Origin of the sequence: Pseudomonas sp. VI4.1 (genome assembly GCF_002029345.1) — a bacterium.
Lineage (GTDB): Bacteria > Pseudomonadota > Gammaproteobacteria > Pseudomonadales > Pseudomonadaceae > Aquipseudomonas.
Genome location: NZ_MULM01000149.1, coordinates 1 through 56243, shown reverse-complemented (window position 1 = coordinate 56243; position 56243 = coordinate 1). Strand labels below are relative to the sequence as shown.

55 protein-coding genes and 3 pseudogenes (1 of these 58 running past the window's edge) are annotated in these 56243 nt (G+C 58.5%); 24 read left to right on the top strand and 34 right to left on the bottom strand.

The features are described from left to right. Both BZ163_RS14385 and BZ163_RS14380 read right to left on the bottom strand, forming a co-directional pair. On the bottom strand, window positions 1-284 hold the beginning of the coding sequence (locus BZ163_RS14385; protein WP_256579025.1) for a hypothetical protein. It extends 421 nt beyond the left edge of the window; 284 of the gene's 705 nt are visible here — the first part of the coding sequence; the start codon lies at window positions 282-284; its stop codon lies off the left edge, out of view. Between the two features lie 90 nt (window positions 285-374). Next, the gene (locus BZ163_RS14380) at window positions 375-743 is read right to left on the bottom strand and encodes a histone-like nucleoid-structuring protein, MvaT/MvaU family (RefSeq protein ID WP_128871469.1); all 369 of its coding nucleotides are present in this window, start codon (window positions 741-743) and stop codon (window positions 375-377) included. Between the two features lie 84 nt (window positions 744-827). Between BZ163_RS14380 and BZ163_RS14375 the strand changes: the two genes are divergently transcribed. The 3 genes from BZ163_RS14375 to BZ163_RS14365 all read left to right on the top strand — a co-directional run bounded on the left by BZ163_RS14375 (window position 828) and on the right by BZ163_RS14365 (window position 3266). After that, a complete protein-coding gene (locus BZ163_RS14375; protein WP_128871468.1) occupies window positions 828-1835 on the top strand; it encodes a PIN domain-containing protein in 1008 nt (335 codons plus the stop codon). A 363-nt stretch (window positions 1836-2198) separates the two neighbouring features. Continuing rightward, window positions 2199-2840, top strand: coding sequence for a hypothetical protein (locus BZ163_RS14370; protein ID WP_128871467.1), 642 nt, complete (start codon window positions 2199-2201; stop codon window positions 2838-2840). Window positions 2841-2966: 126 nt separating this feature from the next. Further along, a complete protein-coding gene (locus BZ163_RS14365; protein WP_128871466.1) occupies window positions 2967-3266 on the top strand; it encodes a hypothetical protein in 300 nt (99 codons plus the stop codon). A 124-nt stretch (window positions 3267-3390) separates the two neighbouring features. On the opposite strand, the gene BZ163_RS36420 is transcribed toward BZ163_RS14365, so the two are convergent. The 5 genes from BZ163_RS36420 to BZ163_RS14340 all read right to left on the bottom strand — a co-directional run bounded on the left by BZ163_RS36420 (window position 3391) and on the right by BZ163_RS14340 (window position 5708). Beyond that, entirely contained in the window at window positions 3391-3576 is a 186-nt protein-coding gene (locus BZ163_RS36420; RefSeq protein ID WP_128871465.1) for a type II toxin-antitoxin system prevent-host-death family antitoxin, read from the bottom strand. 41 nt (window positions 3577-3617) lie between these two features. Next, on the bottom strand, window positions 3618-3974 hold the full coding sequence (locus BZ163_RS14355; RefSeq protein WP_128871464.1) for a hypothetical protein: 357 nt from the start codon (window positions 3972-3974) through the stop codon (window positions 3618-3620). A gap of 51 nt (window positions 3975-4025) precedes the next feature. Beyond that, on the bottom strand, window positions 4026-4430 hold the full coding sequence (locus tag BZ163_RS14350) for a hypothetical protein (RefSeq protein WP_128871463.1): 405 nt from the start codon (window positions 4428-4430) through the stop codon (window positions 4026-4028). Window positions 4431-4497: 67 nt separating this feature from the next. After that, complete coding sequence (locus tag BZ163_RS14345; protein ID WP_128871462.1) at window positions 4498-5226, bottom strand: metallophosphoesterase; 729 nt, start codon at window positions 5224-5226, stop codon at window positions 4498-4500. 23 nt (window positions 5227-5249) lie between these two features. After that, on the bottom strand, window positions 5250-5708 hold the full coding sequence (locus BZ163_RS14340; protein WP_128871461.1) for a hypothetical protein: 459 nt from the start codon (window positions 5706-5708) through the stop codon (window positions 5250-5252). A gap of 341 nt (window positions 5709-6049) precedes the next feature. On the opposite strand from BZ163_RS14340, the gene BZ163_RS14335 reads away from it, so the two are divergent. Then, window positions 6050-6523, top strand: a complete 474-nt coding sequence (locus BZ163_RS14335; RefSeq protein WP_128871460.1) for a resolvase — start codon at window positions 6050-6052, stop codon at window positions 6521-6523. A 76-nt stretch (window positions 6524-6599) separates the two neighbouring features. Here BZ163_RS14335 and BZ163_RS14330 read toward each other — a convergent pair whose 3' ends face one another. Continuing rightward, complete coding sequence (locus BZ163_RS14330; RefSeq protein WP_128871459.1) at window positions 6600-7520, bottom strand: DUF808 domain-containing protein; 921 nt, start codon at window positions 7518-7520, stop codon at window positions 6600-6602. 520 nt (window positions 7521-8040) lie between these two features. Here BZ163_RS14330 and BZ163_RS14325 point away from each other — a divergent pair. Together BZ163_RS14325 and BZ163_RS14320 are read left to right on the top strand one after the other, a co-directional pair. Next, window positions 8041-9957 (top strand): ATP-dependent endonuclease, encoded by a 1917-nt coding sequence (locus tag BZ163_RS14325; protein WP_128871458.1) that lies wholly within the window; start codon window positions 8041-8043, stop codon window positions 9955-9957. After that, the gene (locus BZ163_RS14320) at window positions 9954-11630 is read left to right on the top strand and encodes an ATP-dependent helicase (protein WP_128871457.1); all 1677 of its coding nucleotides are present in this window, start codon (window positions 9954-9956) and stop codon (window positions 11628-11630) included. Before BZ163_RS14325 ends, BZ163_RS14320 begins: the two co-directional genes overlap by 4 nt. 266 nt (window positions 11631-11896) lie before the next feature. Here BZ163_RS14320 and BZ163_RS14315 read toward each other — a convergent pair. Then, window positions 11897-12220 (bottom strand): annotated as a pseudogene (locus tag BZ163_RS14315) (calcium:proton antiporter); the annotation flags it as partial. Window positions 12221-12469: 249 nt separating this feature from the next. Between BZ163_RS14315 and BZ163_RS14310 the strand changes: the two are divergent. Next, a complete protein-coding gene (locus tag BZ163_RS14310; protein WP_128871456.1) occupies window positions 12470-13423 on the top strand; it encodes an adenosine deaminase in 954 nt (317 codons plus the stop codon). A gap of 136 nt (window positions 13424-13559) precedes the next feature. Here the strand turns inward: BZ163_RS14310 and BZ163_RS14305 are convergent, their stop codons facing one another. Next, window positions 13560-14294, bottom strand: a complete 735-nt coding sequence (locus BZ163_RS14305) for a helix-turn-helix transcriptional regulator (protein ID WP_128871455.1) — start codon at window positions 14292-14294, stop codon at window positions 13560-13562. Between the two features lie 133 nt (window positions 14295-14427). Next, the gene (locus tag BZ163_RS14300) at window positions 14428-15357 is read right to left on the bottom strand and encodes a LysR family transcriptional regulator (RefSeq protein WP_128871454.1); all 930 of its coding nucleotides are present in this window, start codon (window positions 15355-15357) and stop codon (window positions 14428-14430) included. Window positions 15358-15476: 119 nt separating this feature from the next. Here BZ163_RS14300 and BZ163_RS14295 point away from each other — a divergent pair, with 119 nt between their 5' ends. From BZ163_RS14295 to BZ163_RS34835, 3 genes are all read left to right on the top strand, one after another. Then, window positions 15477-15770 (top strand): putative quinol monooxygenase, encoded by a 294-nt coding sequence (locus BZ163_RS14295; RefSeq protein ID WP_128871453.1) that lies wholly within the window; start codon window positions 15477-15479, stop codon window positions 15768-15770. A gap of 30 nt (window positions 15771-15800) precedes the next feature. Beyond that, window positions 15801-16814 (top strand): zinc-binding alcohol dehydrogenase family protein, encoded by a 1014-nt coding sequence (locus BZ163_RS14290; protein ID WP_128871452.1) that lies wholly within the window; start codon window positions 15801-15803, stop codon window positions 16812-16814. 225 nt (window positions 16815-17039) lie between these two features. Beyond that, complete coding sequence (locus BZ163_RS34835) at window positions 17040-17210, top strand: hypothetical protein (protein ID WP_168187361.1); 171 nt, start codon at window positions 17040-17042, stop codon at window positions 17208-17210. Between the two features lie 8 nt (window positions 17211-17218). On the opposite strand, the gene BZ163_RS14285 is transcribed toward BZ163_RS34835, so the two are convergent. Next, window positions 17219-18415, bottom strand: coding sequence for a multidrug effflux MFS transporter (locus BZ163_RS14285; protein WP_128871451.1), 1197 nt, complete (start codon window positions 18413-18415; stop codon window positions 17219-17221). Between the two features lie 235 nt (window positions 18416-18650). After that, window positions 18651-18848: a heavy-metal-associated domain-containing protein gene (locus tag BZ163_RS14280; protein WP_128871450.1), complete on the bottom strand. Its 198-nt coding sequence runs from the start codon at window positions 18846-18848 to the stop codon at window positions 18651-18653. A 146-nt stretch (window positions 18849-18994) separates the two neighbouring features. Here BZ163_RS14280 and BZ163_RS14275 point away from each other — a divergent pair, with 146 nt between their 5' ends. The 3 genes from BZ163_RS14275 to cueR all read left to right on the top strand — a co-directional run bounded on the left by BZ163_RS14275 (window position 18995) and on the right by cueR (window position 22489). Next, a complete protein-coding gene (locus BZ163_RS14275; protein ID WP_128871449.1) occupies window positions 18995-19378 on the top strand; it encodes a hypothetical protein in 384 nt (127 codons plus the stop codon). 307 nt (window positions 19379-19685) lie between these two features. Next, on the top strand, window positions 19686-22079 hold the full coding sequence (locus tag BZ163_RS14270) for a heavy metal translocating P-type ATPase (protein WP_128871448.1): 2394 nt from the start codon (window positions 19686-19688) through the stop codon (window positions 22077-22079). Continuing rightward, window positions 22076-22489: a Cu(I)-responsive transcriptional regulator gene (gene cueR, locus BZ163_RS14265; RefSeq protein ID WP_128871447.1), complete on the top strand. Its 414-nt coding sequence runs from the start codon at window positions 22076-22078 to the stop codon at window positions 22487-22489. Before BZ163_RS14270 ends, cueR begins: the two co-directional genes overlap by 4 nt. Window positions 22490-22584: 95 nt before the next feature. Here the strand turns inward: cueR and BZ163_RS14260 are convergent, their stop codons facing one another. Further along, window positions 22585-23478, bottom strand: a complete 894-nt coding sequence (locus tag BZ163_RS14260) for a PA4780 family RIO1-like protein kinase (RefSeq protein ID WP_128871446.1) — start codon at window positions 23476-23478, stop codon at window positions 22585-22587. Window positions 23479-23680: 202 nt separating this feature from the next. On the opposite strand from BZ163_RS14260, the gene arfA reads away from it, so the two are divergent. Both arfA and BZ163_RS14250 read left to right on the top strand, forming a co-directional pair. Beyond that, entirely contained in the window at window positions 23681-23845 is a 165-nt protein-coding gene (gene arfA, locus BZ163_RS14255) for an alternative ribosome rescue factor ArfA (protein ID WP_017340991.1), read from the top strand. Window positions 23846-23907: 62 nt separating this feature from the next. Further along, window positions 23908-25229 (top strand): annotated as a pseudogene (locus tag BZ163_RS14250) (lytic murein transglycosylase). 140 nt (window positions 25230-25369) lie between these two features. Here the strand turns inward: BZ163_RS14250 and BZ163_RS14245 are convergent. The 13 genes from BZ163_RS14245 to BZ163_RS14185 form a co-directional block, all read right to left on the bottom strand. Then, window positions 25370-26320 (bottom strand): LD-carboxypeptidase, encoded by a 951-nt coding sequence (locus BZ163_RS14245; RefSeq protein ID WP_128871445.1) that lies wholly within the window; start codon window positions 26318-26320, stop codon window positions 25370-25372. A gap of 172 nt (window positions 26321-26492) precedes the next feature. Next, complete coding sequence (lipA, locus tag BZ163_RS14240) at window positions 26493-27515, bottom strand: lipoyl synthase (RefSeq protein ID WP_128871444.1); 1023 nt, start codon at window positions 27513-27515, stop codon at window positions 26493-26495. Window position 27516: 1 nt separating this feature from the next. Further along, window positions 27517-28164: a lipoyl(octanoyl) transferase LipB gene (gene lipB / locus BZ163_RS14235; protein ID WP_128871443.1), complete on the bottom strand. Its 648-nt coding sequence runs from the start codon at window positions 28162-28164 to the stop codon at window positions 27517-27519. After that, window positions 28164-28439 (bottom strand): DUF493 domain-containing protein, encoded by a 276-nt coding sequence (locus tag BZ163_RS14230; RefSeq protein ID WP_064679955.1) that lies wholly within the window; start codon window positions 28437-28439, stop codon window positions 28164-28166. Before BZ163_RS14230 ends, lipB begins: the two co-directional genes overlap by 1 nt. A gap of 80 nt (window positions 28440-28519) precedes the next feature. Then, entirely contained in the window at window positions 28520-29677 is a 1158-nt protein-coding gene (locus BZ163_RS14225; RefSeq protein WP_128871442.1) for a D-alanyl-D-alanine carboxypeptidase family protein, read from the bottom strand. A 182-nt stretch (window positions 29678-29859) separates the two neighbouring features. Continuing rightward, a complete protein-coding gene (locus tag BZ163_RS14220; RefSeq protein WP_128871441.1) occupies window positions 29860-30876 on the bottom strand; it encodes a septal ring lytic transglycosylase RlpA family protein in 1017 nt (338 codons plus the stop codon). Beyond that, complete coding sequence (gene mltB / locus BZ163_RS14215; protein ID WP_128871440.1) at window positions 30876-31886, bottom strand: lytic murein transglycosylase B; 1011 nt, start codon at window positions 31884-31886, stop codon at window positions 30876-30878. Before mltB ends, BZ163_RS14220 begins: the two co-directional genes overlap by 1 nt. A 17-nt stretch (window positions 31887-31903) precedes the next feature. Next, window positions 31904-33007 (bottom strand): rod shape-determining protein RodA, encoded by a 1104-nt coding sequence (gene rodA, locus BZ163_RS14210; protein ID WP_168187363.1) that lies wholly within the window; start codon window positions 33005-33007, stop codon window positions 31904-31906. A 31-nt stretch (window positions 33008-33038) separates the two neighbouring features. Beyond that, window positions 33039-34934, bottom strand: a complete 1896-nt coding sequence (gene mrdA, locus BZ163_RS14205) for a penicillin-binding protein 2 (protein ID WP_128871438.1) — start codon at window positions 34932-34934, stop codon at window positions 33039-33041. 10 nt (window positions 34935-34944) lie between these two features. Further along, window positions 34945-35412: a 23S rRNA (pseudouridine(1915)-N(3))-methyltransferase RlmH gene (rlmH, locus tag BZ163_RS14200; protein ID WP_003185785.1), complete on the bottom strand. Its 468-nt coding sequence runs from the start codon at window positions 35410-35412 to the stop codon at window positions 34945-34947. Between the two features lie 9 nt (window positions 35413-35421). Further along, window positions 35422-35916, bottom strand: a complete 495-nt coding sequence (rsfS, locus tag BZ163_RS14195) for a ribosome silencing factor (protein ID WP_128871437.1) — start codon at window positions 35914-35916, stop codon at window positions 35422-35424. A 73-nt stretch (window positions 35917-35989) separates the two neighbouring features. Beyond that, window positions 35990-36679 (bottom strand): nicotinate-nucleotide adenylyltransferase, encoded by a 690-nt coding sequence (gene nadD, locus BZ163_RS14190; protein ID WP_128871436.1) that lies wholly within the window; start codon window positions 36677-36679, stop codon window positions 35990-35992. A gap of 1 nt (window position 36680) precedes the next feature. Beyond that, window positions 36681-37952, bottom strand: a complete 1272-nt coding sequence (locus tag BZ163_RS14185; RefSeq protein ID WP_128871435.1) for a glutamate-5-semialdehyde dehydrogenase — start codon at window positions 37950-37952, stop codon at window positions 36681-36683. A 189-nt stretch (window positions 37953-38141) separates the two neighbouring features. Here BZ163_RS14185 and BZ163_RS14180 point away from each other — a divergent pair, with 189 nt between their 5' ends. The 5 genes and pseudogenes from BZ163_RS14180 to BZ163_RS14160 all read left to right on the top strand — a co-directional run bounded on the left by BZ163_RS14180 (window position 38142) and on the right by BZ163_RS14160 (window position 46331). Continuing rightward, window positions 38142-38837, top strand: coding sequence for a DNA-3-methyladenine glycosylase (locus BZ163_RS14180; protein ID WP_128871434.1), 696 nt, complete (start codon window positions 38142-38144; stop codon window positions 38835-38837). A gap of 129 nt (window positions 38838-38966) precedes the next feature. Beyond that, a pseudogene (locus BZ163_RS14175) lies at window positions 38967-40285 on the top strand (bifunctional DedA family/phosphatase PAP2 family protein). Between the two features lie 444 nt (window positions 40286-40729). Further along, window positions 40730-42709, top strand: a complete 1980-nt coding sequence (locus BZ163_RS14170; RefSeq protein WP_256579020.1) for a hypothetical protein — start codon at window positions 40730-40732, stop codon at window positions 42707-42709. 38 nt (window positions 42710-42747) lie between these two features. Further along, window positions 42748-43797, top strand: a complete 1050-nt coding sequence (locus tag BZ163_RS14165; protein ID WP_128871432.1) for a hypothetical protein — start codon at window positions 42748-42750, stop codon at window positions 43795-43797. Window positions 43798-43799: 2 nt separating this feature from the next. Further along, complete coding sequence (locus BZ163_RS14160; RefSeq protein WP_128871431.1) at window positions 43800-46331, top strand: calcium-binding protein; 2532 nt, start codon at window positions 43800-43802, stop codon at window positions 46329-46331. Window positions 46332-46434: 103 nt separating this feature from the next. Here BZ163_RS14160 and BZ163_RS14155 read toward each other — a convergent pair whose 3' ends face one another. Genes BZ163_RS14155 through BZ163_RS14145 form a run of 3 tightly spaced genes read right to left on the bottom strand, consistent with a single transcriptional unit; the run spans window position 46435 to window position 48111 of the window. After that, window positions 46435-47025 carry an LON peptidase substrate-binding domain-containing protein gene (locus BZ163_RS14155; protein WP_128871430.1) on the bottom strand — a complete coding sequence of 197 codons (591 nt, stop codon included), beginning with the start codon at window positions 47023-47025 and terminating at the stop codon, window positions 46435-46437. 10 nt (window positions 47026-47035) lie between these two features. Then, window positions 47036-47752 (bottom strand): LrgB family protein, encoded by a 717-nt coding sequence (locus tag BZ163_RS14150; RefSeq protein ID WP_128871429.1) that lies wholly within the window; start codon window positions 47750-47752, stop codon window positions 47036-47038. Continuing rightward, window positions 47749-48111, bottom strand: a complete 363-nt coding sequence (locus tag BZ163_RS14145) for a CidA/LrgA family protein (RefSeq protein ID WP_128871428.1) — start codon at window positions 48109-48111, stop codon at window positions 47749-47751. The genes BZ163_RS14150 and BZ163_RS14145 overlap by 4 nt, the downstream gene beginning before the upstream one ends. A 198-nt stretch (window positions 48112-48309) precedes the next feature. Between BZ163_RS14145 and BZ163_RS14140 the strand changes: the two genes are divergently transcribed. The 3 genes from BZ163_RS14140 (at window position 48310) to BZ163_RS14130 (ending at window position 51265) form a co-directional block, all read left to right on the top strand. Further along, the gene (locus tag BZ163_RS14140) at window positions 48310-48765 is read left to right on the top strand and encodes a MaoC family dehydratase (RefSeq protein ID WP_128871427.1); all 456 of its coding nucleotides are present in this window, start codon (window positions 48310-48312) and stop codon (window positions 48763-48765) included. 112 nt (window positions 48766-48877) lie between these two features. Beyond that, entirely contained in the window at window positions 48878-50596 is a 1719-nt protein-coding gene (locus tag BZ163_RS14135; protein ID WP_128871426.1) for a C13 family peptidase, read from the top strand. 27 nt (window positions 50597-50623) lie between these two features. After that, on the top strand, window positions 50624-51265 hold the full coding sequence (locus tag BZ163_RS14130) for an oxidoreductase (RefSeq protein ID WP_128871425.1): 642 nt from the start codon (window positions 50624-50626) through the stop codon (window positions 51263-51265). An 83-nt stretch (window positions 51266-51348) separates the two neighbouring features. On the opposite strand, the gene BZ163_RS14125 is transcribed toward BZ163_RS14130, so the two are convergent. From BZ163_RS14125 to BZ163_RS14110, 4 genes are all read right to left on the bottom strand, one after another. Beyond that, window positions 51349-51633 (bottom strand): YceK/YidQ family lipoprotein, encoded by a 285-nt coding sequence (locus tag BZ163_RS14125; protein WP_064679974.1) that lies wholly within the window; start codon window positions 51631-51633, stop codon window positions 51349-51351. After that, entirely contained in the window at window positions 51626-52258 is a 633-nt protein-coding gene (ubiX, locus tag BZ163_RS14120) for a flavin prenyltransferase UbiX (protein ID WP_128871424.1), read from the bottom strand. Before ubiX ends, BZ163_RS14125 begins: the two co-directional genes overlap by 8 nt. Continuing rightward, entirely contained in the window at window positions 52255-53604 is a 1350-nt protein-coding gene (mpl, locus tag BZ163_RS14115; RefSeq protein ID WP_128871423.1) for a UDP-N-acetylmuramate:L-alanyl-gamma-D-glutamyl-meso-diaminopimelate ligase, read from the bottom strand. The genes ubiX and mpl overlap by 4 nt, the downstream gene beginning before the upstream one ends. 184 nt (window positions 53605-53788) lie before the next feature. Beyond that, window positions 53789-55702 (bottom strand): sigma-54-dependent Fis family transcriptional regulator, encoded by a 1914-nt coding sequence (locus tag BZ163_RS14110; protein WP_128871422.1) that lies wholly within the window; start codon window positions 55700-55702, stop codon window positions 53789-53791. Between the two features lie 288 nt (window positions 55703-55990). Here BZ163_RS14110 and BZ163_RS14105 point away from each other — a divergent pair. After that, on the top strand, window positions 55991-56243 hold a 253-nt coding region (locus BZ163_RS14105; protein ID WP_128871421.1), incomplete at its 3' end, for an aldehyde dehydrogenase family protein.

Here is a 56243-nt window from a genome sequence, read left to right as displayed (position 1 = left end):
ACCAAAGCCCCATTCGCCTGTTTCAGCTCAGACTTCAGCGTCCTTTGCTTTTTCCTAAGCTTTTTGGTGGCATCCGAGACCATTCGCTCAACGGTTTGATCAATGCCTTCCAGCAGTGCCTTGAACTGCTTCGGGAGAAACTCGAATAGAGTTGTTCTGTTGTTATTCCCGTTTAAGCGGGTCTTGGTCACCGCGTGGAAATCACAGCCTTTAAGGATAGGAGGGAGCTCTTTCGGATTTTTTTTGAAGTAGCCTTTCGGGTAACGCGTTTCTTGATTGCTCATCATGAATCCTTCATGGGGCAAGGGGGTAATTACCTGCTCCTGACAGCAAAAGGGCCCCGCAGGGCCCTGATTGTTTGTACTCAAACAGTCTTACTTAGCCAACCAAGATTCCACGGTGTCGGATCCGTACTCAGCTTTCCAGTCTTTCAGAATTTTGTGGTTGCCGCCTTTCGTCTCGACGACTTCGCCCGAGTGCGGGTTTTTGTAGATTTTGACCTGACGCGGCTTGCGGGTGCCTGCCTTGGATTCGGTGGCAGCAGGAGCACGGCGCGAGGCTTGCGGGTCAAGAATGGCGATGATGTTGCGCAGGCTGTAGCCGTACTCACCCAACAGGTTGCGAAGCTTCTGCTCGAATTCGATTTCGCGCTTCAGACCGTCATCATTTTTCAGGGTTTCGAGCTCAGCGAGTTGAGCGGCGAGCTGCTGCTCAAGGGCACGGAATTCTGCGAGACGAGACATTTGACGCTCCTGTATGTTGATAGGCCATTATCCGGTGATGGCCAAGGCCAAGTCTAGCAATCAGCAAGCTGAAAGGGAGCTTCAATGCATCTAGTAATGCTCGACACCTGCGTCTGGCTTGATATGTCTTCACAAAAGGCCGAGCTTCCTATGCTTACCGCCCTAGAGCACCTAGTCCAGGATGACGCAATCAAGATCTTGCTGCCCGACCTGGTACGCATGGAGTATGAGCGAAACAAGGACAGGGTTATCGAAGCCACACGTAAGCGCCTCGCTAACGAGTTCCGGGTGGTGAAAGGTGTGATTGAGTCATTCGGTGGTGATGGGAAAGAAGCTGCGCTCGACACCTTGGATGACGTGAATCAAAGGCTGCCAATCCTATCTGAAGCGACTCAAGTGACGGTGAACCGTGTTCTGAAGCTGTTCGAGAACGCCATTGAATTGCAGATTTCAGATGCCTCGAAGATCAGAGCTGCAGAGCGAGCAATCGCCAAGCGTGCTCCTTTCCACAAACAGAAGAATAGCGTTGCTGATGCAGTGCTGGTTGAGGCCTTCCAGGAGTTCCGGACACAACACGCGGATGAATACGAGAGCTTCCGTTTTGTCACCCACAATGTCACCGACTTTTCTGCAAAAGATCACCGAAAACCACACGATGATTTTGCAGAAATCTTTGATGACAAAACCTCGCTGTTCTTCAACTCGACCAGCCCCGCCATCGAGGACTTATTAGACCTCGAAGAATTCCATTATGAGTACAGCTTTGCCTGGGAGGACGAGACTCGTGGTCTCCAAGAAATAATGTCAGCCATGGACGAGCTGTTCGACAAGGTCTGGTACAACCGACACATGAACATGATGTACCACATCGATGAAGGGGAAACAGAAATCGTCCCGGCAGGCACACCACGCTACGGCAATGGTGTGATCCACGAAGATGTCTTGATCAGGGCTAAGGCTGCAGCTCAACGCGTTAGAGAAAAATACGAAGATACCGGGCCTTGGAGCGATTTCGAATGGGGCATGCTTAACGGAAAGCTCTCCGCATTGCGGTGGGTATTGGGCGAGGAATGGGACATGCTCGACACCTGAGAAAATCGAGCTCCCCTTTTTACCCAAGCGTTCCTGAGAGCTTCGAGAATTCCACTCCTGTTTTGATGACGACGCGATGCTTCGAAGCCCTTTGAAGTAAAAAATTATGGCTCAGCAATAATTATGGTTGAGCCATAATTTCAAATAATCCAGTTTTGCCGCTTCCCCATCGATGGTGAAACTCGAATCACCTGCAGCACACCGTCCAAAGCTGATGGGGCTGCGTCGTGATGCGCCTCTATGGTGACAAAACAAACCTAGAGGCCAAGGCCTTGAAAAGCTCTGCAAGCATCCGCGCGTCTAGCAACGCATGGCCTGGAAGATCACATAGCTCTACCTGTATTTGTTAGGAGAGATGCTGTCGTGCAACCACCTTCTTGGCGATACGTTGGTACATCCGAATCCACACGGCTCGACGCGCTTACTCATCCGTTGCCGATCACAGAGCTAGCCGACGCCATACGATGTGAACTCAAGCTAAATTGCTTCCACCGTGAATCGCGCCAAGACGACGCGACGTTCAAGCGCGCCGTTTTCTGCGGAAGTGTAAGTCACGACATCTTTGATTGGTTCTTCAATGCTAGAACAGGGTATCGCGGTGCTTTTTTTGAATCACCGGACAATGGCGACCGGGTCAATCGCTGGCTTCTCGATCAACTTACTGCCTTTCTGTCTGACTGGGTCATAGCCCAAGAGCTCGATACTGATAGTCCATGGGTTTTGGCGTCGCTCGCCAAACCATCAGCCAAAGTGTGGCTTGCAGAGAGTCCTGGACTTTGTGATCAATGCACGGGAGAGTGGAACCCTTCCTACATTTCGGAACTTCAGATTCAGAATACGCGCTGGGAACTACCCTCTCATGTCCATTCAGTTTGGGGGCGTCAGGCGCCGCGACTTTCTAAGATTCGCATCTTCGGCGGCTTCATTGACAGCCAGCAAAACGAGTGGCTGGCATCTCACAAAACTGAACGTGCTAAACAAATCTGGAAGCACGGGTGGAGCTGACGGTTAACCGCTCTCTCGAAACAGTGATCAGCAAGGGAAGGACTACCAGTAAGCCACCCAGTAGCAAGCGATTTAGTGTGCGCATGATAGCCTCCGGCACAGACGTAACTGTTGCGAGAGTCCGCTTTGAAAACACCTACCGCGCATGCCGATTTCAACACTCTGATCAACGCCCCGAAATTTTCCGACGGCCCCGTTGGGCATCGCCAGAAAAAGCGGTGGCACCTCATCGCTGAAGACATCTTGAAAAGCACATCCAAAGAGGCGTTGCTTGAAGCAAGAGGCCGAGCCGAAGGCTACATTCATGGTCTTGTGGACGCGGGGCATTTGTCGACGAGAGATACCCACCGCGACTATCTTGTATTGAGCATCGTGCAACGGCGGCGGGAGTTTTTGCAGAAGCTGCTGAACGAATACGGTTACTAAGCCAAGGCGAGCTGTGCATCCATCTGACGGCAAAATGGGCATCACAGGATAGAGACAGATTGAAGCGCTCCGCATGGCTCGGAGCGCGCTGATTGAAACCGTAAGAGGCCATGACAAACGATTTTCAGAGGTCTGCCGGGGCACAAGAATTGAGCTTGTCCTGAATCGATTTCCACTCATCCATTGAGAGGAGCACCGCAGTCCGACCTTCACCCTCAATGAAAACCGGTTTGCGAGACGTGATCACCTGGTCGAGCAACTCGTCGAAATTAGCTATTGCCCGAGCAACTGACCATCTTTCATCTGCCATGACCCTATCTCTAAATCAGAAAGTGAATTTCTCACCATCATTTAGAAACGGTCGGCGGATTCGAGTAGTTTGAGAAAGCTCGCTCTGCCGAGGCCTCGCTTGAAGCTAGCAATGACGTAGTTACCGTCCTGAGTTTCGAGCAACCAAAACCGACCCTCTTTCCTCGCTGACTGAATTTTACCTGTGAGGAGAATGGAACCATCCAATCTGTGGTAAGCATCGTCATGCTTCGAATGGTCAAAGGACACCCCGAAGCATGTGTCATCTGCGATCATCGCGTCGCTGATAAAAGCTGTAATGGGTACGCTGTATTTTCGAAGACTTGCTCGCACCAAGCGACTCATCTGGAAATCGCTCACATCCTTACTATGAAACTTCAATTCGATTACTTCAGCCATCCGGCCAACGCTCCAAAAAATGACTCAATACGTATTTGCGGCGGTCATTGCTTAACCGGCTTTCATTGAAAAAGCGGCACCAATGCTAGCCTCTTTTCTCTGTCCTGCCCCTAGAAGGAGGTAGACCGTACTGTTGGTTTCAACCATGCAGCCTTCTGCGAAGGATTTTGCGAAGTTACTGCGTACCCACATGCCCGCCTGAAATCGATTTCGGCTATCGAAAACGACTTCATGCGCGTACAGAGTCGCGGGCAGTAGACCCAGTCCGATGAGCTTTTCCTTCTCATCTGAATTGACCGTGAGGTCGATCAAAATCCACTGCCGAACAACGCAGAATGCTTTGCCTGGGAATGACTTTGCTGCTAAATAGATCAGGTCTTCCTCAGCCCCCAACCAGCCAGCCATCTCCGCGCCTGCGCCGTAAAGTAGCTGCGAGATTTCTTCTAACGTGACCATGTAATTTTCTCGAATTCGTACACAGCGAAATTCAGTTCGCTAAGGTTCATCACTGAGAGACGGCTCATCAAATCTCGATCAGAAAATCCTGATCGAAACCGGTCTCTTCGGTCGGGTATCCGCGAGGATTTGACACTACTCGGCATCCTCCTTTAACGAAATCCGCAGCGATGTGGGTATGTCCATACACCCAAAGATCGGCCTTCCCCAGAAGCTCGGGCCAATTGTTTGCGTACGCTGCAGTAAGATGTGCAGGAAAATCCCCACTCACGTATTCCGACGTAGGAGCATGGTGCGTGACGACGACAGTTTTACCGGCGAAGGGGTTGTCCAGTTCCCCAGTAAGCCAGGCGTACGCCGCCTGTGATTTAGCGATCAAGTCATCAGGACGCAAACGTCGGAAATTTTCATCGGTTCTGATCACGGTGAAATCGTTCATCCAGTCCCAAGCGACTCGTTTCGCGGCAACGACATCTCCGGTCGACGAGTAATCTGTCCATGCAGTCGTGACCAAAAACCTAGTTTGGTTGATGATCAATACTTCGTTTTCGAGGACGTGCACGTGAGCAGCAGCCGCCTCTTTCATTTTTCGCAACGTGTGATCAATGTGGCCGCCGTAGTACTCATGATTTCCGCAAGCGTAAATCACCGGGCACTGGAATGTGTCATTTGCCCACGAGACTCCACGCAATTTGATATCAATATCACCAGCGAGAATGACTACGTCCGCGGCGCTTGGGGCGGGCTCGAATCGAGCGAATCCCAGGTGCAGATCTGAGTAGATTTGAAGCTTCATCGTCGTCACCGTGTAGTGCAGTGCTAAGCACCCTGAACCTGGGAATGAGCACTCTTCATGTCTCGGTAGATTGTTTGGATGTCGGACAGCGAACTGACATCGAGACAATCGGAAGTGCTGCTGTACACCGTTCCGCTTGCAACCGTGTGAAGTAACACGCACTCGCCTTTCTGGTCGTAACCGATGACCAGGCTGATTAGCTTCTCCATACGCTCTGAGAGGCCTCCATTGACGCAGGGTGAGGTGATGACCTGAACCTCTTCGATGAGGCAAGTTGGGCCTTCCAGCTCCAGTAGGTTGGACAATAAAGAGGCGTCCGTTGGCATAAATCTCTTGGTGAGTTGTCTGGCTCCCTCCGTGAACCGAAGGATGACGTGATACCAAGGATCCATTGATTCCCGCTCGACCATTCGCCAGGCGATTCGCCCTGGCCCCGGGAAGCCGGGTCGGCCTTCTCTATAAGCTTCATGTGAAATAAACATGCCGTATTTTCCTTTCCGTCCGGGTCAGTGATTGACCTCGAGTCGACCACTGACGATCTTTCCCATCCTGGCTTTCCATCGAGGCGTCTCCAAGGCTTGGACGCACCCGCTGGCCATCGGTATCTCTTTCAGATCCGATCAAAAAGCGTCTGGCAATACATGTGATATGTTTGGTGCTCAGGTCGCTAAAACTGCCTGATGCCCATCTCAAAAAGACTCTGAACCCATGATTGTGCGGCTTAGCTCTGATAAGGCGTCACCGCATTTTTCCTATACTACTACCAAACGTGGTTTATCGGAAGACAGGCGTTATGGCTCTATCCTCGCTTTTGAGGCAGACCATGTCGCTTAAGAATGAGATCGCCGGAGCACTCAGAGCAATCAGGACAATTCGAGGCTTTGACTACGGTGATTTGGCAGACGTCAGTGCAAAAGCAAACATAGGTAAGCTGGAGCAGGGTAAGAGCAATATCACGGTTGCGAAATTGATGGAGCTAGCAGAGGCCCTCCAATTCGATCCTATTGCTCTTTTGGCCCTCTGCGTCGCTATCCAGAAGGATGAACCTACCGACACTACTCTAGAGCGGGCACGTGCAGAGCTTGACTCATTCAAAGCAGACGGAGGAGAGGAGCTTGTCCGGAGTCAGTTTGTGGGCAAAGAGCTCAAAAAGAGACCTTCGGGTAAGCCTGGCAATACCAAGAATGCCGATGCTGTGAGAGAACTGAAGGCGTTAGGATTGAGTCAGGCGGAGGTGGCGCAGAGGCTTGGATTGGCCAGTTCCACGGTTTATCGGTACTGGCAGCAAACTACGTAGCGCATTTTCAGGTGCAAGGCTTAGGCGATAGCTAAAGAGCCTTACAGTATTTAAAAGCCATAAAAGGTCAGTGCGGCTAGCGTGCTGCTTTGGCTGAGATCGTCGAGACGATTTTAACCAGCGCAACAGCCGTCATGCCGACCAAAGCGCCAATTACACAGTGAATTCCCAGAGTCAAAACTAGCTCCCAATTTCTCGCCCCCCCTACGAGTCCATCTACGAAATGCGTGAGAGGCTCGATGCCGTCCGAAACGAACGTACCACCTACCAAAAACATCGCAATGGTGCCGATCCAGGACAGAGACTTCATCAATATGGGCGCAGCAGAGAGAAGTACTCCCCCAAGTTTTCTGACGATTACCCCCCATGTTCCTTGCGCTTGTGATTTTTCAAGAATAAGGCCTGCATCATCCATCCGCACAATAGCGGCGACAAAGCCATACACCCCAATCGTCATCACGACAGCGATGATGACCAATGTCAGGATCTGCTGCAGCAGAGATGCCTCAGCGACGATATTCAGGGTTATGACAATGATTTCAGCGCTGAGAATAAAATCGGTACGAATCGCTCCACTGACCTTTCGCTTCTCAAACGCAGCCATTTCTTCAGGGGTCTTGGGCTTCGTGGGCTTTTTTGTTCCTTTCCCATCGTTACGATCACGAGTCAGCTTTTCCTTTATGGCTTCGAATCCTTCGTAGCAGAGATATGCGCCACCGGCCATCAGCAACCAATGAACAGCTCCTGGCAGCACAGCATTCAAGATCAGAGCACAAGGGACAAGGATGGCTTTGTTCCTCATTGACCCTTTGAAGACAGCCCATACAACGGGAAGCTCACGATCAGCTTTCATCCCAATGACCTGTTCAGCATTTACAGCTAGGTCATCGCTGAGGACGCTCGCTGATTTTTTCGCAGCAACCTTACTCATGAGGGAGATGTCATCGAGCAGAGTGGCTATGTCATCCAAGAGTGCGAATAGGCTACTACTGGCCATCTAAGGCTCCTTCTGGTTGCTAATTCTACTCCCCGACCACCTCAGGCATACCAGGGCCAATGCCCTCCATACGTTCCCCGTAAGCTCAGATTTGCCATAGCGTCACGGGATACGGAAAGCACCTTTACTAGACAATTGACATACCATCCCGTTCATCCATGAGTTTGGTGGATATTCACGCCCTTGCTGCGCCACGAGTTGATTCACTTCATTCGCCGTGTCTAGAACATTTGACCCTGTAGTTCCTGCTAGATGGTGGCTAACAAGGAGGTGACTCGACCATCCGGATGCATTGACAACGACCACCATTCCGTAAGCACCCTAAGCCTCAATATCAATACAGGTTGCAACATGGCTTTGAGGACTGCACCAAACATTCGTCATTGAATGCTGGCCTACTACCATCTTTTAGATCAAAGCCCCTATGCTACGTCACCGATATCCGAACGTAGGCTGTCGGCAACGCGAACCAAGTCAGCAGACGCGGGGCGTACACATCCTGGACGATGGGCGGTAAGCAATGAAGCTGCAGAGTATTCGGCTATGTAATTTTCAGTCCTTCGACAAGGGGCCTACGGTAATCACATTCGAGGATGTCACCTACCTCATCGGCCCTAATGGCTCCGGAAAAACAGCAGTCCTGCAAGCGCTCTGCAGATTGTTTGCCTTTGATCCAAGCCTGCGCAGGATCAAGCGATCTGACTTCCATGTACCTCCTGATGAGGATTTGGTACCTGAGGAACGCAGTCTGTGGCTGGAAGCGGATTTCGAATTTCCAGAGCTTCTGGAAGATGAAGACAACTCTACCGTGGCCCCGCACTTCGCTCATATGCGATTGGATACAGCCGACGGCATCCCGCGCGTTAGATATCGATTGAGCGCAACCATGGGGATTGATGGGGATATTGAAGAGAACCTAGTGTATGTCCTTGACGTTGATAAGGACGCCAACCCACTGTCGACCGCAGTAGTCACTCGGACGCATCGCAATACCATTCAAATGCATTACCTCCCCGCCAGACGAGACCCTGCCGACCACATCACCTATGGCGCTAATGCCCTGCTCGGTCGCTTATTACGAGCCGTCAATTGGGAGGATGACCGCGAGCGGATCAAAGAACTCACTGACGAGATCAGCGAGTGCTTGTCAGGAAACCAGTCGGTAAGTGCATTCAGTGAAAGCCTTAACGCGATGTGGAAGCGGCTTCACAGGGGTACCTTTTTCACCGACCCCAAGCTCACCTTCGTTACCTCCGAGATTGAGTCTCTTCTCAGACATATGTCAGTGTCGTTCTCACCAGGACACGACGAAAACCTTGTCGACTTCTCTCGCCTCAGCGATGGACAGAAGTCGATGCTTTATCTATCGCTGGTGTTGTCCTCTCACGCCATCGGGCGGGCAGTCCTCACCGGTAAGGACGTTTCTTTCGATGCTGACAAACTGAAGCCACCGTCATTCACGCTGATCGCAGTGGAAGAGCCAGAAAACAGCCTCTCACCTCATTACCTCGGACGCATCGTGAACGCCCTCAACAGCTCCATTGGAGGAGCTGACTCTCAGGCAATCATTGCGACGCATGCCCCATCCATGCTCCGCCGCGTAGATCCCGAGAACATCCGCTATTTACGCCTGGCCGCGAGTCGTGCAACTAAGGTCACCTGCATAGCCCTACCCGACAAGGAAGATGAGGCTCATAAGTTTGTCCGAGAGGCTGTGCAGGCTTTTCCTGAAGTTTATTTCTCTAGATTGGTTGTACTGGGTGAAGGCGACAGTGAGGAAATTGTCCTTCCAAGAATACTTCAAGCGAAAGGCGCGCCTGTTGATGAGTCAGCCGTGACTATCGCTCCACTGGGGGGGCGCCACGTCAATCATTTCTGGCGGTTGCTGGCTGCATTAGAAACGCCTTATGTGACCCTATTGGATCTCGACGTCGCACGACACCAAGGTGGCTGGGGCCGCATCCGCAATGTCAACAATCAGCTATCCAAGTTTTCTCCAGATAAAATACTTCCTGATGACTGGCACATTGTTAAATGGAACGAAGAGCCTCCTATTCGAACACATCATACTTTCGAGAAAGTGAGCTTATTTCTCGAGTTGGAGAAGCGCGACGTCTTCTTCTCTGAGCCGATGGATTTAGATTTCGCGATGATCAGTGCCTATCCAGACGCGTACTCTGTTGAGCAAAGTGATCCTGACGAGACAACACTTAAGGCGGTTCTCGGGAAGAGCCACCATAACCCTGCACAGTACACCGCTGCAGAGCAGCGGTTGTTTGGCACCTACCACTCCAAGTTCAAATTAGGTAGCAAACCGGCAGCACACATCTCTGCCCTTGCAAAGCTGACTGATGAAGACCTGTTAAAGAGTCTTCCGCCATCGCTAGATCGTTTGGCCGACGCAATCATCGCGGCGCTGGAGGACATCCCAGAATGATTAGCGCGGACGTATGGAAAGTCGCCGATGGCTTGACCTTGGAAACAAACGCGCTTATTGCTGTGAGGGAACTTCGAAAATCGCTCGCGCTCACCGCAGGCCCAGGCGCTGGTAAAACGGAAGTTCTAGCGCAGCGTGCAGACTTTTTGCTTCGCACCGGAAACTGTCGATATCCCAAGCGAATACTCGCGATATCTTTCAAGGTCGATGCCAGCAAAAACCTCAAGGAGCGGATTCGTCGCAGATGCGGCCTTGACCTAGCTGCGCGCTTCGACAGCTACACGTTTCATGGCTTCGCCAAGCGCATTATTGACAGATTTAGACCGGTACTTACAGGCAAGGACTCTCTAGAGCCCAATTACTCTGTAGGCAACGAACAAATCCCAGGAAAGCAGATTAAGTTCGCGCAGCTTATACCACTCGCCACGAAAATTTTGAACGACTCAAAGACTGCGAGGAATGCGATTTGTCAGACTTATACCGATGTATTCCTCGATGAGTTTCAGGACTGCACCACTGAGCAGTACGCGCTTCTAAAGCTCGTTTTTATGAATAAGCCGATTCGTCTAACCGCAGTCGGTGACACCAAACAGAAAATCATGGGGTGGGCAGGGGCACTGGATGGCATATTCATAGAGTACGCAAAGGACTTCGGCGCTAGGCCACTAAATCTGTATCGTAACTTTCGATCTAAGCCTCGCCTGTTGCGTATGCAGAATGAAATCATCCGAACGCTTGATCCTGCCGCTGTTATGGCCGACGACCTGATAATCGGGAACGACGGCGAACTCTTCGCCCGAAACTACGACACCAGTCACAGTGAAGCAGTCGCACTAGCCACGCTCATTAAACAGTGGATAAATGTAGAGAAAATCCCCCTCCACGAAATAGCAATTCTGTTTCCAAGGCAGATTGACCTATATGGCACTCCTCTCATGGAAGAGTTAGCCGCCAAGGGCGTGCCCTATCGCAACGAGCATGAGTCTCAAGACTTGGTTAATGAGCCCGCCGCTCGCCTAATCATTGACTATTTGTCATGCCTGTATCGCGAGCGAGAGCCAACGGCGTGGATTAGTTTGATGGAGCAACTGGTATCGTTTAATGACGAAGAAGGCGAATCAGAACTTCAGAGAAGCTTCGAGCGGCTCTATGTTGCTCACCTCAAGGAGGTGAAAAAGTCTTCCCGATCTGACACTCCTTACAAAGGATGGTGGGATTTAACCATGACTTTCCTAAAGAACGTCGGCCTACCTGTGCTGGCCACCCTTTCTTCTGACTACGAAGCAAAGGCCAGATTGAACGAGGTTATCAAGAACACAAGACAGCAGATTGAAAAATTGCTCGAGCAAGAACCGGATTTGCTCAAAGCACTTGATCTGTTCTCCAACGATCAAGCAGTCCGATTTCTGACGATTCATAAAAGTAAGGGATTGGAATTCCACTCTGTAATCATGATCGGTGTAGAAACACAGACATTTTGGGCCAAAGCCCAAGAGGAGCGTTGCGGCTTCTTTGTGGGTGTCTCACGCGCCAAGGAGCGGTTGATGATCACGACATGCGACTTACGCCATCGACCGCCCTCAAACCCTCCAAGGTGGAATGAGCATCGCACTCCTCATGCAGAGTTCGTCACCTACATAACTCCATTTCTTTCCGCTCAGCCAAATGCCTAACAGGTAGCCGTGTGTCGCTGATGTTGTATGAACTCGGGGCAAGGATGCTCCCTACACAGCAAGTTATCCATAAACCTCAAGCAGAGCCGCAGACACTGGCCGAGGAAAATTTTCGGGCTTCCGGGGTATGCCATAGATCGGGGTGTGCCAGGAAGGTCAAGGCAAGAGCACTCCCAATCAAAAGCAGGCTTTAACTGCTTTAAAGACAGAAGCAAGAGCGTGTCAAAGCCTAAGGGCTTTGACACCAAAGCGGTGTCTGTCTAGAAAATCACCGCCGAATAAATCGTATCGCGCACCAGCGTCGGCGACGCTTCATTGCTCATCATGATCGCCAGGATCACCACTTCCACCAGTACCGCGGCCAGGGTCAGGATCATCGTGCCGTAGGGATCGCCGACTTTTTCGGCGAGCAGTTCGGCGTGATGGGCGACGCGCATGGAGGCGATGACAATGAAAGCGACCAGCACCAGGCCGGCGGTCAGCGCGATGGGCTGGCCGCTGTGCAACATCCAGTGCTCCAGCGGATAGGCGACGAAGGCGGCAATCAGGGCCAGCAGCAGAAACTTTTCTTGCTTGATGAGTGTGAGCATTGCGGGCCTTTTTGCCGGGTGAGGCGAAATATCAGTGGGATGAGCTACTGATTGCGGGGCGGCGCTAACGTTTCGTTACACCTTAGCGTACCCGTGGCTGGCAACCGCGCCAGTCCATGCACTTTTATTGGCCTTTCGGGCCTCTTCGCGAGCAGCCGGCGGCGCGATGAACCGCCTGGTCAGGTTTTGCCAATTGTCGCCACGGGCACCTGTAGAATGCTCGCCATCTGCACCTGATGAGAAAAGACTATGTACGACTGGCTGAACGCCCTGCCCAAGGCAGAGCTGCACCTGCACCTGGAAGGCTCGCTTGAACCCGAGCTGCTGTTCGCCCTCGCCGAGCGCAACAAGATCGCCCTGCCGTGGGGCGATGTCGAAACCCTGCGCAAGGCGTACGCCTTCAACAATCTGCAAGAATTTCTCGACCTCTATTACCAGGGCGCCGACGTGTTGCGCACTTCCCAGGATTTCTACGACCTGACCTGGGCCTATCTGTTGCGGTGCAAGGCGCAGAACGTGATTCACACCGAACCGTTCTTCGACCCACAGACCCACACCGACCGTGGCGTGCCGTTCGAAGTGGTGCTCAACGGCATCGCCAGCGCGCTCAAGGATGGCGAGCAGCAACTGGGCATCACCAGCGGCTTGATCCTGAGTTTCCTGCGCCACTTGAGTGAAGAACAAGCGGAGAAGACCCTCGACCAGGCGCTGCCGTTCCGCGATGCGTTTGTTGCCGTGGGCCTGGACAGTTCAGAAATGGGTCACCCGCCGAGCAAGTTCCAGCGCGTGTTCGATCGGGCCCGCCACGAAGGTTTCCTGACCGTCGCCCACGCCGGTGAAGAAGGTCCGCCGGAGTACATCTGGGAGGCTCTGGACCTGCTGAAGATTCAGCGCATCGACCATGGTGTACGCGCCATCGAAGACGAGCGCCTGATGCAGCGGATCATCGACGAACAGATTCCGTTGACCGTGTGCCCGTTATCGAACACCAAGCTTTGCGTGTTCGACCACATGTCCCAACACAACATTCTCGACATGCTGGAACGCGGCGTGAAAGTGACCGTGAATTCGGATGACCCGGCGTACTTCGGTGGGTATGTGACCGAGAACTTCCACGCGCTGTATACCGATCTGGGCATGACCCAGGATCAGGCCAGGCGATTGGCGCAGAACAGCCTGGATGCGCGGCTGGTCAAACCCTAACCATCACCGCAACCCCTTGTAGGAGCTGGCTTGCCAGCGAAGAGGCCATCACATTCAACATTGATGTCGCCTGACACGCCGCCTTCGCCAGCAAGCCGGCTCCTACAAAACCCCAAGCCCCTCGACGCCGCTTGCGTTACGGCACCACCTGCAGCTCGCTCTCCTTGGCAAATCGATGAATTTCCCGCTGCCCCGCAGCGGTGATTTGCACGGCTGGCGACTCATTGGACACACTCACCCAACCAGACTGCATGAACAGTTGCAGCAACGCCGCGCCCAGTGAGCCGCCCATGTGTGGACGTCTTTCGCTCCAGTCAGGACAAGCGCAGGCGGTTCTACTGGTTTTGTTCGCCAGCGCCTGGACGAACACTCCGCGTTTCGCCAGTTGCGTGGCGCCCTTGTGAGTGATCGACACCCGCTGATCGAACTGTTCGATCCAGCCCGCATTCAGCAGACGCTGGTAGAGGTCGGCGGCCAAAATACCGCCCAGATGATCGTGGCACAGCCTGGCGCGCAACAATGGCGAAGGCGCTGCCTGAGTCCTGGAGAGGGGTGCATTGCGCTTGAAAATAGCCGGGATGTCCCTTGGCGTGCTGGCAATCGTCGCACTGGCCAATGCATCGATAGCAGCAGCGACTTCGGGTCCGGCAAGCCGAAAAAACCGCTTGCGCCCGCGAATTTCGACTTTCAACAGGCCACCGGCGGACAGACGCCCCAGGTGGGCACTGGCCGAAGACGGTGACACGCCGGCCAGCAAGGCCAGCTCTTCGGATTGTCGCGCCGAGCCGTCCATCAAAGCCCACATCATTGCGCTGCGCTTTGGGTCAGCCAGCAATGTGGCGATCTGGCTGATGCAAGGTGCATGTTCCATGTATTCACTCCCTGTTGAATCGTTTCGTCTACTGCTCAATGGCATAGTATAAGCGTGTTAATCGCTGGATCCTGCCCTGCGTAACCCAAGGGTGGTGATAGTTCCTGAGGGAAATTTCGCTATTTTCCTGCGATTAATGACCTTCGCCCGAGAACGTCGGAAATCGACTACTTGAACTGGCGCAGCGGCTGACGAGCATTTCCCGCAGCAGGTTCACCGGTTTACTCAATTGCGCGCGATGGGCGCACAGCAGGTTCAGGGGGGCACGCTCACATTGCAGCTCCGGCATCAGCACCTTTAACCGACCGGCCAGCACATCGGCGGCGACATCGAGCCAGGATTTGTAGGCGATTCCGGCACCCGCGACAGCCCACAGTCGCACCACATCGGCATCATCGCTGAAGCGATCACCGCTGACCGTCAGGCTGACCTCGCGTTTGCCGTCATGAAAACTCCAGTGATCGTGGACCCGGCTGCCGAGCATGAACAGCAGGCAATTGTGTTGCGCCAATTGCTCAAGCTGTCGTGGCTCACCCTGCCGGGCAAGGTAACTCGGGGCGGCGCAAAGAACGCGGCGATTCTGCGGAGCGATTGGCAGCGCCACCAGGCTCGAGTCTTCCGGCTCGCCGTACCTGAGGGCAATGTCCACCGGTTGGCGGAACAGGTCGGCGATGCGGTCCCCCAGTAGCAGGCGCACCGTGAGTCCGGGATGCTCGCGCTGAAACTCGTCGAGCCACGGCAGCAGCAGGTTTCGACCGAAATCCGAGGGCGCCGACAGCTGCAGGATCCCACTGACCTGATCCTGACTACCGGCCAACAACCGGCGACCCTCGTCGAGATTGCTCAACGCCGCCCGGGCGTATTCGAGAAATCCCTCGCCCTCGGCCGTCAGGCGCAAGCTGCGTGTGGAACGGGCAAGCAAACGGGCGCCGAGTTGCTGTTCGATGCGCTTCAACGCCGCGCTGGCCACCGCAGCGGACATGTCCATCCCGCGCGCCGCCGCCGACAGACTGCCCAGGTCCGCTGCCCGGACAAACAATTGCAAATCATCGAAACGCAGCATTTCCAGCCTCGATTATCAAAAAAATATTGAAAGAGACTGCTCTTTTAGCGGGTTTTATCTTGCGTAGAAATAGCCAATCATCTGCCCATCGAAAACACCCCCCTCTTCCGGAGTCGAATATGTCCCAGCCGTTCACCGCCATTGCCACCCTGATCGCCAAAGCCGGCCAGCAGGGCGCCCTGGAACAGCATTTACGCGCGCTGCTGGAACCCACCCGTGCCGAGGCCGGTTGCGGTCAATACGACCTGCATCAGGACCTCGCCAATCCACTGGCCTTCTACATGATCGAACAGTGGAGCAGCGACGAGGCCCTGCAAGCCCATGACGCCAGCGCCCATATCCAGAATTTTCGGGCCAGGGCCGGCGATTTCCTCGAACACTTCGAACTCAAGCGTCTGCGCACCCTGGCCTGATCGTTCTGTTATCAATTTTCGGAGTCCTCCATGAAAGCCATTGCTTATTACGCCTCCCTGCCCATCAGCGACGAGACCTCCCTGCAGGACATCGAACTGCCGGAACCGGTTGCCGGTCCGCGCGACCTGCTGGTGGAAGTCAAAGCCATCTCGGTCAACCCGGTCGATACCAAAGTCCGCCAGAACGTCCAGCCGGAAGGTGGCATGGCAAAAGTACTGGGCTGGGACGTGGCGGGCGTGGTCAAGGCCGTCGGCAGTGAAGTGACCTTGTTCAAGGCTGGCGACAAAGTGTTTTATGCCGGATCCATCGCTCGCGCCGGCGGCAACAGTGAGCAGCATGTGGTGGATGAGCGGATCGTCGGCCATATGCCCACTTCCCTGGGTTTCGCCGAAGCCGCCGCCCTGCCGTTGACTGCCATTACGGCCTGGGAGCTGCTGTTCGAACGCTTGCAAGTGCACGAAGGCCAGACCGATGAAGGTCAAAGCCTGTTGATCGTTGGAGCGGCCGGCGGAGTCGGGTCGATCCTGACTCAACTGGCCAGCCGGCTGACCGGGCTGAAAGTCATCGGCACCGCCTCCCGTGCGCAAACCCGGAGCTGGGTCAGCGAGTTGGGTGCCGATCTGGTGATCGATCACAGTCAGCCGCTGAGCGAAGAACTCAAACGTGCCGGCATCGAGCAGGTCACCCATGTGGCCAGCCTGACCCAGACTGATCATCACCTGGATCAACTGATCGAGGCACTGGCGCCACAAGGCAAACTGGCGCTGATCGATGATCCGAAGGCCCTCGACGTGACCAAGCTCAAGCGCAAGAGCCTGTCGCTGCACTGGGAGTTCATGTACACCCGCTCACTGTTCGAGACCGCGGACATGATCGAGCAACATGAACTGCTCAATCGCGTCGCGCAGCTGATCGACGCCGGGACGCTGAAAACCACGGTAGGCGAGCATTTCGGGACGATCAACGCGGCCAACCTGCGCCGTGCCCATGCGCTGCTGGAAAGTGGTAAATCAAAGGGAAAGATTGTGCTCGAAGGGTTCTGAGGATCTAAAACCTGAAAAAGATCGCAGCCTGCGGCAGCTCCTACAGGAACCGTGAATATCCGAAATATTCGGATACACATCGACCGATGCAGGAGCGGCTGCAGGCCGCGATCTTGCGCGCTCGAACCGTCAGTCAGAGAGTTGACCGCTGTCACAATTGCGACCGTATTCGGGTCTACAATCGTGGCCACTGCAAAGCAATCTTTTACATAAAGGAGGTCAGCAATGAAGATCCTGATAAAAGAATTGGCAAAATCCCAGTGGCAGGTCCGCCTGGACCAACATGCCGTGACCTTCCGCAGCGAAGCCGAAGCTCGCGCCTTTACCCGAACCCTCGAAGCGCGCTTGCACGCGCCCCATCAATTTCCCGACCAGCAGCAGCGCGCGGCTGGCTGAGCCTGTCCTCAGGCCTGGGCTTGCGCCAGTGCCCGGGCATTTTGCATACGTCGGGTGAGCATCGCCACGCTCACCACCAGAATCCCGCACAGACTGATGACCATGGCCATCGGCACGGCGCTGCCATCGTGCAAAACACCCACCAGCGCCGCAGCGCCGGCGGCGACGCTGAACTGCAGGCAACCGAGCATCGCCGACGCACTGCCGGCCCGGGCGCCCTGCCCGCTCATGGCACAGGCCGAGGCGTTAGGCAGGATGCAACCCAGGCTGGAGATGCAGATGAACAGTGGAATCAGCAGTGGCCACAGTTGCGCGGTGTGCATCGAAGTGACGGCCAGCAGCGCCAGGCCGGCACCGAGGTAGATCCAGACCGTGCGGGTCAGCAAAAATGCCGGGCCACGCTTGGCCAGCAAGCGTGCATTGACCTGCGCCACGAGGATGAATCCCGCCGCATTGGCACCGAACAGCCAGCCGAAATGCTCGGCCGGCACGCCATAGAGTTTGATAAACACAAAGGGTGAGCCGGCAATGTAGGAAAACATTCCGGCGATGGCGATGCCACCTGTCAGGGCGTGGCCGAGAAACACCGGGTCCGCCAATAGGCGACCGTACTGACGCAGCGCCCCGGACAATGGTTGGCGTGGCACATGGGCGGGCATGCTTTCCGGCAGCCCGAGGGCGACGGCCAGCCCCACCAGCGCACTGAAAAAGGTCAACGCGAGAAAGATCGACTGCCAGCCTGTGGTATTGACCAACAGCCCACCCAGCATGGGTGCCAGAATGGGGGCCAGCCCCATCACCAGCATCAGTTGCGAAAAGACCTTCGCCGAACCCACCGCATCGCATTTATCGCTGACCACCGCGCGGGAGATCACCATCCCCGCGCAACCACCCAGGGCCTGAACGAAGCGCGCACCGATCAGCCATTCCAGGTTCGGCGCAAACGCGCAGGCCAGGGAGGCAGCAATGAACAGGCCGACACCGGCCAGCAAGGGAATGCGTCGCCCGAAGCGATCCGCCACCGGGCCATAGGCCAGTTGACCGATGGACAAGCCGAGAAAATAGGCCGCCAGGGTCATTTGAATATGCTGTTCATCGGTGCCAAACGCGAGCGCCATTGCCGGGAAGGCCGGCAAGTAGAAATCGATCGCCAACGGGCCGAAGGCGCTGAGGGCGCCAAGAATCAAAATGGTACGAAAGTTCATCAGGCATCCAGTGGGACAGGTCGGCAGCCCCACAGTCTAGCCGCGCATGGATCCCTTGAACATTCTGTTAGGTCGCTAACTAATAAAGAATCACCCTATCGAGCGCAAATACCCCGTGTAGGAGCTGGCTTGCCAGCGAAGGACTCAAGGACGCCGCGTTGATTCAGGAATACACGCGTTATCGTTGACGACCTTCGCTGGCAAGCCAGCGCCTACAGGGGGATCGCGCTTGGCCTCAGGCGACTTTCACTGGGTAGCCTTCTTCGCTAATCAACGCGATCACTTGCTCCGCCGTCAGCGCACTCTCGACCCCGACTTCTTTCGCCGCCAGATCTACCCGTACACTGGCCGCCGGATCCTTCGCTTGCAGCGCCTGAGTGATGGCTTTGACGCAGTGACCGCAGGACATGCCTTGAACGTTGAACACTTGCATGGGAGAACTCCTTTCAGTGGATTGCGAGCAGTCTGGAGCTTGCCACCATGGCAAGGTCAAGTACTGCAGCCACTACCGGACTGGCAATCATCGCCGCGCTCGGCCAAGCTGCGCCCATCAGTGATTCGACTTCAGGAGGTTCAGCCATGCGCTGGTCAGCTCTCAGCCTGTTTGGCTTCATCAGCCTGTTTGCCGCGACACCTGCGGTACACGCCGCCGGGGAGGACTATGGCGTGCTGATCATTTCCCGCGAGCGCCTGGAAATCGCGACCTCCTGCGAGATCGGCGTGTACATCCAGGACCAGTTGGCCGCGCGGCTGTTCCAGGAACAGAGCACCGCGTTCAACCTGCCGCCGGGCAATGTGTCCCTGCGCTTGAAACTCCTGCCGGGACAGGCCCCGGGGTGCAACCCGGGGATGCTGGCGCCGGGCTCACAGAACGTCACGCTCAAGGCCGGGGATGTGTTGAAGTTCCGGATTGCGATGACGCAGGAAGGGATGTACCTCAAGCCTACGGCCCTCGATTATTGAGTAGTCATTAAAAAGAGCGTCCGAACGCGGCCCGAGCCTGCGGCAGCTCCTACGGAATCGGGTTGACACGCAGTCTATGTAGGAGCTGGCTTGCCAGCGAAGGGGCCATCACCTGCGACATTGATATCGCCTGAAACGCCGCCTTCGCCAGCTAGCCGGCTCCTACAATTGTGCAGTCAACACGATCCCTGCAGCTGCCGCGGGCTCGGGCCGCGTTCGGACGATCTTTTGATCTGAATCATGGCGCTTGACCTTGCCCGCATGGCAAGGTTGATCCTGTAGGCATCTTCTACAGGGAGCGCGACCGATGTCCGAATCCACCACTTTCGATCTGCCGATTGCCGGCATGACCTGCGCCAGTTGCGCCGGACGTGTCGAGCGTGCCTTGAGCAAAGTCATCGGCGCCAGTGCCGTCAGCGTCAACCTCGCCACCGAGCAGGCCCGGGTTCAAGCGCCCAGCGACAGCCTGCCGGCCTTGATGGACGCCGTGGAGCAAGCCGGCTACAGCGTGCCGCAGCAGACCCTGGAGTTGAGCATCGACGGCATGACCTGCGCCTCCTGTGTCGGCCGGGTCGAACGTGCGCTGGCGAAGGTGCCGGGGGTGAAGCGTGTCAGCGTCAACCTGGCCAATGAACGCGCCCACCTCGAGTTACTCGGGCAGATTGATCCGCAGGCATTGATCGCCGCCGTGACCAAGGCGGGTTACGGCGCCAGCGTCTGGGAAGTCGAACACCCGCCAACCGACCATCAGCAACAGCGTCTGCACCGCGAGCGTTGGGCCTTGATCATCGCAATCGTCCTCGCCCTGCCGCTGGTGTTGCCAATGGTGCTGCAACCCTTCGGCGTGCACTGGATGCTGCCGGCCTGGGTGCAATTTGCGCTGGCGACGCCGGTGCAATTCGTCTTCGGAGCGCGTTTTTATATCGCCGCGTGGAAAGCCGTGCGTGCCGGTGCCGGCAACATGGATTTGCTGGTGGCCTTGGGCACCAGCGCCGGTTATGGCTTGAGTCTTTACGAATGGGCCACCGCCGCCGGGCGCACGCCGCACCTGTACTTTGAAGCCTCGGCGGTGGTGATTGCCCTGGTGTTGCTGGGCAAATACCTGGAAAGCCGCGCCAAGCGCCAGACCGCCAGCGCCATCCGCGCCCTTGAAGCCTTGCGTCCGGAGCGAGCGATTCAAGTGATCGACGGCCGTGAGCAGGACGTTGCCATCAGCGCCTTGCGCCTCAACGATCTGGTCATGGTCAAACCCGGCGAACGTTTCCCGGTGGACGGCGAAGTCGTCGAAGGCCAGAGCCACGCCGACGAAGCGCTGATCAGCGGCGAAAGCCTGCCTGTGCCGAAACAGCCCGGCGACAAGGTCACCGGCGGCGCCATCAATGGCGAAGGCCGGTTACTGGTTCGCACCCAGGCCCTGGGCGCGGAAACGGTACTGGCGCGGATCATCCGCCTGGTGGAAGACGCTCAAGCGGCGAAGGCGCCGATCCAGAAACTGGTGGATAAAGTCAGCCAGGTATTCGTCCCGACGGTGTTGCTGATCGCGTTGGCGACCTTGATCGGTTGGTGGCTGTACGGGGCGCCGATGGAAACGGCGCTGATCAACGCCGTGGCGGTGTTGGTGATTGCTTGCCCTTGCGCACTCGGGCTGGCCACGCCGACGGCGATCATGGCCGGCACCGGTGTGGCGGCGCGCTACGGGATTCTGATCAAGGACGCCGAAGCGCTGGAGCGTGCCCATGAAGTCAGCGCCGTGGTGTTCGACAAGACCGGCACGCTGACCTCGGGCGCGCCGCGCATCGCCCATTTGAGTGCGATCGACGCTGACGAAGCCGCTCTGTTGCAAAGGGCCGGGGCGCTGCAGCGCGGCAGTGAACATCCGTTGGCCAAGGCCGTGCTGGACGCTTGCGCCGAACGTGGCTTGAATGTGGCCGATGTCAGTGACAGCCAGTCCCTGACCGGGCGCGGCATTGCCGGCACCCTCGAGGGTCGGCGGCTGGCGCTGGGCAATCGGCGCCTGCTGGAAGAGAGCGGTTTGAGCGCCGGTCCATTGGCTGATAGCGCAACCGCATGGGAAACCGAAGGCCGGACCTTGTCCTGGCTGATCGAGCAAAGCCCCGAACCGAAAGTGCTGGGCTTGTTCGCCTTTGGTGACACCCTCAAGGCCGGCGCGCTGCAAGCGGTGCAACAACTGCGCGCTCGCAACATCAGCAGCCACCTGCTGACCGGCGACAATCGCGGCAGTGCCAAAGTGGTCGCCGAGGCGCTCGGCATTAAAGATGTCCACGCCGAAGTATTGCCCGCCGACAAAGCCGCCACCGTCGCCACCCTCAAGAAAACCGGGGTGGTGGCAATGGTCGGCGACGGCATCAACGATGCCCCGGCCCTGGCGGCTGCCGACATCGGCATCGCCATGGGCGGCGGCACCGACGTAGCCATGCACGCCGCCGGAATCACTTTGATGCGCGGTGATCCACGGCTGGTGCCGGCGGCGCTGGACATCAGCCGCAAGACCTACGCGAAGATCCGGCAGAACCTGTTCTGGGCCTTCGTCTACAACCTGATCGGCATTCCGCTGGCAGCCGCAGGCTTGCTCAACCCGGTGCTCGCCGGCGCGGCCATGGCGTTGTCGAGCGTCAGCGTGGTGAGCAATGCGCTACTGCTGAAAACCTGGAAGCCCAAGGAACTGGAGGAACACCCATGAACATCGGCCAAGCGGCCCGCCAGAGCGGACTGAGCGCCAAGATGATTCGTTATTACGAATCCATCGGCCTGCTGAAGGCCGCCCATCGTACCGACAGTGGCTATCGAGTGTATGGCGACGACGACCTGCACACCCTGGCGTTCATCAAGCGCTCCCGCGACCTGGGATTTTCACTGGAAGAGGTCGGCAAATTGCTGACCCTCTGGCAGGACCGTCAACGCGCCAGCGCCGACGTCAAGGCGCTGGCCCGCCAGCATATCGAGGAACTGGACCGCAAGATCCTCGAGCTCGGCCAACTGCGCGACACGCTGCAGGACCTGGTCGAGCATTGCCAGGGTGATCACCGTCCCGATTGCCCGATCCTCAAAAATCTTGAGTCGGGCTGCTGTGGCGTGCCCGCTCGCGCCTGACTGCCTCATTCCTTGAAGATTGGTAGCCAACCAATGTAGGGGGATTTGCGTCCTACACAAAAAACCCGGCCGAAGCCGGGTTTTTTATTGACCTGTCACTGCATCCAGGGCGGAGGCGGTTCTTCGGTCTTGCCGGGTGGTGCGTCGTCTGCGGCGCGTACCGCCTGCTTACGTTCTTCATCGAGGCGTGCGGCCTCGATTTCACGCAGGATGCCGCCAACGTCGGCCATCTCTTCCGGCTCGTCGAACTCACCGGTCAAAGCACTGGCCGGGTGCAAGGTGCCGGCTTCGTACAGCGCCCACATTTCCTTGGCGTACCGGGTCTTCTTCAACTCCGGGGCAAACCGCCCGAAGTAGGACGCCATGTTGCCGACATCCCGCTCCAGCATGCTGAACGCGTGGTTGTTACCCGCCGCATCCACCGCCTGCGGCAAGTCGATGATCACCGGCCCCGTCGGGGTCAGCAGCACGTTGAATTCCGACAAGTCACCGTGCACCAGTCCCGTACACAACATCAGCACGATCTGCGAAATCAGGAACGCGTGGTATTCGCGCGCCTGGTCCGGCTCCAGCACGACGTCGTTCAGGCGTGGTGCGGCATCGCCGTATTCATCGGCTACCAGCTCCATCAGCAGCACGCCTTCCAGGAAGTCGTAAGGCTTGGGCACCCGAACGCCCGCACCGGCCAGACGGAACAATGCCGCCACTTCGGCATTCTGCCAGGCGTCTTCGGTTTCTTTCTTGCCGAACTTGGAACCCTTGGCCATCGCCCGGGCCTGACGGCTGTTGCGTACCTTGCGACCTTCCTGATACTCGGCCGCCTGACGAAAACTGCGTTTATTCGCCTCCTTGTAGACCTTCGCGCAACGTAACTCGTTACCGCAGCGCACCACGTAAACAGCTGCTTCTTTACCACTCATGAGTGGGCGCAGCACCTCGTCGACCAGACCGTCCTCGATCAGGGGTTCAATGCGTTTTGGAGTCTTCATCAGCTTTTATTGTGGGTCCTTTATTACCAAACACGCGAAAGTCATTCGTTATACGGCAATCCACTCATTCGGGGGAGGGGTTGCCGACCTATGAACAGTGCAAACACCCACAATGTGTCGGAAAAAGTTGCCCTATAGACAAAACCACAACTTCGGCAGATTATTTTCCCCGCCCCATCCCCCTCACTCAAGAGATCTGTTCATGAGCAAAAAGCCATCGAAAAATGGCCCGAACAAGGCCAAGTCCATCATCGCCCAGCCACTGTTCCGCAGCCGTCAGGAACGAGCCGGCAAAGGCAAAGGCAGCTACCGCCGCGAAGCCTTCCAGTCTGACAACTGGGAGGCTTCTTACTTTCTGGCGGCCTGAAAGGCAAGCAATCGCTCAACATGTTAAGGTCTGCACCTGATTCGTACTCCCTGGACCTGTGCATGCCCCTTTGTCTTTCCCGTCGTTGGCACGTTCGCCAACTGATAGCTGCCTCCAGCCTCATTTTGCTAGTCGCCTGCGCGGAAAAACCGACCGCCGCCGACGCCCAGCCGCTTCAGACCCTCCCCATCGCGACAGCCCCTGCGGTGATCCCGCCCGTGGTGCCGACCGGTGACAACCTCGACATCCAGCCGACCCAGACCTTCGCCGAATGGCAAGCGGGTTTTCGCAGGGACGCTCTGGCCGCCGGCATCCGCGCCGATCTGTTCGACCGCGCCTTTGCCAATGTCAGCCTGGACACCAGCGTGATCCGCGCCGACCGCAGCCAGCCGGAGTTTTCCCGCCCGGTGTGGGAGTACCTCGACGGTGCTCTTTCGCCACTGCGGGTACGCAAAGGCCAGGCGCTGGTCGGCCAATATGCCGACATCCTGCAAAGCATCGAGCAGCGTTATGGCGTCGATCGTCAGGCACTGGTTTCGGTGTGGGGCATGGAGAGCAACTTCGGTCAGTTCCAGGGCAGCAAGTCGGTGATCAACTCCCTGGCGACCCTGGCCTATGAAGGCCGGCGTCCCGGGTTCGCCCACGCGCAATTGATTGCCGCACTGCAAATCCTGCAACAGGGTGATATCGAACCGGAAGCGATGCTCGGTTCCTGGGCCGGGGCCATGGGCCAGACCCAGTTCATCCCCACCACGTACAACACCCACGCCGTGGACTTCGCGGTGACGGCCGGCGCGACATCTGGGGCAGCCCGGCCGATGCCCTGGCCTCGACCGCGCACTACCTGCAAAGCTCGGGCTGGCAGAAAGGCCAGCCGTGGGGCTTCGAAGTACAACTGCCCGGCAGCTTCAACTACGTGCTGGCCGATGGCACGATTCGCAAGAGTGTTGCCGAATGGCTGCAATTGGGCGTCACCCTGCCCAATGGCGCCCAGGTTCCGCCTGGTTCCGAACAGCTGTCCGCGGCCCTGCTGCTGCCGGCCGGTTATCGCGGCCCGGCGTTCCTGGTCCTGGACAACTTCCGCGCGATCCTCAAGTACAACAACTCGTCGTCCTACGCGTTGGCTGTCAGCCTGTTGTCCGAACGTTTCAACGGCGCTGGCCTGATCAACGGCACCTGGCCGAAAGATGATATGCCGCTCAGCCGTACCGAGCGCATTGAACTGCAAAGCCTGCTGAGTGCGCAGAACTACGATGCGGGCACCGCCGACGGCATCATCGGCGCCAACACCCGCAAGGCGATCCGCAGTGCACAGCAGTCGTTTGGCTGGCCGGCCGACGGGTATCCGACGCACAAGTTGCTCGAAGGGCTGCGTAACCGATAGACAACCGTATGGCGAATGCCGCCTTCGCGAGCAAGCCCGCTCCCACATTTAATTTCTGGCGTTCACAATTTATGTGTTCACAGAGAATCCGATGTGGGAGCGGGCTTGCTCGCGAAGGCGGACTATCAGGCGACTAACATCTACCGCTTGACCACCACATCCTGCTCCAACAACAGTTCTTTCTCCCCTGCATCCAGCCGCACCAACGCCCCCATCGGCAACGTCAGGTTCGGATCGCAATGCCCGCTGCGCCACCCGGACAACACCGGTATCCGCAACGGTGCGAAAGTCTGCTTGAGCAAGCGCTCCAGCGCCGCGACATCAACCCCCGCTACATCCCCCACCAGCACCCCGCGCAGCTTGTGCAGCGAGCCTGCCAGTCGCAGATGGGTCAGCAGCCGATCAATGCGATACAGCGGCTCGTTGATGTCCTCGATGAACAGGATGACGCCCTCGGCATCCATTTCATAAGGCGTGCCCATGGTCGCGGCAATCATCGACAGATTGCCCCCCAACAAACGCCCGTGAGCGATGCCAGGCTCAATCGTGGTCAACGGGTAACCCACCGGGTGCGTCAGCACATTGCCCGCCTTCAGCTGCCCCCTGAGCATATTGAAAAACGACGACTCGGTCGGTTTTTGCTTTTCGCCCAACAGGTCCGCGTTGAGCATCGGACCATGGAAGGTCACGAAGCCTGCATAACGGCTGATCGCCAGGTGCAGCGCGGTGATGTCGCTGTAGCCGATGAATGGCTTGGCATTGTTGCGCAATAGCTCGAAGTCGATGCGATCAAGCAATCGCGGCGTACCGTAACCGCCGCGAAGACAGATGATTGCATCAATCTCGCTGTCGGCAAATGCGGCGTGCAGGTCATTGAGCCGCACTTCGTCGCTACCGGCCAGGTAGCCATCCCGCTCGTACACGCCGGGATACACCCGCACCGAATAACCGCGCGCGCGCATCCAGGCAATGGCTTTGTCGGTGTCCAGCGCTGCCGGACCGGCAGGTGCGATGACACCGATCAACCCTTGCGACGGCAAGGCCGGAACAGGCGCATGAGGACAAAGCGTGTGAGTGGGTCTAACAGTCATCCATGAATCTCCCTGCGTGAAAGCGATAAGCACACAGTAGTCAGGAACGGGGACAAACAGAAGAGGGACAGTCGCCCCGCAGGTTGCAGGAAAAATCTGCAATGGCTGTAGGCCAGGCAAAAAAACGCCCGCAAGAGGAACATCCTTGCGGGCTGTTTTTACGTCGTCGGTATCAGGACGACATCAGCTCGGCCTTGACCAGCTTCGCCTGCTCGTCGGCGTGGTACGAGGAACGTACCAGCGGGCCGGAGGCGACGTTCTTGAAGCCCATCTTGTAACCTTCCTCGGCGAACCAGGCGAAGATGTCCGGGTGCACGAAACGTTGCACCGGCAAGTGGCTACGGGACGGTTGCAGGTACTGGCCCAGGGTCAGCATGTCGATGTCGTGTTCGCGCATGCGCTTCATGACTTCGATGACTTCTTCGTCGGTCTCGCCCAGACCCAGCATCAGGCCGGACTTGGTCGGAATGTGCGGCATCATCTGCTTGAAGCGTTGCAGCAGGGTCAGCGACCACTGGTAATCCGAACCCGGACGCGCGGCCTTGTACAGGCGCGGCACGGTCTCCAGGTTGTGGTTGAACACATCCGGCGGCTCGGCAGCGGTGATGTCCAGCGCGACGTCCATGCGGCCACGGTAATCCGGGACCAGGGTTTCGAGCTGCACGTTCGGCGACAACTTGCGGATCTCGCGGATGCAGTCGGCAAAGTGCTGGGCACCGCCGTCGCGCAGGTCGTCGCGGTCTACCGAGGTGATCACCACGTATTTGAGCTTCAGGTCGGCGATGGCGATGGCCAGGCTCTGCGGCTCGTTGACGTCCAGAGGTTTCGGACGACCATGGCCGACGTCGCAGAACGGGCAGCGACGGGTGCAGATGTCACCCATGATCATGAAGGTCGCGGTGCCGCCGGAGAAGCACTCGCCCAGGTTCGGGCAGGACGCTTCTTCGCACACGCTGTGCAGCTTGTGTTTGCGCAGCAGGGCCTTGATGCGGTCGACTTCCGGCGAAACCGGGATGCGCACGCGAATCCAGTCGGGTTTCTTCGGCAGTTCGGTGGTCGGAATGATCTTCACCGGGATACGTGCAACCTTCTCGGCGCCGCGCAGCTTGACGCCGGCTTCAACCTTGGCACGCGGGGCCGGACGCTCGGTGACATCCAGCGTCGGGATCATGGTTTGCACTGCATCAGTAGTCATATCAGTCGATTCCGCCCGTTAGGGTCGTCTGCTCAGCATAGTCGAGGTGTTTGACGAGCTGCGCGCGCAGCCGGGCACTTACCTCGGCAAATTCAATCGATCCTGCGTGATCGCTCAGCTGGGTCATCGCCAGCCCGGCGTAGCCGCAGGGATTAATCCGTCGAAACGGTTCCAGGTTCATATCCACGTTCAGGGCCAGGCCATGAAAGGAACAACCGTGGCGGATCCGCAGACCCAGAGAAGCGATTTTCGCCCCGTCGACGTAGACGCCCGGGGCATCCGGCTTGGCCGCGGCCGTGACGCCGTAGCTGGCCAGCAACTCGATCAGGCAGTGTTCCATGCGGGTGACCAGGTCACGCACACCGAAACCCAGCTTGCGCACGTCAAGCAACAGGTAAGCCACCAATTGGCCGGGACCATGATAAGTCACCTGACCACCGCGATCGACCTGCACCACCGGAATATCCCCCGGCAGCAACAAGTGCTCGGCCTTGCCGGCCTGGCCCTGGGTGAACACCGGCGGGTGCTCGACCAGCCAGATCTCGTCCGCGGCATCGCTGCCGCGTTCGTTGGTGAAGCGTTGCATGGCATGCCAGACCGGCTCGTAAGCCATCTGGCCAAGCTCGCGAAAGCCCAGCGTGCCGGACATCACAGCACCATGTGCACGAAACCGGTGGCCCGCAACTCGCTGTTGATGTCGTACAGCTGCTCTTGACCGGTGGCGATGATGTGCAGCTGGATGGTCGTGTACTTGCCGTTGGTACTCTGGCGCTCGGCCAGGGTCTCGTGGTCAACGGTGGCGTGTTTCTCAAGGATCGCGATGATCTTGTCCTTGAAACCCACACCCGTGTCGCCGATTACCTTGATCGGGTAATCCGCGCAGGGAAATTCGATTTTTGGCGCCTTTACTTCGGTGTCTGTCATGGCGTAACGGCCTCGTAAGCCGTGGCAACGGACATGGCCCCGCTCCGGATTGGAACGGGGCCATGCGAGTCCACACTAATTCAGTTGAACAAGCCGTAGAAGAATAGACGGATGCTATCCCACATGCGGCGGAAGATACCACCCTCGTCGACTGCGTCGAGGGCGATCAGGTCGGCGCTGTGCACCACCTTCTCGTCCAGCTTCACTTCGACTTTACCGATCACGTCGCCCTTGGCGATTGGCGCCATCAGTTGCGGGTTCATGGTCATGCTGGCGGCGAGCTTTTTCAGCTGGCCCTTCGGCAGGGTCAGGGTCAGGTCTTGGGCCAAGCCGGCCTTGACCTGGTTGGTGGTGCCTTTCCAGACAGGTGCCTGAGCCAACTCGGCGCCTTTCTGATAGAAGGTCTGGGTTTCGAAGAAGCGGAAACCGTAGGTCAGCAGCTTCTGGGTCTCGGAGGCACGTGCCACTTCGCTGTTGGTGCCGAACACCACGGCGATCAGGCGCATGCCATCACGCACGGCCGAAGACACCATGCAGTAGCCGGCTTCGTCGGTGTGGCCGGTTTTCAGACCGTCGACGGTCTTGTCGCGCCACAGCAGCAGGTTGCGGTTAGGTTGCTTGATGCCGTTCCAGAAGAACTCTTTCTGCGAGTAGATCGCGTAGTGAGCCGGGTCTTCGTGGATGATCGCGCGAGCCAGCACGGCCATGTCGTGAGCCGACGAATAGTGCTCAGGGTTCGGCAGACCGGTCGGGTTCATGAAGTGGCTGTTGGTCATGCCCAGGTCGGCCACTGTCTTGTTCATCATGTCGGCGAACGCGTCTTCGCTGCCGGCGATGTGCTCGGCGAGCGCAACACTGGCGTCGTTGCCCGACTGGATGATGATGCCGTGCAGCAGGTCGCTGACGGTGACTTGCGAGCCAACCTTGATGAACATCCGCGAACCGCCGGTACGCCAGGCGTTTTCGCTGACGGTCACCGGATCGTTTTCACCGATCTGGCCACGACGGATTTCCAGGGTCGCGATGTACGCGGTCATCAGCTTGGTCAGGCTGGCCGGTGGCAGACGCTGGTCACCGTTGTTCTCCACCAGCACATTGCCGCTGCTGGCATCCATGAGCACATAGGATTTGGCGGCCAATTGTGGTGGCGACGGCATCATCTCGACCGCGAACGCGGCAGGCGAGAGGAGCAGCGGGACTAGCAGGCACAGGCGTTTGGCAAAGGTGGTGATGTTCATCCGTCTCTCGAAATCGCTAATGGAAACTGCCCGAAGGCAAAACTAATCAGACAGCTTTCTAACGAGCTGTCGCGTGTTCAGTTGTTCACTCAGAACCCTTGCCGGGCTTTTGTTCTAAAACGAGCCAACAACCAGGTTCACCCCCCAAAACCGCAAGTGAACCTTCAATCAAGTACTACGTGTTACTCGGCGGTGACCAGGCTCGGCGAACCGAGATTGGCCAGGCGCACGCTGTTCTGCACTTGCTGGATTTCACCCGGCGAGCCGATCGGCCCCAGGCGAACCCGATGCAGTGTCTGTTGATTGCGCACGATCGAGCTGATAAACACCGGAGCGCTCACCATCCCGCTGAGCTTCGATCTCAGGAGTTCTGCAGCGTCCGGGTTGGCGAACGCGCCCACCTGCAGATACTGGCCAGAGGCTTGTGCAGAAGCGTTTTTTTTTGCATCGATCGGCACAGGAACGACCGCCGCGGCGTGTTGCTGCGGCGGTGGCGTCCATTGTTCAACGGTGCCGGCCGAAGCCGTGATCACCGGGGCGTTATTTTGCGCGGTTTTCGGCTCGTTAAGCATCAGCGGTGCCGGACGCCCTTTGGCGGCCCACCATTGCTGCGGGTCGATGCCTTCGACCTTGACCCGGGCCGTACCGGATTCGGCATAACCGAGCTTCTTGGCGGCGGCATAGGACAAATCGATGATCCGGTCAGAGTAGAACGGCCCGCGGTCGTTGACCCGCAATACGACGGTCTTGTTGTTGTCCAGGTTGGTCACCCGAACGTAACTGGGCAGCGGCAACGTCTTGTGCGCGGCACTCATGCCGTACAGGTCATAGACCTCGCCATTGGCGGTGTTCTGGCCGTGGAATTTGGTGCCGTACCAGGACGCCGTGCCCGACGCGACGTAGGACTTGGATTCTTGCTGCGGGAAATAAGTCTTGCCCAGCACGGTATACGGGTTGGCTTTATAAGGACCCGTGTGCAGGGTCGGTGTCGCATCAGGGATGCGCGCTACGTCGACGTCCCACCAAGGCGCACCGTCTTTGTGCGCGCGGTTGATGTCCAGGCCTGGCGTTGCACGCACGACGGCGGGAGAAGACTTTGTTGGCGTCGGCGAGCGGCTGGTCGAACAACTGGCGACCAGCACCGTCAACGCGGCGAATGCCATCAGCTTCAGGGGTTTATTCATAGGCAATGCCCGCATTACTTGACGCCCCGTGCTTGGACCAGCTGTTCAGACAGTTGATGTACGGCCATGGCGTACATCACGCTGCGGTTATAACGCGTGATCGCGTAAAAATTCGTCAGACCCATCCAGTATTCAGGGCCCTTGTCACCTTCCAGGCGGAATGCCGTGACCGGCATATCATCGCGCAGCGCATCATGACTTGACCACCCCAGCGCTCGCAACTCCCCCACGGTTTTAGTCGGTTCGATACCGGTGGTCAAACCCAGGTCCACCTGATCGCCACGCACATCGGCGCGGCTGACCACGGGTTCACCGCCTACCCAGCCGTGACGTTTGAAGTAACTGGCGACGCTGCCGATGGCATCGTCCGGGTTGTTCCAGATATTGATGTGGCCATCACCGTCGAAGTCCACCGCATACGCGCGAAAGCTGCTCGGCATGAACTGCGGCAAGCCCATCGCCCCGGCGTAGGAGCCCTTGAGGGTCAACGGATCGACCTGCTCTTCACGGGCCAGTAGCAGGAACTCACGCAATTCCTTGCGGAAAAATTCGGCACGAGGAGGATAGTCGAAACCCAGGGTCGACAAGGCGTCGACGACCCGGAAATTCCCGGTATTACGTCCGAAAAAGGTCTCGACACCAATGATCGACACAATAACCTGCGCCGGCACGCCGTATTCCTGTTCCGCACGAGCCAGTACCGCCTCGTGCTGACGCCAGAAGTCCACACCACGGGCGATGCGCGCATCGGTGATGAACATCGGGCGGTATTCGCTCCACTGCTTGACCCGCTCGGCGGGCTTCGAGATCGCGTCCAGGATCGACTGCTTGCGCTCGGCTTCGCGGAACACGCCCATCAGCTGCTCACCGGCAAAACCGTAGTCGCGGGTCATTTCACCGACGAATTCGGCCACCTGGGGTGAGCCTTCGTAATCGCCGGCCAACGCGTCCTGCGCTGTGCCAAGGATGCTTACCAGGCCGACCCATGGCGCGTATCGAGTCGCCCAGCCACGCATTACTTGCATTGAAATCTTCACCTTATTCAAACTTGTGCGATCCACTTACGATGGGTATGGATCGACATCAAAACCCCAAACGCTGACAGCAGCGTCACCAGCGAAGTTCCTCCGTAGCTAATGAACGGCAACGGCACCCCCACGACCGGCAACAGGCCACTGACCATACCGATGTTGACGAAAACGTAAACAAAAAACGTCATGGTCAGGCTGCCCGCGAGCAATTTGCCGAACAATGTCTGGGCCTGGGCGGTAATAACCAGCCCGCGACCGATCAACAGCAGGTAAATCAGCAGCAGTGCGCAGATGCCCACCAGGCCGAATTCTTCACCCATGACCGCAATAATGAAGTCGGTGTGGCTTTCCGGCAGGAAGTCCAGGTGCGACTGGGTGCCCAGCAGCCAGCCCTTGCCGAACACGCCGCCGGAACCGATGGCGGCCTTGGACTGGATGATGTTCCAGCCGGTGCCCAGCGGATCGCTCTCCGGGTCGAGGAACGTCAGGACTCGCTGCTTCTGGTAATCGTGCATGACGAAGTACCACATGGCGACAGCCACCGGCACGGCGGCGGCGAGCACGCTGAGGATCCAGCGCCAGCGCAGGCCGCCCATGAACAACACGAACGCACCACCCGCCAGGATCAGCAATGAGGTGCCAAGGTCGGGTTGACGCACGATCAGGATGAATGGCAAGCCGATCAGGAACAAACTGACGCCCACGTGCTTGAGCTGGGGCGGCAAGGTGCGTTTGGACAGGTACCAGGCGATGGTCGCCGGCATCAGGATCTTCATGAATTCCGAGGGCTGGAAGCGGATCACCCCGGGAATATTGATCCAGCGCGTGGCGCCCATGGCGTTGTGGCCCATGATGTCCACCACCACCAGCAACAGCACGCCGAGCACATAACCGACCGGCACCCAACGGGCCATGAACCTCGGCTCGAACTGGGCAATGACGACCATCGACACCAGGCCGATACCGAACGAAGTGGCTTGCTTGGCCAGCAGGTCCCAGCTCTTGCCGCTGGCCGAATACAGCACGAACAGGCTGCCGGCGGCGAGGGTCAGCAACAGGATCAACAGCGGGCCGTCGATGTGCATGCGTTGCAACAGCGTCGCACGACGCCGCATCACATCCTCGCTGGAGAGAATGCGATCGAAATTACTGTTCACGGGCCGTAGCCTCCGCGCTGATTGGGCTGGCGTATTCGGCTTTCAACCGACCGTTCTGGTCCAGGAGCCAGGCATCCATGATTTGACGCACCACGGGTGCCGCAACGCCGGAACCGGACTCGCCATTCTCGACCATCACCGACACCACGATCTTCGGGTTGTCGGCCGGCGCGAAGCCGACGAACAAGGCGTGGTCACGGTGGCGTTCCTGGACCTTGGAACGGTCGTATTTCTCGCCCTGCTTGATCGCGACCACCTGGGCCGTACCACTCTTGCCGGCGATGCGGTATTGCGCACCGAGCGCCGCTTTGCGTGCCGTACCCCGGGCGCCGTGCATCACCTGCTGCATGCCGTGGTTGACCTTGGTCCAGTCGGACGGGTCGCGCAGGATGATGTCCGGCATCGGATTCTCGTCCTTGGGCCGCTCGCCTTCGACGGTCTTGGCCAGATGCGGCCGGTTCCAGATGCCTTTGTTGGCCACCAGCGCAGTGGCCTGGGCGAGTTGCAGCGGAGTCGACTGCATGTAGCCCTGGCCGATCCCCAAAATCAGGGTTTCGCCCGGGAACCAGGCCTGGCGCCGGGTCGCGCGCTTCCATTCCCGGGTCGGCATCAGCCCCGGCGACTCTTCGAACATGTCCAGCGAGACCTTCTGGCCGATGCCGAACTTGCCCATATAGGCCGACAACCGATCGATCCCCAGCTTGTGGGCCAGGTCGTAGAAGTAGGTGTCGTTGGAGCGCATGATCGCCGTGTCCAGGTCGACGTAGCCATCGCCACTACGGTTCCAGTTACGGTATTTGTGATCGTAGTTGGGCAACTGGTAATAGCCGGGGTCGTACACCCGACTCGACGCGGTCACGACACCGGCATCCAGGCCGGCAATCGCCACCGCTGGCTTGATGGTCGAACCCGGCGGGTACAGGCCCCGCAGGACCCGGTTGAACAACGGCCGGTCGATCGAATCACGCAGCTCGGCATAGGCCTTGAAGCTGATGCCGGTGACGAACAGGTTCGGATCGAAACTCGGCGCACTGACCATCGCCAGGACTTCGCCGGTTTTCGGGTCCAGCGCCACTACCGCGCCGCGGCGACCGCCCAGTGCGGCCTCGGCCGCTTCTTGCAATTGGATGTCCAGGCTCAGCACGATGTCCTTGCCGGGAATCGGATCGGTGCGCTTGAGCACGCGCAATACGCGGCCCCGGGCGTTGGTCTCGACCTCTTCGTAACCCACCTGGCCGTGCAATTCAGGCTCGTAGAAACGTTCGATGCCCGTCTTGCCGATGTGGTGAGTGCCGCTGTAGTTGACCGGGTCGAGGGATTTCAACTCTTTCTCGTTGATCCGCCCCATGTAACCCACTGAATGCGCAAAGTGCGCGCCCTGCGGATAGTGCCGAACCAACTGCGCGACCACTTCCACACCGGGCAGACGGAACTGATTGACCGCAATGCGGGCGATCTGTTCTTCAGTCAACTCGAACAGGATCGGCACCGGCTCGAACGGCCGGCGCCCCTGTCGCATGCGTTTCTCGAAGATCACCCGGTCCTCGGGCGTCAGTTCCAGCACCTCGACGATCACGTCGAGCACTTGCTGCCAGTCACCGGAGCGCTCGCGGGTCATGCTCAGGCTGAAGCTCGGCCGGTTATCGGCCACCACCACGCCATTACGGTCGAAGATCAGCCCGCGAGTCGGCGGAATCGGCTGCACATGGACGCGGTTGTTTTCCGACAGGGTCGAGTGGTACTCGTACTGAATCACCTGGAGGAAATACAACCGCGCGATCAGCACACAGATCAGCACCACCACCGCAATTGCCCCGAACACGACGCGGCCACGCACCAGACGGGCGTCTTTTTCGTGGTCCTTGAGGCGAATCGGCTGGGGCATGAGGGCAGAACTACTTGTGGTAAGGGTGGCCGGACAGCACTGTCCAGGCACGATACAGCTGCTCGCCGATCAGAATGCGTACCAGCGGGTGCGGCAAGGTCAACGGCGAGAGCGACCAGCGCTGATCGGCCCGGGCACAGACTTCCGGCGCCAGCCCTTCGGGGCCGCCGACCATGAAATTCACCGTGCGCGAGTCCAGCCGCCAGCGATCGAGCTCGACCGCCAACTGCTCGGTGCTCCAGGGCTTGCCGTGGACTTCGAGGGTGACAATCCGCTCGTTCGGCCCGACCTTGGCCAGCATGGCTTCGCCTTCCTGACGGATGAAGCGCGCCACGTCGGCGTTCTTGCCGCGGGTGTTGAGCGGTATTTCCACCAGTTCCAGCGCCAGCTCGGACGGAAGACGCTTGGCATATTCATGCCAGCCTTCTTCCACCCACTTGGGCATGCGTGAACCGACGGCGATCAGTCGCAGTCGCACAGCGGTCCCTTATTGCTGGTCTTTGTTGAGCTTGACGAAGTGCTCATGGGTGTTTTCCGGGCTGTGGTGAGCCGCGTTCAGCGCACGGCTCTGTTCTGCACCAGACCACAGACGCTCCAGGTCGTAAAACTGACGAGCCGAGGCGGTCATCATGTGGACGATGACATCGTCCATGTCCAGCAGCACCCAATCGCTGTCGCCCTTGCCTTCTTCACCCAACGGCTTGACGCCCTGGGCTTTGACGGCTTCGCGGACTTTGTCCAGCATTGCGCCGATCTGGCGGTTGGACGTACCGGTAGCGATGATCATGAAGTCGGTGATGCTCTGCTTTTCACGAACGTCGATGACCTGGATGTCCTGGCCCTTCACGTCTTCCAGGGCTGCTACGGCAACCTTGACCAGTTCTTCGCCACGCAGCTCCGGCCCGGTTGGAGCCTCTACTGGCAGCGGGGCGCTCTTGAACGTGCCTTTGCGCTTTACTTTGGTTTGGTCTTTGTCAGTCATATAAAACTCGTTTTGCTCGTATGTTCAGGCGCTTCAATACACGTTGTTGCTACGTGCCTTGAAGCACTCCTATTCAGTTCGACGCACGGTAAAGTCCGTGCGCATCGATGTAGGCCAGGACCGCGTCGGGCACCAGGAAACGTACCGACTTACCGCTGGCCAGCAGTTGACGGATCTGGGTGGCGGATACCGCAAGCGGTGTCTGCCAGACGAATGCAATCTGTCCGCTCGGCCCTTTGAGGGCCAGCGGGTCGCTCACCGAGCGCGCTGCCAGCAGGTTGCGCAAGGCATCCGGCGGTTCGCTGTCGGCATCCGGGCGTTGCAGCACCAGGATGTGGCAATGCTGGAGCAACTCTTCCCAGCGGTGCCAAGTGGGCAGGCCGCAAAACGCGTCCCAGCCCAAAAGTAGAAAAACCTGGTCCTGCGCGGCCAGTTCGGCACGCATCAGCTCCAGGGTATCGATGGTGTAGGACGGTTTGTCCCGCTGCAATTCGCGGGCATCCACCACCAACGGCGCCACACCGGCCACCGCGCACTCGACCATCGCCAGACGGTCCTTGGCCGACACTTGCGGCGTACCGCGATGAGGCGGCCTGGCGCTGGGTGTCAGGCGCAGTTCATCGAGCGCCAGCGATTCGGCGACTTCCAGCGCACCGCGCAAATGGCCGATGTGCACTGGATCGAACGTCCCGCCCAGCATGCCGATGCGCCGAGGCGCAGGTTCGCGGGTGGTGACCGGGGCGGACGGTTTGAGGTCGCCCAACTCAGACCGACGCCTGGCCGCGCAACTGACCGTCCCCGACCACGATGTACTTCTCGCAGGTCAGACCTTCGAGGCCCACCGGGCCGCGGGCGTGCAGCTTATCAGTAGAAATGCCGATCTCGGCACCCAATCCGTATTCGAAGCCATCGGCGAAGCACGTCGGGGTGTTGATCATCACCGACGACGAATCGACTTCCGCCACAAAGCGGCGGGTGTCTGCCAGGTTTTCGCTGACGATCGAGTCGGTGTGATGCGAGCCGTACTGGTTGATGTGCTCGATGGCCTGGTCCAGCCCGTCGACCACGCGGATCGAGAGGATCGGCGCCAGATATTCGGTGCTCCAGTCATCGATCGTAGCGACTGTCGCGTCGATGATCGCCCGCGTGCGTTCGCAACCGCGCAGCTCGACGCCTTTTTCGCGGAACTGTGCAGCCATCGACGGCAGGAAATCCTTGGCAACGGTTTGATCCACCAGCAGCGTTTCCATCGCACCGCAGATGCCATACCGGTAAGTCTTGGCATTGAACGCGATGCGCTGGGCCTTCTGCAGGTCGGCGTGGGCGCTGACGTAGACGTGGCAAATGCCGTCCAGGTGCTTGATCACCGGCACGCGGGCATCGCGGCTGATCCGTTCGATCAGGCCACGGCCGCCACGGGGAACGATGACGTCGACGTACTCAGGCAAGGTGATCAGCGCGCCAACGGCGGCGCGATCGGTGGTTTCGACCACTTGCACCACGGCCGCCGGCAGATCGGCCTCGGCCAGGCCGCGCTGGATGCAGGCGGCAATGGCGCGGTTGGAATTGATCGCCTCGGAGCCGCCGCGCAGGATGGTCGCGTTGCCGGACTTCAGGCACAGGCTGGCCGCATCGATGGTCACGTTCGGCCGCGATTCGTAGATGATCCCGATCACGCCCAGCGGCACACGCATCTTGCCCACCTGAATGCCTGAGGGGCGATAACTCATGTCGCGGATCGCCCCGACCGGATCCGGCAGCGCCGCCACCTGGCGCAAACCGACGATCATGCCGTCGATGCGTTCCGGGGTCAGCGCCAGACGCTCCAGCAGGGCCGGTTCAAGACCGCTGGCGCGGCCAGCCGCCAAATCCAGCTCGTTGGCGGCTATCAGCTCGGCGCGTGCAGCGTCCAACGCTTGGGCAGCAGCCTCCAGCGCGCGGTTTTTCTGCGCAGTGCTGGCACGGCCGATGACGCGGGAAGCTTCACGGGCAGCGCGACCCAAACGGGTCATGTAGTCAAGAACGGACTCAGTCATGGTCTGAAGTGGTCTTTGATAAGGTCTTGGTAAAGAGTAAAGCGGCAGATTATAGCTGTCGCGTCCCGGGACTAACAGCGGTGACAGGCGGATGGTCGAAATCGAGGGCAATTTGCCGACGTTCAGCCGTGATTAAGCTGCAAATTGTTATCATCACGACCCAATCAGCCCTGATAAACGCCGTTCATCATGACCAACCTGACTGTTCGTGCGTCCGAAACGAGCCTGCCCACGGCACTCCCGGACGCATTTTTCGACCGAGACGCCCAAACACTGGCCCGGGAATTACTGGGCAAAGTGATCCGGCATCGGGTCGGCGAACTCTGGCTGAGCGCTCGAATCATCGAGACCGAAGCTTATTATTTCGAAGAAAAAGGCAGCCATGCCTCCCTTGGCTATACAGAAAAGCGTAAGGCTTTGTTTCTGGATGGTGGTCACATCTATATGTATTACGCCCGTGGCGGTGATTCCCTGAACTTCAGCGCCCAGGGTCCCGGCAATGCGGTGTTGATCAAATCCGGCTACCCCTGGGTCGATGAATTGAGCGGACCGGCGAGCCTGGCGCAAATGCTGTTGAACAATCCGGATGCCCAGGGCCGCCCTCGTCCCTCGCAAAAGCTCTGTGCCGGACAGACCTTGCTGTGCAAGGCGCTGGGCCTGAAGGTGCCGGTCTGGGACGCCAAGCGCTTCGACCATGAAGTACTGCTGGTGGAAGATATCGGGCCCGCCCCCGCCCACATCATTCAAACCACGCGCCTGGGCATTCCCCATGGGCGTGACGAACACCTGATGTACCGCTTCGTCGAGGCCGCCTACGCTGCCTATTGCACGCGCAACCCGCTGCGACGAGGGCAAGTCGAAGGCCGCGATTACTTTTTGCTGTAAACACACCCCCCGCAGGGGCTGACGAGTGAAACGAGGCTGCGATCCTTTGATCTTGCTTTTAAAGGATCAAAAGAACGCAGCCTGCGGCAGCTCCTACCGGGATTATCGATAAGTTGGGAGATGTTTTTTATGGGCCCATGGCTCGATAGCGTGACCGGATGGTTGACGGTCAACCCGCAATGGCTGGCCGCCGCGGTGTTCATAGTGGCCTTTGTGGAATGCCTGGCAATTGCCGGGCTGATCGTTCCCGGCACGGTATTGCTGTTTGCCGTCGCGGTCCTGGCCGGCAGCGGGGCGCTGTCGTTGAGCGAAACCCTGCTGCTGGGGTTCGTCGCAGGCGTGCTGGGCGACATTGTTTCGTACTTCGTGGGGCGACATTTCCATCAGAACATCCGGCGCCTGCCCGGGCTGCGCCATCACCCGGAATGGATCGCCGGGGCCGAAGCCTATTTCCAGCGTTATGGCATTGCCAGCCTGTTGGTCGGGCGCTTTATCGGCCCATTGCGGCCCATGCTGCCGATGGTCGCCGGGATGTTCGACATGCCGTTCCCGCGCTTCGCCGCCGTCAGCCTGCTGGCCGCCGCCGGCTGGAGCGTCGCCTATCTGCTGCCGGGGTGGGCCACCGGCGCGGCGTTCCGCCTGCCGTTACCGGAAGGTTTCTGGCTGCAGGCGGGCATTCGTCGCCGGCAGTGTCGACGGTGATGGTCGGCCTGAGCGCGACCAGCAGCCTGCGCCGCCATCGCCGCGCCACGACCTGGATCAGTTGCATGAGCCTGCTGATCCTGATTGGCCTGTTCATCGGCTATCCGCACTTGACCGCGCTTGATCAGGGCGTGATGACCCTGGTGCAGGAACACCGCAGCCCGACGCTGGATGAAGTGGCGGTCACCTTCACCCTGATCGGTGAGTTCCGCAACATGCTGCTGTTCAGCGCCTTGCTCACCGGCCTGCTATTGCTGTGCCGGCAATGGCGCCAAGCGTTGTTTGCCGGCGGCACCATGCTCTGCACCGCCCTGGCCAATACCGCGACCAAGCAATTCTTCGCCCGGGTCCGCCCGGAAGTGCTGAGCGATCCTTTGACCAGCTACAGCATGCCCAGCGGCCACGCTTCGGGCGCGTTTGCCTTGTTTCTGACCCTGGCCGTGCTCGCCGGTCGCGGACAGCCGCCACGGATGCGCCTGACCTGGCTGCTGCTGGCCTGCCTGCCGGCGCTGTCGATTGCCTTGTCGCGGGTTTATCTGGGCGCGCACTGGCCAACCGACGTGCTGGCCGGTGCGATGCTGGCGGCGTGCATGTGCGCCGCGAGTTTATGGCTAAGCCAGCGTCAGACGCCCCTCAATGCCATGCCGTTCAAGGTCTGGTGGCTGATCCTGCCAGCGTTGCTGGCCTTGTTCAGTTTCTTCGCCCTGCGCCATCTGCCCCATGCAATGTTGCGGTACGCGTACTGACACCACGGGTTCGCCGCTCTATTGGCTAACCGCAAAGAGCGCCCTCCTCGCCACGCTTCAAGGATTTCTCCGACGAGCGTGGCGCTTGATCTGGTGAATCGAATATCGGCGGCGCGACCGCGTTTTTTCAGAACATCAGCCTAGCCAACAATCGAAGTTACATATTCCCTCCTAACTTCCAAGGTCTGAGCCTTTCATGACCAGGAAAATCAATTACATTAAAAGCCATCTTGCCGCAAACCAAGCGCGGTAAATACTTCATCAATGCACGACTTACAAGTCACTTTATCAAGCTCACCGGAAACACGATTAAACACACTAACAAATTTTATCAATCTTATTATAAAAAGCGAGTTTGTCATGAGTCCAAAAACACCCCGCAAACCACCCGTAACAACTCCGCACAAAGCTGTATCAATGAATGAGCCCTCGATAAGGCACGACTTGGATACTTCAGTATTCGTGCCTCATGGAGTTTGGCCAGCCGATGCGAATATTCGTTCGACGTCCAGTCAGGGTCATGTTGCACGCCCGGATATTGATACCCCTCCCTTCCCTTCCATTGAAACAACCGACTTGCCGACTCGCACGATCACCGACTATTCGCAGCGCGATAACTCATTGGACAAATACTGGTTATCGGAGAATTTTCTGCGCGGCATGCAAGCACCGAATGCAGACGGTTTGCGCTTCATCGTCGGGCGCAAATTTGTCGATGTAGACGATCAAGGCGTTATGCATACAGCACATGTCGGCCTTGATGAAAATCTCGGCGCTTATCGAATGAAGTTACTGACGGAGCAAAACCCGTCCGGCCCGGTCCTTTATAAAAACGACGGAAGCCCTACCTGGCGCCTGACAGCGCAGATCAGTGAAAGACCTGCGGTCAACCATGAACCACAGACAGCAAGCGGGTCCGCACCTAAGCGGCCGGCATCGTCAACGAGCGAACAGTCCGCTACAACAGGCACACCTAAACGACCGCGCATTTTCGACACGCCGACTTACATCAATCAAAGACTTTACACCGCATCGTCACGCCCGCCGGACGCGCAGGGTTATCACGAATTCAAGCCAAGGTCGGGGGATGGATCCGGCGCACTATTTGCGCTCGTAGATCGGTTCGGAAACTTCATTCAGGTCGACCCTCCTGCAGGAGGCTTCGGCTCGCAACCCTCCCACCTGAAACACTGGACCGACCAGGAGATCTGGCAGCTCTATGGCATTCAAGGTCGGGATATCGAGCGTTTCCGGAGCGAAGCACAGGTCTCGGGCAAGCCCCCGCAATGGGTCGAACCGAATGTTACGGACGACCCGGTCGTCAACCTGCTGCGCGATTCACTCCACTGGCTGCACCCGACCCTGACCTGGAGCGAACGCAAGGCGCTCTTGCAGTCCTACAACCTGCTGCCGAGCCAGCTGTCTCGCTTGCAACAACACATGAAAACCGAACTGACGCTGCCGCAATGGGCACAAGCGCACAAACGCATGACTGAAGATGTTGGCAATCCACACTACCTCGATCAATTCAGCCATGACATCACCAACGAGCTGAATCTCAAGCGTCATGCCCGGCATGACTGGTATGACCCCGAGACCAGCCTGACCCACGACTTTCGCGAGGTGCTTCTGGTTAAAATGGGTTATCTGCGCAACCAGAATAACTGTCTGTATCGAACTGACATCCCGGCCCTGTTCAGGGGCGACGAGCGCACCCCGTTCGAACTGGCGAACGACAACGCCATGCTTCCTCGCTATGACCACCAACCCGGTGCTACCACCCATAAGCCGATGAGCGCCACCTTCAGCCTCAAGGAAGGTCAGATGTACGCCAGCGCGCCAGACCCTGAGTATTTGCGATTCAACACGCAGACCAACAAATACCCGGGTAAAAGCGCTGACAGCGACAACCGTGACACAAGCGACACGGAAAGCAGCGCCTCCTCCGACTGGTCGGATATCGGAAGCCCGGTCGACTGGGATCGAGAACGCAACTACCAACGCACCAGAGAGCAACAAGAGGTCATGTTTCTATATGCGCTGGATACCCGCAACCTGGAAGTCGTCCCGCATGAAGAAAACCATATGTTCAATTCAACGGCCAGTGACACACCCCCCACCTGGTTCCCCTCGGATAACCACGAAGGATTGATTTCGGTCACGAAGAAAGGGCTGGAAGCAGATCGGATCTGGTTGTTGAACTCGTCCCTGACAAAAGGAGCAAACGTCCATGACATCGAGGAACTGGCCGGCAGGTGGGGCGAACGTATCGAAGCCTCTACTCATGCGGGAGACTCTAATAAACATGAATACGACCTATTGATCGAAAAAGTGGACGCAGCGGGAAAACCGATACTCAGATTGTCGGGCAATAAAGACGAATTCGCCTATGACGTGGTATGGCCCGACCAAACCACTGCTTAATCAACTATCAACCCGGTCATTATTTAAAGGATTAAACAATGGCACAACTTATCGAACCCGCCGTAGAAAGCTCAACCCGCCGCACCATTCAAGTGACGGCGATCAGTGCCTCGGCCAACAATCATGCACCCGCCTCCGGCCGAATCGACACATCCCCCAGTGCACCACCGTTAACGCCTGTGTCGCCGCCAGCGCGGGCCACCAGCCAGATCGACACCTCGCCCAGCGCCCCACCGTTAACACCTGTGGAACAGCCAGCGCCGGACACAGCGGTCCCAGGCCAATTATCCCGTCGCTCACTCAAAATCCTTGATGAGCACTTCGGGGCTTTGCGTTTTGGCAATTCCACCGTCACCCGCGCAGAACTCAAGGCTATGGGCGCGAGGGTGCATGGCCAAGCCATCAGCTCGGCAAATGCGAACATGCCAGCGCCCGACCAAGACTTTCTCGACGGACTGAGTTTCGACTCAGCCAAAGTCGAGGCCCGGGTAAGATCGGCGAAAACCCCAGACAGCAGTACTGTCGCCACACTGTTCTACGAAATTACTCTTAGCCGCTCGGTCGACGCCCCGCCCCTGTTCATTGCCGCCGATCCGCTTACGCCCGCCAGCTCGATGGATCGCCTCAACAAGCTTGGCAATGCCGCGCAAAAAATGGACATACATCACCTCGACACCAACGAAAATCATCCCCGATGGGTCAATCGGGGCAAAAGCCTGGCGAGCGTCACGGGCGTAGGGCTGCAGGCCTACGGAATCTATAGTGGCTTTATAGGGACCCTGGACGCCCTCAAGGCTGGCGACTTGGGCGAAGCTGCGTTTAACAGCGGATCGATTGCGAGTGAGGTCGGCTCATTGATCATCGAACGAGGCCTGGCCAAGGGCGGCGTAACGATGATCGAGAGCGGCTCCGTGGTATTCAGCCGGTTTTCCGCCACATCGGCAGGTGCAGTATTCAGTCGGGGGGCCGGGTTATTCGCCAGCTTGATCACCTTGCCGTTCGATATTGCAAGTGCGGTCAAATCCTTTAATGCGGCCGCGGCGCGCACGGCAAGGAAGCTCAGGACCATTATGTCAGCGGTGGCCTGAGCGTGGCCGGCGCCGGCGTCAGCCTGGTGCTGGGCGCGGTGGCGCAGGCCGGATTCGGAACCCTCGCAGGCGGTCTTGGCCTCGCCGCCGCCGCCGTGCTCATCCTTGGTTCGGAAATCTACCGGGCCGTACGGGTCGTGGATGATATCGATGACTACATAGAACTGACCGCTCACGAACGGTTGCGCTCAGGCTGGTTCGCCTTCACCCGGCAGGAGCTGGATCAGGACGTCATGGATCGCTTCAAGATCGCCAAGGCCTACAGTGACCACACCAAAGAATTGGAAGTGTCCGCAAAGGACTTGCTTGAAGGTGCTTACAAACATTACGTGGAATACGTGATCAACGGCAGCTTCAACATAGAGTTGAAGCCCGTGCAAATCTGGCGCTATCAATGGAACGAGGATGCAGGGGAGCGGCCGTTCGAGCTCGATAAGGTTCCGGTCATCGTTGGCGGGGATGACATCATCGATGCTCGCGATGGGATCGCGCCCAACCTCAAGGGCAGCGTCAAAGGCAGCCCGGGTGAAGACAAAGGTGTTTTATGGCGACTCGGCGATGGCAACGACCAGGTCTTCGGGGTCACGGACCAGCCCAATCTCTTCAGCTATCGGGAGGGCGCCAAGGCACTGACAGGCGGTGACAAGGATGACGGGTTCTACTTCGAAACAACCGAAGAGCAACTGAACCGGCCACTGAAACCTGCACGGACCAGTACTCTTGAGGGGGGCGAGGGTTCGGACACGCTGGCCTTCGAGGGCACCCTCCCCGCCAAGGATACCCGCCATGTCGGTTACGACATCAATCTGCAGACCGGCAAGGTTGCCTTGCGAAACCACGACCCTGCGACAGACGACATCCTGATCGCGCAGGTCAAATCCATCGAAAACATCTCGACCTTGCGACGCGGCTCAAACCGGGTCACCGGGAGCGACATGGCCGATCGGATCTCGGCCAACGGTAACGACCACATCAATGCCGGACCAGGTGATGACAGCATCGCCATCCGCGGGGCGGACTGCCGGGTTGATGGCGGCCCCGGGACGGATCGTTACTACATTGCCGAAACATCTGCCCAGGCAACGATTATCGAAGATGGAGAACAACCGAGCCTCATCGCGTTCGGCTGGCCAATGGAGAGGATTCAACGCTGGCGGATCGTCGACAGCTCGCTGGTCGTCAGCTCGTTGCGCGGCAAGGATGGCGAACTTCCCGAACACGTGTTGACCATCGAGAATGTCTACAAACCTGTCGACGGTCAGCGTCAAGTGAACAATAGCCAGTTGCAATTCAGAACCCGGGACGGTTATGGGCTGGTTCCTCAGCTACCTGCTCATCTGACTGATTCACTCCCTCACGACATCGAATGCACAGTGACCGTCATCGGTGACCGCGCGCCTGCTCCGCAGATCGTCAACAGCGGGGCCGTTGTGATCGCTGAACAGGAATCAAGGCACCACTTTGTTTCACGCGATGGCCGCAGGGTCGATTTTTTTGCGAAAGCCAACACGCCTGAAACATCCAGAACCCTTCACCTTGATTACAAATACGAAGAGATATTGGACATCAAGTACAATTACGAGGTAGAGGCGCACGAAGGTGTTACGGGCGATACATTTCTGAGTTATAGCAACTTCCGTATATGGTTTTATCTTCCATCGAAGATAATCGTTTTCGTGGATTTCATAAGCGAAAACCAACAGAAAAAAACGTCAGCCAACGGTTTTCCAAATATCAAGACTGCCGACATACAGGGCGTGCATGACATCGTGCTGGTTATGCAGGACGGCGAATCCTATCGATTGACCCACCCGTACATTCCCTTTCAAGAGGATGCCGCCGCCCCGGGTTACAAAATACGTTCCGGCGCAGCGTGCCTGAGGCGTCGACACGGCAACTACAGATTTATCCGACCACAACGGATCAAACCCTTCTTGCTCGCAGCCACCCCTCAGAAGATTAACTTTCCATCAGCTTCCCTTGCCGGTATCCATGCGCTGCACGGCCAAGCCTCGTCCTATGATGTGTATCCCGCCAGCAATACAACTTTTAGCCTGTCGACACCAGGCGCCGTGACACAAACCTCCAATGCATCGACCTGGACCATCTACAGTTCAGAACTGACAGAAACCGTAACACGCAACGAAATACAGCTGACGTCGGAAAACCTGCAAGTCGGTAGCGCAGTGATCGAGTTGCCGAGCCTGGACCACCCGGGACCGGTGGAGTCCATCAGCGTGGCGACTTCGTCCGGAAATATCTACTCAGTCGAACTTTTATTTGAAGTGCTGCAACTCTACCTGATCAACGCACAAGGCTACACCAGCGTCGATGCCTTGTTGGCTGACATCCGTGCGCACCAGGAGCGAAACGAACTGGCCGTAAAAGTGAACGTTAACAATATTGGCGTCACATCACGAATTGGCGCCAGGGTGTATTACAACTCGACGAACGATTACTGGGGTATCGATACGGACCTGACGTTGCGCATCAAACCCGAGGATTTGATCATAGAACCGGCCCAGAACACTTGACCCCGAAATAACCGACTTGGCAATGCAGACCCGGCGTGACGTTTATCGGCACGCCGGCGCTTGCCTCATTCAGCCGACGGACTGGCTGACCTGAGCCAGCGCCTCATGCAAACAACTCCCCTTGCAACTCATCCAGCAGCGCCTGGATCGCGTCCAGCCGCTGCTGCGGATCGTCAAGTTGAAGCAGGTCAATCTTGTCCAACTCGGCGAATGGCAGCAGATACGCCAACTGATTGGCCAGCGACTGTTGCCCGGTCGCTTCGTTGCCCATGTTCAGCGCTTCGACCATCGGGTGTTCCGCCAGAGCCTTGAGCAGCGCAACCAGGTCGGCATCCTCGTCCTGGAGCGGTTGTTCGGGTTCGTCTTCCAGCCATTCGACCTCGGCGACAATCAACTGATCGCGCTGCACTTCGGTGCGCACAACGTGGAAACGCCGCCCGCCCTGCACCCGAATGCCCAGCAAACCATTGTCCTGCTGCTTGAAATCGGTGATCAGCGCTTCGCACCCGACCAGCGCATAGCCCGCCGGAGCGATGCCGACTTCTTCGCCATCGAGAATGCACACCACGCCGAAGCCGCCGCCCTGTTTCATGCAGCGGCCAATCATGTCCAGGTAGCGCGCCTCGAAAATCTGCAAGTCGAGGATGCAGCCAGGAAACAGCACCGTGTTCAGCGGAAAAAGCGGCAAGCTCATAGACATTTCCTTACACCACCATCGACACCGCCAACGGCAGGAACACCGCCGTGGCCACGCCCATCAGACTCATCGCCAGCGCCGCGAAAGCGCCGCACTCTTCACTTTCCTGCATCGCCACCGCCGTGCCGACCGCGTGGGCGGTCATCCCCAGAGCCATGCCGCGGGCTTCGGGACTGTGGACGCCGAGCAGGGTCAAAAGACTCGGCCCGAAAATCGCACCGATCACCCCGGTGATCAACACGAACACCGCCGCCAACGCCGCGACGCCACCGATCTGCTCGGCCACCAGCATGGCAATCGGCGAGGTCACCGACTTGGGTGCCATGGTCATCAGGATCATGTGTTCGGCGCCAAACCACCAGCCCAGCAACACGCCCATACCTGTGGCGACCACGCCACCTATCACCAGCGTAGTAAATATCGGCCAGAACAACTGCCGAATCCGTCGCAGATTGAGGTAAAGCGGCACAGCCAGTGCGACTGTTGCGGGGCCGAGCAGGATGCTGAGGATCTCGGTGCTCTTGCGGTATTCGGCGTAGGTCAGGCCGCAACCCACCAGCACACCGATCACCAGCAGCATGGACACCAGCACCGGCTGCAGAAAGATCCAGCGGGTTTTCTCGAACGCCGCCAGCACCAGTTGATAGGCGCCCAGGGTCACGCCAATGCCGAACAACGGATGATGAATCACCGACGTCCAGGCCCCGTGCCAGTCGAAGATCATTGGCCATCCTCGTGCGGAGCGTGACGCTTGATCATGCGTTGCATCAAGACACCGGCAAACGCCAGGGACAGCACCAGCGACAGCACCAGCGCGCCGACGATGGCCCAGAAATCCGCCGCGATATCGGCGGCGTACACCATCACGCCCACGGCCGGCGGCACCAGCAGCAACGGCAGGTAACGCAGCAGACTGCTGGCCGCCAGGTTCAACGGCTCACCCACCTGGCCACGACTGATCAAAAACACCAGCAACAGCAGCAGGCCGATGATCGGCCCCGGCAGCACCGGCACAAACAAATGGTTGAGGGCGGTGCCGAGCAATTGGAACAGCACCAGCCAGGTCAGGCCACGTAACAACATCCTTCATCTCCCGCAAAACCCGTCACCCGCAGTGACGGGTCGAACATTATAAGCATGCCGACGCTATGGATCGGCATTCGCAAATAGCATGGACAGTTGACCGGAGCCATTTGCCATGTTGATCTAAAGTGGTAATCCGGGAGGTCAAATCCCCCCACCTCAAAAACTATAAAACCGATGAACCCAAGGAGAGTCTCAATGCCCTATGTTCCCGTTGCAGAGCTCAAAGATTATGTCGGCAAGGAACTCGGACGTTCCGAATGGCTCACCATCGATCAGGCGCGTATCAACCTGTTCGCCGAAGCCACTGGGGACTACCAGTTCATCCATGTCGACCCGGTCAAAGCCGCGCAAACGCCATTTGGCAGCACCATTGCACACGGTTTCCTGTCACTGTCGTTGATCCCCAAGCTGATGGAAGACATCCTTGTCATGCCTGAAGGCTTGAAAATGGTGGTCAACTACGGCCTCGACAGCGTGCGTTTCATTCAGCCGGTCAAGGTCGACTCGAAAGTGCGACTCAAGGTCGAGCTGACCGAAGTCACCGAGAAAAAACCCGGCCAATGGCTGCTCAAGGCCACCGCCACCCTGGAAATCGAAGGCTCGGAAAAACCGGCGTATATCGCTGAACCCCTGTCCCTCTGCTTCGTGTAACCCATCCCGGAAGCGAAGCAGCTCATGCTGTTTCGCGCCCTCTCCTTTCTCCTGGCTATATAAGGGCACAGAGCTGCGGCATACTCGGTCGCCTAATTGCCCGGATCCCGCTATGCGCTCACTAGCACTCCTTGCCCTGACCCTGTTGCTCACCGCTTGCGGCGATGGCGAATCACTGTTGCCTCCCGACGCCCGCCTGCCGGATGGCGGTCGCTATCGCGGCGATCTGGTCAATGGCTTGCTGCAAGGCCAGGGCCGCGTCGATTATCCGAACGGCAGCTGGTATGCCGGCGGGTTCGACCAGGGCCAATGGCATGGCCAGGGCGAATGGCACGGCAGTAACGGCGAAGTCTATCGCGGGTCCTTCAATCAGGGGCTGTTCGACGGCAAGGGGCAACTGAGCACCAGCGGCAGCAGCTATTCCGGCGGCTTCAAAGGCGGGCGCCGGGACGGTGAAGGTACCCTCAAAGAAAACGGCATGACTTATCGCGGGGAATTCAAGGCCGATCAATACTCCGGGCTCGGGCGTCTAGAGCTCGAAGACGGCAGCTCGTATCAGGGCCAGTTCGCCCACGGCAAACCCAATGGCGAAGGCCAGCGTGGCGATGCCAGCGGCAATCAGTTCACCGGCCATTTCGTCGACGGCCAGCTGGAAGGCAACGGGACCTTCAATAGTGCCGATGGCGACATCTACGTCGGTGGTTTCAAGAACAATCAACTGCACGGCAAGGGCCGCTACGAGAACGCCGACGGCGATGTCTGGCTCGGCCTGTTCAAGGAAGGTTCGCTCAATGGCAAGGGCGAGATGATCGGCGCCGACGGCAGCCACTATATCGGCCATTTCAACGACTGGCGTTTTACCGGCCAAGGCCGATTGAACCTGCCCGATGGCAGCTTCTATATCGGCCAGTTCGACGTCGACAATTACAACGGCCACGGCACACTGGTGCTGACCGATGGCACGGTGCAGAGCGGTACATGGGTCAACGGCCAGCGCGTGCGCGATGCCGGCGGCAAGTTACTGCCCGACCCGCTCGAGCTCGGCTTGCTGGCCCAGGGCCGCCTGCTCGACGACGCGCTGGCCAACATACCGGCCTCGACCCCGGCGATCGAGCTGTACACCCTGACGCTCGGCGGTGACGGCAAGCAAAGCGTGTTCCTGCGCGAGTCCGATTACGTCAGCAACATGCTCGCCAGCCGCTTCGGTGCCTTTGGCCAGATCCGCCTGGTCAACCATCGCGACCACCTTGTGGACCGGCCGATGGCTACCCGGGAAAACCTGCGCCGCGCCGCCCTGACGCTGGCCGAGCGCAGCGGCCCGGAAGATCTGATTTTCCTTTACCTGACCAGCCACGGCACCAGCGAGCATGAACTGGTGCTCGACCAGCCGCGCATGGAGCTGTCCGACCTGCCGGCCGATGAACTCGCTGCCGTCCTGGCACCGCTGAAAAATCGCGACAAGATCATCGTGATTTCGTCCTGCTACTCCGGCGGCTTCATCCCGGCCCTGAAAGACGAACGCACCCTGATCATGACGGCCTCGCGAGCCGACCGGGTGTCTTTCGGTTGCTCTGAACAAGCCAACTTCACTTACTTTGGCGATGCCTTGTTTGCCCAGGCGCTGAACCAGACCGACGACCTGGAACACGCCTTCAAGCTGGCCAGCGCCACCGTGGTCGAGCGCGAACTGGCAGACAGCTTCGAGGCGTCCGAGCCGCAGATCTGGGCCCCCAAAACCGTGCTCTCGCACTGGCAACTGCTGCGCAAACAGCAAGCACGAAAGGCATTGCAAAGTGCCTCTATCCCCAGCAAGGATGCAAAGAGCAACTAAGCTGAACAGTATCAAGGGAGAAACACTATGTACTTGACGCCTCAGCACGTATTGCTTGCCGGAGCTACCGGTTTGACCGGTGAGCATCTTCTCGACCGTCTGCTCAATGAGCCCACGATTACGCGAGTATTGGCGCCATCACGCCGGCCATTGGCCAAGCACCCTCATCTGGAAAATCCGGTCGGCGACCCGTCGGTGTTTCTGCCGCAATTGAACGGTCGCGTCGACATCGCCTACTGCTGCCTCGGCACCACGATCAAGCAGGCCGGTTCGGAACAGGCGTTTCGCGCGGTGGACCTGGACATGGTGGTGGCGTTCGCCAAACGTGCGCGGGAGATGGGCGCACGGCACCTGATCGTGATCAGTGCCTTGGGGGCCGATCGCAGATCCTCGATTTTCTACAACCGGGTCAAAGGCGAGATGGAATACGCATTGCGCGCGCAGGACTGGCCGCAACTGACCATTTGCCGACCTTCGTTGCTGCTGGGCGAACGCCTTGAACCGCGGATGGCCGAGCAATTCGTTGGGCCCTTGTCCCGCTTGATCCCCGGCAAATATCGCGGCATCGAAGCCTGTCAACTGGCTCGCGCCATGTGGCGGCTGGCGCTGGAAGAACAGGATGGGCTGCGGATTGTCGAGTCGGATGAGTTGCGCAAGTTAGGCAAGTAGTCAGGTGGCGTCTGAAATGACGCCTTCGCTTGTAGGAGCGAGGCTTGCCCGCGAAGGGCGCGACGCCGATCCAAAGCCGAACGCTACAAGCCGCCAGTCGCCTGAAAACTGACTCCTATCACAGTCAACAGCGACAACGGCAACAACAATGTATCAAGCAAGGCGCTGGCCGGCAGGTCGATGCCTGGGTAGGCAGGCGCTTCTGCGCCAAAACGGTCCATGGCGCAGCAACCGCCATTCATGGCATACAAATCCAGTCGAGTCCCCGAGTACACCACCGGCGCCCCCGGCTTGGCGGCATCCAGCGTGCGCACCGTGGCGCAGCCCGCCAGTTGCAACGCCAGCACCATCACCAGCAACTTATTCATCGCTGGTCAGATGGTGCTCGCCCCAACGCGGCAGCATGTCCTGGGGAATGTTCAGCAGGTTGAGAATCCGCGCCACGACGAAGTCGATCAGGTCATCGATCGTTTGCGGCTGATGATAGAAGCCGGGCGATGCCGGCAAAATCGTCACGCCCATGTTCGACAACTTGAGCATGTGCTCCAGATGGATGCTCGAATACGGCGCCTCGCGCGGCACCAGGATCAACTGGCGACGCTCCTTCAGCGTGACGTCGGCAGCACGCTCGATCAGGTTATTGCAGGCTCCCGTCGCAATGGCCGACAAGGTACCGGTGGAACACGGCACCACCACCATTGCCGCCGGCGCGCCGGAGCCCGAAGCCACTGGCGACATCCAGTCTTCCTTGCCGTACACCCGAATCTGCCCGGCGGCCGCGCCGGTGTATTCGGTGAGGAAGGCCTGCATCATTTGCGTCTTGGGTGGCAACGTAACGTCGGTCTCGGTGGCCATCACCAGTTGCGCCGCCTTGGAGATCAGGAAGTGCACCTCGCGGTCCTCGCGAATCAGGCAGTCCAGCAGGCGTAAACCATACTGGGCGCCCGAAGCGCCGGTCATCGCCAACGTGATGCGTTCCGGACCATTGTTCATTGCAGCGCCTCGGCGAGTTTGCCGTGCAGGCCGCCGAAGCCGCCGTTGCTCATGATCACCACGTGGGTGCCGGGCTGGGCCTGGCTCTTCACGCGCTCGATGATACCTTCCAGCGAGTCGCTGACGATCGACGGCACCGTGCACAACGCGGCGGTTGCGCCCAGGTCCCAGCCAAGGTTGGCGGGCGCGTACCAGATCACCTGGTCGGCATCGACCACGCTTTCCGGCAAGCCATCACGGTGAGCGCCGAGCTTCATGGAATTGGAGCGCGGCTCGATGATCGCAATCAACGGCGCGTCGCCGATGCGCTTGCGCAGGCCGTCGAGGGTGGTGGCGATGGCGGTCGGGTGATGCGCGAAGTCGTCGTAAATAGTGATGCCCCTGACTTGCGCGACGATTTCCATCCGTCGCTTCACGCTTTTGAAGGCACTCAGCGCGGCGATGCCCATGGACGGCACGACGCCGACGTGACGGGCCGCCGCTAAAGTTGCCAGCGCGTTGGCCACGTTGTGCTGGCCGGTCATGTCCCACTCGACGACGCCCTGGGCGACGCCTTCGAACATCACTTCGAATGTCGAACCGTCTTCGCTCAGCAACTTGACCTGCCACTGACCGCCAGCACCGGTGGTTTGCACTGGCGTCCAGCAGCCCATTTCAATAACGCGCTGCAAGGCAGGCTCGGTGGTTGGATGAATCACCAGGCCTTCGCTCGGAATTGTCCGCACCAAATGGTGGAACTGCCGCTCGATGGCTGGCAGATCGGGGAAGATATCGGCGTGATCGTACTCAAGGTTGTTCAGAATCGCGGTGCGCGGGCGGTAATGCACGAACTTGGAGCGTTTATCGAAGAAGGCGCTGTCGTATTCGTCGGCTTCGATGACGAAGAAAGGCGTGTCACCCAGGCGCGCCGACACCGAGAAGTTCTGCGGCACGCCGCCGATCAGGAAGCCCGGGCTCATGCCCGCATGCTCCAGCACCCACGCAAGCATGCTGCTGGTGGTGGTCTTGCCGTGAGTACCGGCAACGGCCAGCACCCAGCGACCTTGCAGCACGTGATCCGCCAGCCATTGCGGGCCGGAGACGTAAGGCAGGCCTTTGTTCAGCACGTATTCGACGGCCGGGTTGCCGCGGGACATGGCGTTGCCGACCACCACCAGATCCGGGGCCGGATCGAGCTGCGCCGGGTCGTAGCCTTGGGTCAACTCAATGCCCTGCGCCTCCAGCTGAGTGCTCATCGGCGGATAGACGTTGGCGTCGGAGCCCGTCACGTGATGACCCAGCTCTTTGGCCAGAACCGCCATCGAACCCATGAAAGTGCCGCAGATACCAAGAATATGAATGTGCATAGTCGACCTCGTAAAACATGGCCGCAGGTTAGCGTAGGGTGGGAAAATTCGCACTCAGTGTTTGAAGATCACCGCCGTCTCTGTCGGAGCGAGGCTTGCCCGCGAAGGCCATTACGCGGTTTAACGGATGGACCGCGTTATCGTTTTTCGCGGGCAAGCCTCGCTCCTACAGGGGCGGCGTGGCCTAGCGGGCGATACCGTGTTTACGCAATTTTCTATAGAGGGTATTGCGGCTCACACCCAGCTGTTCCGCCGTGTGGGTCATATGCCAACGTGTCTGCTCCAGCGCATTGAGCAGCGCCAGCCGCTCGGCATCCTCCAGCGGATGCTCGGACGGCGCTTCGACGGCCACCACCTGCGCCGGCCGAGCCTGGCGAATCATCGCAGGCAAATCCTCCAGCCCGATCCGCCCGCCTTCACACAATGCGGCCAACGTACGCAGCACATTGCGCAACTGCCGCACATTCCCCGGCCAGGCAAACCCCAGCAACGCCTGGCGTGCCGGTGCGTCGATGATCACCGTTTCGCCGCCTGCCTCTTCGGCCAGCAAAAAATCGAGCAGCTGGGATTTATCACTGCGCTCGCGCAACGCCGGCAGTGCCACTTCCAGCCCATTGAGCCGGTAATACAAATCCTCGCGGAAGCTGCCGTCCTGTACCCGTTCCAACAGATTGCGGTGAGTGGCACTGATGATTCGGACATTGACCGACTCCGGCTCGCCGCCGATCGGTACCACCTGACGATCTTCCAGCACCCTTAACAGCCGGGTCTGCAAGGCCAGCGGCATGTCACCGATTTCATCGAGAAACAAGGTGCCGCCATCGGCCTGCTGCAACTTGCCGCGCATGCCTTCCTTGCGCGCCCCGGTGAAACTGCCGCCGCGATAGCCAAACAACTCGCTCTCGATCAGGCTTTCGGGAATGGCTGCGCAATTGAGCGCGACGAAGGCTTTTTCGGCCCGTTGACTGGCGTGGTGCACGGCTTTGGCGAAAGCCTCCTTGCCGGACCCGGTTTCGCCGTTGATCAGCACTGGCACGTCACGCTCGAAGACTCGCAGGCACTTGCGAAAATCGTCCTGCAAGGCCGTGTCGCCCAGACAGATCCCGGACAGCCGGGGACGCTCGGCAACCATCGGACTGCGCACCAGCGGCTCCGGAATGCTACGTGGTTGCCCTCGCAGCAAGGCAAACAGGCTCCGCCCGTCACGGGTGCGCAGCGGCCAACTGGCGCTGGCATTGACGCTCGCACGGCCGAGCAGTTCGTCCAGCGAGCAATCGAAAAGCGCCTCGACCGGTTTGCCCAGCAATCCACCGCGAATATGTCCCAACAGGTTCAGTGCGCTCTGGTTGACGGCGCTGATTCGCCCTTCCCCGTCGAATGCCAGCAGTCCTTCGCTGAACAAGCCGACGGATTCGGCCTGAAGATGAAAGCGCAGCAACCATTGATTGTCGAAATACCGCAGGAAATAGCAACTCTCGATCATCTTCGCCGACAGGTTGACCAGGGCCATGGTGTGGAACTGGCTCTGCCGCGAAACTTCATGGCGCGCCGAGGACACGTCGAGCACCGCCAGCAGTTCACCATGAGGATCGAAGACCGGGCTTGCCGAGCAGGTCAGACCTGTATGGCGACCGCGAAAGTGTTCGTCCTGGTGGATGGTCAGGGACTGACGCTCCACCAGGCAAGTGCCGATACCATTGGTGCCTTCACAGGCTTCGCTCCAGTCGGCGCCGAGCCAGAGCCCGGCGCGTTCGAAGATTTTCCGCTCGGCCGGCGCGGTGACGCAGTTGAGAATGACCCCGCGGGCATCGGTGAGCAGCACCGCGTGGCCGGCACCGGAGAGTTGCTGATGCAGGCTGGACATTTCATTGCCGGCAATGTGCAACACCTGCTGCAAGCGTTCGCGACTTTCCAGGAGGCGCCCATGTTCCAGCACCGTCGGGGCCATGGTCAGGGCCGGGTCGAGGTGGTAGTCCTCAAGACAGCGCAGCCAGGAGCGGGCAATGGATGGATCGCTGCCAGGCCCCTGCAGGTGTGATTTTCCCTGAGTGACGGTCAAGACTTGCTGGGCATGGCGACTCAAATGGTTGTCGTGCATTTCTTATTGTTCTCTCCGAGCGGTTTACACCGCCACCGAGCATCCTCCAGCCGAGCTTGCATTGCAATGCTGGCAGGACCACCCGGTCACAAGCTGTGCCATAACCGGTACAAAGTGTCACAGAGGCTGTACCGAAAGCGTCACAGGCTGCGGCCGCCTGTCCGACAAAAATCGCGCAAGGCCTTGATTTCCCTGAGTTGCAGCGCAGTGGCCCGACCTTTGCTCTACGCTTATAACAAGCGCACATGCGCTCTCCCTTATAAGCACAAAAGCCAAGGAGAAATCACCATGCGTTACGCTCACCCCGGTACTGAAGGCGCTATCGTTTCGTTCAAGAGCCAATACGGTAACTACATCGGCGGCGAGTTCGTCGCGCCTGTCAAAGGTCAGTACTTCACCAATACCTCGCCAGTAAATGGCCAACCGATTGCCGAATTCCCGCGCTCCACGGCCGAAGACATCGACAAGGCCCTGGACGCTGCCCACGCGGCTGCCGATGCCTGGGGCGCCACGTCCGTCCAGGCGCGCTCGCTGGTGCTGC

What these genes read in the sequence shown, in the direction of transcription:
- BZ163_RS14180 (WP_128871434.1), top strand. Translation starts at nt 38,142, where the DNA reads ATGACCAACCTGACTGTTCGTGCGTCCGAAACGAGCCTGCCCACGGCA.
- BZ163_RS14150 (WP_128871429.1), bottom strand. Translation starts at nt 47,752, where the DNA reads ATGATCTTCGACTGGCACGGGGCCTGGACGTCGGTGATTCATCATCCG.
- BZ163_RS14355 (WP_128871464.1), bottom strand. Translation starts at nt 3,974, where the DNA reads ATGGCTGAAGTAATCGAATTGAAGTTTCATAGTAAGGATGTGAGCGAT.
- BZ163_RS14340 (WP_128871461.1), bottom strand. Translation starts at nt 5,708, where the DNA reads ATGTTTATTTCACATGAAGCTTATAGAGAAGGCCGACCCGGCTTCCCG.
- BZ163_RS14185 (WP_128871435.1), bottom strand. Translation starts at nt 37,952, where the DNA reads ATGACTGAGTCCGTTCTTGACTACATGACCCGTTTGGGTCGCGCTGCC.
- BZ163_RS14325 (WP_128871458.1), top strand. Translation starts at nt 8,041, where the DNA reads ATGAAGCTGCAGAGTATTCGGCTATGTAATTTTCAGTCCTTCGACAAG.
- BZ163_RS14380 (WP_128871469.1), bottom strand. Translation starts at nt 743, where the DNA reads ATGTCTCGTCTCGCAGAATTCCGTGCCCTTGAGCAGCAGCTCGCCGCT.
- BZ163_RS14335 (WP_128871460.1), top strand. Translation starts at nt 6,050, where the DNA reads ATGTCGCTTAAGAATGAGATCGCCGGAGCACTCAGAGCAATCAGGACA.
- rsfS (WP_128871437.1), bottom strand. Translation starts at nt 35,916, where the DNA reads ATGACTGACAAAGACCAAACCAAAGTAAAGCGCAAAGGCACGTTCAAG.
- BZ163_RS14285 (WP_128871451.1), bottom strand. Translation starts at nt 18,415, where the DNA reads ATGAACTTTCGTACCATTTTGATTCTTGGCGCCCTCAGCGCCTTCGGC.
- BZ163_RS14245 (WP_128871445.1), bottom strand. Translation starts at nt 26,320, where the DNA reads ATGACTGTTAGACCCACTCACACGCTTTGTCCTCATGCGCCTGTTCCG.
- BZ163_RS14260 (WP_128871446.1), bottom strand. Translation starts at nt 23,478, where the DNA reads ATGAAGACTCCAAAACGCATTGAACCCCTGATCGAGGACGGTCTGGTC.
- BZ163_RS14300 (WP_128871454.1), bottom strand. Translation starts at nt 15,357, where the DNA reads ATGCTGCGTTTCGATGATTTGCAATTGTTTGTCCGGGCAGCGGACCTG.
- BZ163_RS14140 (WP_128871427.1), top strand. Translation starts at nt 48,310, where the DNA reads ATGCCCTATGTTCCCGTTGCAGAGCTCAAAGATTATGTCGGCAAGGAA.
- BZ163_RS14310 (WP_128871456.1), top strand. Translation starts at nt 12,470, where the DNA reads ATGTACGACTGGCTGAACGCCCTGCCCAAGGCAGAGCTGCACCTGCAC.
- BZ163_RS14230 (WP_064679955.1), bottom strand. Translation starts at nt 28,439, where the DNA reads ATGACAGACACCGAAGTAAAGGCGCCAAAAATCGAATTTCCCTGCGCG.
- BZ163_RS14350 (WP_128871463.1), bottom strand. Translation starts at nt 4,430, where the DNA reads ATGGTCACGTTAGAAGAAATCTCGCAGCTACTTTACGGCGCAGGCGCG.
- BZ163_RS14145 (WP_128871428.1), bottom strand. Translation starts at nt 48,111, where the DNA reads ATGTTGTTACGTGGCCTGACCTGGCTGGTGCTGTTCCAATTGCTCGGC.
- BZ163_RS14125 (WP_064679974.1), bottom strand. Translation starts at nt 51,633, where the DNA reads ATGAATAAGTTGCTGGTGATGGTGCTGGCGTTGCAACTGGCGGGCTGC.
- mpl (WP_128871423.1), bottom strand. Translation starts at nt 53,604, where the DNA reads ATGCACATTCATATTCTTGGTATCTGCGGCACTTTCATGGGTTCGATG.
- ubiX (WP_128871424.1), bottom strand. Translation starts at nt 52,258, where the DNA reads ATGAACAATGGTCCGGAACGCATCACGTTGGCGATGACCGGCGCTTCG.
- BZ163_RS14275 (WP_128871449.1), top strand. Translation starts at nt 18,995, where the DNA reads ATGCGCTGGTCAGCTCTCAGCCTGTTTGGCTTCATCAGCCTGTTTGCC.
- cueR (WP_128871447.1), top strand. Translation starts at nt 22,076, where the DNA reads ATGAACATCGGCCAAGCGGCCCGCCAGAGCGGACTGAGCGCCAAGATG.
- BZ163_RS14345 (WP_128871462.1), bottom strand. Translation starts at nt 5,226, where the DNA reads ATGAAGCTTCAAATCTACTCAGATCTGCACCTGGGATTCGCTCGATTC.
- BZ163_RS36420 (WP_128871465.1), bottom strand. Translation starts at nt 3,576, where the DNA reads ATGGCAGATGAAAGATGGTCAGTTGCTCGGGCAATAGCTAATTTCGAC.
- BZ163_RS14220 (WP_128871441.1), bottom strand. Translation starts at nt 30,876, where the DNA reads ATGCGGGCATTGCCTATGAATAAACCCCTGAAGCTGATGGCATTCGCC.
- BZ163_RS14270 (WP_128871448.1), top strand. Translation starts at nt 19,686, where the DNA reads ATGTCCGAATCCACCACTTTCGATCTGCCGATTGCCGGCATGACCTGC.
- lipA (WP_128871444.1), bottom strand. Translation starts at nt 27,515, where the DNA reads ATGACTACTGATGCAGTGCAAACCATGATCCCGACGCTGGATGTCACC.
- BZ163_RS14295 (WP_128871453.1), top strand. Translation starts at nt 15,477, where the DNA reads ATGTCCCAGCCGTTCACCGCCATTGCCACCCTGATCGCCAAAGCCGGC.
- BZ163_RS14330 (WP_128871459.1), bottom strand. Translation starts at nt 7,520, where the DNA reads ATGGCCAGTAGTAGCCTATTCGCACTCTTGGATGACATAGCCACTCTG.
- BZ163_RS14130 (WP_128871425.1), top strand. Translation starts at nt 50,624, where the DNA reads ATGTACTTGACGCCTCAGCACGTATTGCTTGCCGGAGCTACCGGTTTG.
- BZ163_RS14135 (WP_128871426.1), top strand. Translation starts at nt 48,878, where the DNA reads ATGCGCTCACTAGCACTCCTTGCCCTGACCCTGTTGCTCACCGCTTGC.
- BZ163_RS14280 (WP_128871450.1), bottom strand. Translation starts at nt 18,848, where the DNA reads ATGCAAGTGTTCAACGTTCAAGGCATGTCCTGCGGTCACTGCGTCAAA.
- BZ163_RS14165 (WP_128871432.1), top strand. Translation starts at nt 42,748, where the DNA reads ATGGCACAACTTATCGAACCCGCCGTAGAAAGCTCAACCCGCCGCACC.
- BZ163_RS34835 (WP_168187361.1), top strand. Translation starts at nt 17,040, where the DNA reads ATGAAGATCCTGATAAAAGAATTGGCAAAATCCCAGTGGCAGGTCCGC.
- BZ163_RS14290 (WP_128871452.1), top strand. Translation starts at nt 15,801, where the DNA reads ATGAAAGCCATTGCTTATTACGCCTCCCTGCCCATCAGCGACGAGACC.
- BZ163_RS14110 (WP_128871422.1), bottom strand. Translation starts at nt 55,702, where the DNA reads ATGCACGACAACCATTTGAGTCGCCATGCCCAGCAAGTCTTGACCGTC.
- arfA (WP_017340991.1), top strand. Translation starts at nt 23,681, where the DNA reads ATGAGCAAAAAGCCATCGAAAAATGGCCCGAACAAGGCCAAGTCCATC.
- BZ163_RS14155 (WP_128871430.1), bottom strand. Translation starts at nt 47,025, where the DNA reads ATGAGCTTGCCGCTTTTTCCGCTGAACACGGTGCTGTTTCCTGGCTGC.
- lipB (WP_128871443.1), bottom strand. Translation starts at nt 28,164, where the DNA reads ATGTCCGGCACGCTGGGCTTTCGCGAGCTTGGCCAGATGGCTTACGAG.
- mrdA (WP_128871438.1), bottom strand. Translation starts at nt 34,934, where the DNA reads ATGCCCCAGCCGATTCGCCTCAAGGACCACGAAAAAGACGCCCGTCTG.
- BZ163_RS14320 (WP_128871457.1), top strand. Translation starts at nt 9,954, where the DNA reads ATGATTAGCGCGGACGTATGGAAAGTCGCCGATGGCTTGACCTTGGAA.
- BZ163_RS14225 (WP_128871442.1), bottom strand. Translation starts at nt 29,677, where the DNA reads ATGAACATCACCACCTTTGCCAAACGCCTGTGCCTGCTAGTCCCGCTG.
- rodA (WP_168187363.1), bottom strand. Translation starts at nt 33,007, where the DNA reads ATGCGGCGTCGTGCGACGCTGTTGCAACGCATGCACATCGACGGCCCG.
- BZ163_RS14375 (WP_128871468.1), top strand. Translation starts at nt 828, where the DNA reads ATGCATCTAGTAATGCTCGACACCTGCGTCTGGCTTGATATGTCTTCA.
- BZ163_RS14305 (WP_128871455.1), bottom strand. Translation starts at nt 14,294, where the DNA reads ATGGAACATGCACCTTGCATCAGCCAGATCGCCACATTGCTGGCTGAC.
- mltB (WP_128871440.1), bottom strand. Translation starts at nt 31,886, where the DNA reads ATGCAAGTAATGCGTGGCTGGGCGACTCGATACGCGCCATGGGTCGGC.